This window comes from Streptococcus sp. 27098_8_66 (genome assembly GCF_041431945.1).
GTDB lineage: Bacteria > Bacillota > Bacilli > Lactobacillales > Streptococcaceae > Streptococcus > Streptococcus dentalis.
This window is the reverse complement of record NZ_JAPVYS010000001.1, coordinates 346,030-402,931: the sequence shown is the minus strand read 5'-3', so window position 1 is coordinate 402,931 and position 56,902 is coordinate 346,030. Positions and strand designations below refer to the sequence as shown.

Below are 56,902 nucleotides of genomic sequence, written 5' to 3'. Positions count from 1 at the left end.
AAGTTCGGATCACCTATAATCAAAATTATTTACCGATCAAACTTGAATGGTATTTTAAAGGGAAAGATGGGTTGAAGTGGTATACCTGGAGCCGTTTTTCATATCCATATAAGACTGAATCTGAATTTAATAAAAAACTGGATGAAGAAATCCAGCGTATTAAAGATATTAAAGAGGAGTACGAGTTGGAGAAGGAAAACGGATAATAATTGAAACTATTAAAGCAATTCAAGAAGAAAATGAGGGCGATTAGGTTGAATCGGTCCAAATTCTTGAAACGTGTCCCTTCTTTCACCTTATCGGGAAAGGTTTCGTGCAAAATGCTTGAAAAAGTGGTATAATACGGGAAATAGCTTTTGGGAGGAAATTATGACTGTAGCGAAGATTGTTTTTGCTAGTATGACTGGAAATACTGAAGAAATTGCTGATATCGTAGCGGACAAATTCCGTGATCTTGGTGTCGAAGTAGATGTGGACGAGTGTACAACTGTGGATGCGGAGGACTTCCTTGATGCGGATATCGCAGTGGTAGCGACCTATACATACGGCGATGGAGAGCTTCCAGATGAGATCCAAGATTTCTACGAAGATTTGGCTGGCCTTGATCTCAAAGGCAAACTTTACGGTGTGGTAGGATCAGGTGATACCTTCTACGATGAATTCTGTAAAGCAGTTGATGATTTCGACCGTTGCTTCGCTGCGACTGGTGCTGAAAAAGGTTCTGAGTGTGTCAAAGTTGATTTGTCTGCAGAAGACGAAGACATTGAAAAATTAGAAGCCTTTGCAGAAGAACTCGTAGCAAAAGCAAATTAATGACAAAGAGGCTGGATCGATGGATTTCAGGCTCGATTTATATCCAAAATAAAGAGGAGACACATGGATTTAGATATTATTAGACAAGAAATTGATCAAATTGATGACCAAATCGTAAGACTTTTAGAAGAAAGAATGCATCTAGTTGAGGGTGTAGTTGCTTATAAAAAGTCTACAGGAAAACTAATCTTGGATACCAAAAGAGAAGAAGTTATCTTTGAAAAAGTCAGAAATCGCGTCATCGATAAAAAATACGAAGAAACAATTGTTGAGACTTTTTCAGATATTCTCAAACGTTCGCGTGATTATCAGGATAAAACTATCAAATGAAAAAAGAACAATTCTATTCACTAGGAATCTTTCTAGCTGCCATGTTAGGAGGATTAGTTCGTTATCAGGTATCTAGATGGTTGCCGGCAAGCCCAGATTTTCCTTGGGGGACGCTTCTTGTCAATTATCTAGGGATTTTCTGCTTGGTTTATCTTGTAAAAGGTTATCTGGTTTATAAAGGGAGTAGTAAAGGCGTCGTTCTAGCGCTTGGAACTGGGTTCTGTGGTGGATTAACGACATTTTCTAGTTTTATACTAGACGCCGTGAAAATGCTGGACACAGGACGATATATTAGCTTGCTTGTGTACCTAATTTTAAGTGTCGGCGGGGGACTTTTATTGGCCTATTGTCTAGGGAGGAAGAAATGGTAGTATTTTATCTAGCACTTGCTTGTGGACTAGGTGCTCTTATGCGTTATTTCTTTTCACGTTATAATCAAGGTTCAGTACTGCCTCTAGGAACTCTCATAGCTAATATTTTGGGCTGTTTTCTGATTGGTTTATTCTACAATCATGTGGAATCAAAAGAAGTCTATCTTATCCTTGCTACAGGTTTTTGTGGCGGTTTGACCACGTTTTCAACCTTGAATGATGAACTCCAAAGACTACTTAGTAACAAGAAGGCATTTTATAGCTATTTATTATTAACCTACTTGCTTGGTTTTTTGGCGATTTTTTTGGGAATTTTGCTTTAAATTTCTTTACATTTTCTAGGAAATTTGGTAAACTGTATCTTGTGTGTAATGGACGCACAAAAATACAGTTTATCCGCTGAGGAAGTTTCCTCAAGATTGACAAAGATAGGAGAATAAAATGAATCCATTAATCCAAAGCTTGACTGAAGGTCAACTTCGTACAGATATCCCTTCATTCCGTCCTGGTGACACTGTTCGTGTACACGCGAAAGTTGTCGAAGGAAACCGTGAACGTATCCAGATTTTTGAAGGTGTTGTTATTGCACGTAAAGGTGCTGGCATCTCAGAAAACTACACAGTTCGTAAAATCTCTAACGGTGTAGGTGTTGAACGTATCTTCCCAATCCACACTCCACGTGTTGAAAAGATCGAAGTTGTTCGTTACGGTAAAGTACGTCGTGCGAAATTGTACTACCTTCGTGCATTGCAAGGTAAAGCAGCTCGTATTAAAGAAATCCGTCGTTAAGACGAACAAGGAGGCGGGAGTGATCTCGCTTCTTTTTTTATCGGTCCCCTTAGTTCAATGGATATAACAACTCCCTCCTAAGGAGTAGTTGCTGGTTCGATTCCGGCAGGGGACAATATAGATAAGTAAAACACTGATTCGCCAGTGTTTTTTCTTTAGCCAAATGTTGGCAAAGGTCATAAAATATCCATGGTGTGGTATAATAGGGGAAAACGTAACATTGATTTTTTAAGGTAGTCTCATCATTTTGGAATACCAAATTTAAAAGACTTCTAAGTGATTTACAAGTTTGGCCTAAAAGAGATATAAGAAAAGGAAGAATAATGAAAATTTTTGGTATAAGATCTACCATCACATTTGACTATGAAAAGGCTATGCTTTAAAAGCAGAGGTAGAATTGTTGACTGATGGAAGCTTTATTGTATATAGGTTAAGTATACAGAATTGGGAGCCACCTACAACCACATTCGTATCACACAGAACGAGATAGATAAACTTGTCGAGGAAGTGGATTCCATGATGACTGAGCAAACAATACATCTCGAATTTATCTGAGTTAGAGTAGGAGAAGGATGATGAAAATTGATTACGGTGAACGGATGGTCACATGGGAGTGGGATGGTTGCGTAATAAAGATAGAACTACCAGATATCATTCATGCGGAATATAATAAAGATGAGAACATTGTTATCGTCTATAGTGGAGAAAACTTTGTAAGCAAAATCATTTTCTACTTTAGTTTAGAAGGAAAATTGTTATGGCAACAAAATTTACTAGAAGGAACCCTGGATTGGAATCATAATGGGAAGCATCAGATTAGTTTTCATCATTTACATCATCTTCGCTTTAGCCCTAAATATCAGCGTATCTTCAGTATATTTCGCTCATCCAGCGATTTTGACGTTCCATCAGAACTAGAGGTTTATAATTTAGAAGGTAAGAAAATCGACCAAATTGAATCTCCTTCAGGATTTACTATGTTATATATTTCTGAGATAAGTAAGAAGAAACTGAGAATTGTATGCGAGGCTCTTAAAGAGGATTGTTTTGATAAATCTGGTCGAAGAGATTTCTATTTTAATTTGGAGTTAGAAACTAGAAAATGGGTAAAAGATGGCATCGCCTATTGAGGAAGAGCTTGAGACATTAATTCCACTTGCTGAACAAAAATGTATTGACCGGAGAGGCAAACTTCCAGACGATTATGTATCACCATTGAAATAGACAAAAAGAAATAGTATGACAACAGAAATTCAACAATACAAAAATTGTACGATATTAAAAAACAACAATGATTATCAGATTCTGTGGAGTAGAGGGAAAGAAGTGCTTAACTTTCCCATTAGCCAAAAATTAGCAGAACGTGTTTCAAAATCAGAAAAAGATGCTTTAGAAGTAATGTTTTATTGTGAACATCATCTTTGGCCAAAGGCAGATGAGTTAGATGATTATAATCATTCCAATACGATTGTACATAGAGGCGATGGATTTGTTGTATATGAAACAGATGGTTATTACGAAATTAGCTTCTTTAAAGAAGTTGGAGGAGCTATGGGCTCAGAAGTATGCTATCCCATTACTAAGGAACTAATGGATAAAGCATTTCAATCTTCTAGGGAAGCATATGAGGTGATGATTTATGCCGAAACAGGGCACTGGCCCTTAAGTAAGCAAGATGATATTGATAGAAACTATATACGTAATCATCCTGAAACTATGCTACCAAATATAGAAGATCAACGTGAGTTGTTTGATGTTGAAGAGTTTAAAGCTCTTGTAAAAAAAACTATTGTTTCAGAACTAGAACCTAGCGAACTTGACGCTATTGGTATAGTTGATAATCATTTAGAGCTTCTTCTGGTGGATTCAGTCGGCTGGCAGGAAGAGATAGAAGCAGTCCATCTGGAAATTCTGCAAGAAAAACTCAATAACTATATCTACTTCCTCGAAAGCAAGCAATATGTGGATAGATATGGCGATAAGTTTGATAAAAAAGTTATCCATATTACTTTCCAATATTCCCCATCTGATAACGGTTTGGCCTTTCTCGCGGCTGTTCAGAAAGTATTACAACCGACGGTTATGAGCCTGAAGGTGGAATTGCCGGAGTAAAGAACAACTAAGAAGAATAAAATTAATCAATTTATGAGGGATAAAAAATATTAAAGCGAAGGTCAGTCAAAAAATAAGATAGCTAAAAAGTAGACCAAAATTTTCTAAAAGCCTATTAGAATAGGCTTTCTAAGCATATTTTATATTTCGGCAGGGGACAGAGATAGAAAAGATAAAACTGACAGTTGAACTGCACCCCAAAAGTTAGATTTTTTCTGTCTAACTTTTGGGGAGTAGTTCACTTATGACAGAGTGTTGACGTTTTAGAGCCGTGTTGTTTCGAATGGTCCTAAAACTTATTTTTTTATGATATAACAGAATATTTTAAAAATGAAGGGGTTTTCTATGGAGAGAGATGTGTTTTTTGATTATTTTTTAAAATCACTTAGGTTTCATTTGGGTGATAGGTGTAAGGATATTGGATTTATAAAGTTTTTTAAAGATGAAAATAATTGTTTTATTACTATAGAGAATTATGTTTTGGAATCATTTGTAGTATTGTCAAATATTTTGAGTAAGGATAGGATTGTGTTTTCTTGTGGAATTATTCATAGTAAGGGGGTAGGTACTGGAGTAGAAGTATGTATGAATGTATTAGAGTTAGAAAGATTAAATAATTTGTACAAGATATAGTTTTGAAGCATATTAAAAAAATAAGGGAAACTGTCTATGTAGGATGTGTGGAGTTGATAGTATCAATGTTTCCTTGTTTTAGAGCTGTGTTCTTTCGAATGATTCCAAAACAAGAAAAACAAAAAATGATGGTCTAGGAGCTCGATATATTGAGCTTCTTTTTCTTTAGAAATTCAAATCATAATTTTACAGACTTTTATGTCATTAATTTATTCTCCCCCTCCTCTTTTTCTTTGACTCTCCTTTCTTATTTTTCTAAAATAGTAGGTGTGTGAAGGGAGATTGATATGAAAAAGGGTTTTGTGATTGTGCTTTCTGCTTTGGTCTTGGCTTCCTGCGGTCGTCCTCATAGGACGGTGTCGCCTAAGAGTTCGGATACCAAGCAGACCAGCACTTCGGAAAAGAAACAGTCTGGTATGGATTTGAAAGCCATCAAGGCTAAGGACTACTCGAGTATCAAGGGGACTTGGATCGATGGTCGTGGCAATGAGCTGGTCTTTGATGACAAGGGTTTGGTCAGCGAGGATGTTGAGCTTGATGCATCGAGCTTCAAGCAGAAGGACCAGATCGCTGAGATGACGGTTAGTGCCAAGTCGGGTGTTGGAGGCTACGGTCTCTTGCTCCTTCCAAAAGGTCAGAAAGCTGGCAAAGACGATGCTTCGGATAAGTCTAAGGATCGGGTCTGGGCTGGTCAGTCACCGGCTTATGGCGATGATGACAATTTCTACTATCGCAAGAAAGAGCAACCGAAAGATCGGGAGCAAGTAGATACAGATGATAGCAGTAGTACGTCTAAGATGAGTAAGGCCAAGAAGTGGAATACTCGCCCGGATAGCGAGGTTAAATCTTCGAAGAAGGCGGATAAGAATGATTATCCAGGCTACACCGCTGCTCAGGTTGAAGCTGCGCGTGTCTGGGCTTATGTGATCAAGTCTGTACCGACAGAATTGAGTATTAATGAAAAGAGTGCTGGTACAAAAATTTACTTTGGTGGGTTAGGAGTTGACTATCCTAAAGATGTTCGTCAGTTGTTTACACCAATTTCTGCAGAAGGTCATGTGACCTATGCATCCAATGGTGATGGGACGGTGACGATCTATCCTGTACCGAGCCACTGGCAACAGTCTGCGGATGAACTCAATAGTGAGGAGTTTATGACGCAATTTACCCAAGGAATCTTGGACCATGCGGAGACGGTGACTTTGCCAGATGGAGATCCTTATTTGATTCGTCAAATTCTTGCGGTACTGAAGTAAATTGCTGGGTGATTTTATTGTTTTTTTAAGCTGATCCTGTTACAATGATACTACACGGAAAAGACTGGTCTTCCAGCCTTTTTCATTTCACTATAGAAAGGTCTTTTATGAAACGCAAATCGATTTTGTTTCTCTATTTACTCTTGCTAACGATTGGGCTGGCCTATGAGACCCAATCACTGACAGAAGGCTGGATGTCTGGTAGCCAGTACGGGATTGTGGGACTTTCAACCTTGATCCTCTTGGTTTATGCGCTTCCTGCTGTCTGGGCCCTCTTTCATTTTGCTAAGAAGTGGAAGTTGTCTTGGGTACCGGTTCTCTTTTCTCTATTAGGTGGGGGCTTTGTTGCCGGTTGGTTGTCTAGCTTTGCCAATACCTATTTCCATGACATGATTCAAGCGATCGCTCCAAATAGCGACTTTTGGAACCAGTACGAGAGTGCCATCGCTGCGCCTCTCTTTGAGGAACCCTTTAAGTTGATTCCAATCTTCTTTGTCCTCTATTTGTTCAGCGTCCGTCGCCTCAAATCGATCTTCCTTTTGGCTATTGCCTCTGGTCTTGGTTTCCAGATCGTGGAGGACTTTGCCTATATCCGTCAGGACTTGCCGGAAGGTTTCTCTTACACGGTGTCAGGGATTCTCGGTCGTGTGGCCAATGCGCCCATGTCTCACTGGGTCTACACAGGACTTGTTATGCTAGGGCTCTTCCTAATTGTCCAAGCAAGCAGAGGACGCAAGGATTTACGTCTAGCAGGCTGGGGATACTTAGTAGCTGGTTTTGGACTCCATTTTGTTGGCAATTCACCCTTCTCACAAATCGTGACCGAGTTGCCGATTGCGATTCCAGTCTTGAATGCTACTGGGCTCTTCCTGATCTACCAAGCATATCAAACCGTCGAGCGATTAGAACAAGGAAAATAAAACCAAAAAAGAATGCGTATGTTTGCACACATACGCATTTTTGTTATTTTGGACACATTGTTTTTCTACTTTTGTATAAACTGAGTGATCCTATAGCTGTAAACTTAATTCTATTTTGAAAGAAATATTTGAGACTTTCCGCCGTGAGAAAAGTCTCTAAGAGTATAGGATCTTAAAATAGATTTATTTACCAAGACAGAACTGGCTGAAGAGTTGGGTAATGAGCTCATCTGGAGCAGCATCTCCTGTAATTTCTCCGAGGATTTCCCAGGTGCGGGTGAGATCGACTTGAAGCAGGTCTACCGGCATACCGAGGGCCAAGCCTTCGTTGACCGCTTGCAGGCTTTCAACAGCTTTTTCGATGAGGGAGATGTGACGAGCATTAGAAAGATAAGTCGCATCTTGCTCAACCAGCCCAGCGTTTTCGAAGAAGAGGGCGTTGATCCGGTCTTCGATTTGATGGATGTTTTGATTTTTCAGAACGGAAATCTTGATGTAATCTTCTGGCAGTTGGTCGATTTCGATCTTCTCTGGGAGGTCGACCTTGTTGAGGAGGATGATGCGGTTGCTATCTTGTGAGATCTCAAGGAGTTGGCGATCTTGATCGGTCAAGGGCTCGCTAGCATTGAGGACGAGGAGGACTAGATCAGCTTCCTTGAGGGCTTTTTTCGACCGTTCGACACCGATCTGCTCAACGATGTCTTCGGTTTCCCGGATACCAGCTGTATCGACTAGTTTGAGGGGAACGCCGTTGATGTTGACGTATTCCTCGATAACGTCACGGGTGGTCCCTTCGATATCGGTAACAATGGCTTTTTCTTCGCGAAGAAGATTATTGAGGAGGCTGGACTTGCCGACGTTTGGACGACCGATGATAGCAGTAGAAATCCCTTCACGCAAGATCTTACCGCGACGGGCAGTCTTGAGGAGATTGGTCAAGAGGGCTTCAAATTCACTGGTCTTTTCACGGATGATCTCAGTGGTTGCTTCTTCGACATCATCGTACTCAGGATAGTCGATATTGACTTCAACCTGGGCCAGGGTATTGAGGATCTCTTGGCGCGTGTTGTTGATCAGGTCAGACAGGGAACCTTCGAGTTGTTTCACGGCGATGTTCATAGCCTTGTCGGTCTTTGCGCGGATGATGTCCATGACGGCTTCAGCCTGGGTCAAATCGACCCGACCATTCAGAAAGGCCCGCTTGGTAAATTCACCAGGTTCAGCTAATCGAGCGCCTTCACGAATGACCAATTGCAGGATTTCATTGGTTACGGCAATCCCGCCGTGGGTATTGATCTCGATGATGTCTTCACGGGTAAAGGTCTTCGGCGAGCGCATAGCTCCAACCATGACTTCGTCGAGAATCTCGTCCTTATCTGGATCTACGATATGACCGTAGTTGAGCGTGTGGCTTGCGACCTTGCTTAAATCTTTCCCTTTGAAGATCTTTTGCGCAATGGCAAAGCTGTCTGTCCCGCTCAAGCGGACGATCCCGATCGCCCCCTCACCGAGAGGGGTCGAGATGGCAGCAATAGTATCAAATTCTTTAGTAATCATGTCATTTCTCTTTTCCTGTAGATTCATCTCTATTCTATCGTAAAGTCAGCGGACGGGCAAGGTTTTGCTTTTAGAACTAAAACTGGAAAGGTTTTCAAATAATTAGTGAAATCTCTTACAGAATATGCTATACTGTAAGAGAATATAAAAGGAGGTCTATGATGGTAAACCTAAAAGAACAGGTAGGAATTAAGGCGGCTGAGTTTGTCAAAGACGGCATGATTGTCGGTCTCGGTACAGGGTCAACTGCTTATTATTTTGTGGCTGAATTGGGTCGTCGCATCAAAGAAGAAGGCTTGCAGATCACAGCTGTCACAACGTCGAGTGTGACCTATGATCAGGCTGAAAGTTTAGGCATCCCGCTCAAGGCTATCGACGATGTCGAAGTGGTCGATGTGACAGTGGATGGCGCAGATGAAGTGGATCCTCAATTGAACGGGATCAAAGGTGGCGGTGGGGCTCTCCTCATGGAAAAAATCGTCGCAACCAATTCAAAAGATTGCATTTGGATCGTGGATGAATCCAAACAAGTCGCAACTCTTGGGGCATTCAAACTTCCAGTGGAAGTAGTGCAATACGGGGCTGAAAATCTTTTCCGTCATTTTGAGCAAAAGGGTTACCATCCTGATTTCCGTCACGCGGATGATCAACGTTTTGTAACCGACCAAGGCAACTTTATCATTGACTTGGACCTCAAGGTGATAAAGGATGCGGATGCTCTGGCCAATGAACTGGATCACACCGTCGGGGTTGTCGAGCACGGTTTATTCTTGAACATGATTTCAAAAGTGATTGTAGGGACACCAGATGGCCCTGTCATCATTGAAAAATAGGTTTCTCTAAAGAGGGTCCGGATCTATCAACGGCTCTCTTCTTATAGGGATATGGTATAATATAGCTAGTTTAATAAAGGAAAGAGGCAGTATATGTCAAAATTTAAACGCATGCACTTAGTTGTGCTGGATTCAGTTGGGATCGGTGCTGCACCAGATGCCAATAACTTTGTCAATGCAGGAGTTCCAGATGGCGCATCTGATACTTTGGGCCACATCTCTAAAACCGTCGGCTTGAATGTACCAAACATGGCCAAAATCGGTCTTGGAAATATTCCTCGTGAAGTCCCATTGAAGACGGTGCCAGCTGAAAACAACCCAACTGGCTATGCGACAAAATTGCAAGAAGTCTCTCTTGGGAAAGACACCATGACTGGTCACTGGGAAATCATGGGGCTCAACATTACAGAACCGTTTGATACCTTCTGGAATGGTTTCCCTGAAGAAATTATTACAAAGATTGAAGAATTCTCAGGACGTAAGGTCATCCGTGAAGCCAACAAACCTTATTCTGGTACAGCGGTCATTGATGACTTTGGACCACGTCAAATGGAAACTGGCGAGTTGATCATCTATACATCAGCAGACCCTGTGCTTCAAATCGCTGCTCACGAAGACATCATTCCTTTGGATGAGTTGTACCGTATCTGTGAATACGCTCGTTCCATCACTTTGGAACGTCCAGCTCTTCTTGGTCGAATCATTGCTCGTCCTTATGTTGGGGAACCAGGCAACTTCACACGTACAGCCAACCGTCGTGATTTAGCTGTTTCACCATTTGCGCCAACTGTTTTGGATAAGTTGAACGAAGCGGGGATCGATACCTATGCAGTTGGTAAGATCAACGATATCTTCAACGGAGCTGGTATCAACCACGATATGGGCCACAACAAATCAAATAGCCACGGTATGGATACCTTGATTAAGACCATGGGACTTCCTGAGTTCCAAGAAGGGTTCTCATTTACCAACTTGGTAGACTTTGATGCTCTTTACGGTCACCGTCGCAATGCCCACGGCTACCGCGATTGCTTGCACGAATTTGACCAACGCTTGCCAGAAATCATTGCAGCGATGCGTGAAGATGACCTATTGATGATCACGGCAGACCACGGAAATGACCCAACTTACGCTGGTACAGACCATACGCGTGAATACATCCCATTCTTGGCTTATAGCCCATCCTTAAAGGGTAATGGTGTGATTCCAGTCGGACATTTCTCTGATATCTCTGCGACAATTGCAGAGAACTTTGGTGTTGAAAAAGCCATGATCGGTGAAAGCTTCTTAGACAAATTGAACTAAGATGACACGCTTCGCTCTCCTCGTAAGAGGGATCAATGTTGGCGGGAAAAACAAGGTCGTGATGGCAGAACTTCGAGAGGAGCTTCAAACGATCGGGCTGTATGGGGTAGAGACCTACATCAATAGTGGCAATATCTTCTTTGAATCTGCTGCTTCTAAAGCAGAATTGGTAGATTTGCTGGGACATTTCTTTCGTGATCACTATCCCTTTATCTAGTCTTTTTCTCTCTTTTCAGCTGAGGACTATGCGCAAGATCTCGCTACTCTACCAGACTGGTGGCAGGAGGATCTGGCCCGCAAGGATGTTCTCTTTTACACAGAAGGCCTCAATCAGGATGCTGTCTGGGAGCTGGTCTCCTCTTTTTCACTCGGTGATGAAATCATCCATCGTGGAAGCCTTGGGATCTACTGGGGCAAATACTCAGAAGAAACCTATACAAAGACCGCTTACCACAGACAAGTCCTCAAGATACCGGATTACCGTCTGTTGACCATTCGCAATGCCAATACATTTGACAAAATTGGCCAATTTTTAAGGAAATCATAAAGGAGATATGCAATGACATTATTAGCAAAAATCAATGAAACAGCTGCTTTTTTGAAAGGCAAAGGAATGGAAGCACCTGAGTTTGGCTTGATCCTTGGATCAGGTCTTGGAGAACTGGCTGAAGAAATCGAAAATCCAGTCGTAGTTGACTACTCTGAAATTCCAAACTGGGGTCGTTCAACGGTTGTCGGCCATGCTGGTAAATTGGTTTATGGTGAGCTTGCTGGACGCAAGGTTTTGGCCCTTCAAGGACGTTTCCACTTCTACGAAGGAAACCCACTAGAAGTGGTGACTTTCCCAGTTCGTGTCATGAAAGTTTTGGGCTGTGAAGGGGTTCTTGTTACCAACGCTGCTGGTGGTATCGGATTTGGTCCTGGTACTTTGATGGCCATCACAGACCACATCAATATGACTGGTCAAAACCCATTGATCGGTGAAAACTTGGATGACTTTGGTCCACGTTTCCCTGATATGTCAAAAGCTTACACACCTGAATACCGGGAGACAGCTCATAAAGTGGCTGACAAATTGGGTATCAAGTTGGATGATGGGGTTTATATCGGTGTGACTGGTCCTACCTACGAAACTCCAGCTGAAATCCGTGCTTATAAGACACTTGGAGCAGATGCTGTCGGTATGTCAACTGTTCCGGAAGTCATCATTGCAGCGCATTCTGGCTTGAAGGTTCTTGGTATTTCATGTATTACCAACTTTGCGGCTGGTTTCCAAGAAGAGCTCAACCACGAAGAAGTAGTAGAAGTGACAGAGCGCGTCAAAGGCGACTTCAAAGGTTTGCTAAAAGCGATCCTTGCTGAACTCTAATCCAATGAAAGCACGACTCCAAAGTCTGCCCTACGGGCTGAGGTTGCTTCTAGCCACCTTATCATTAGGGATCGGGACAGGTCTGGTCGGAATTGCCTGTCATTATCTACTAGAAGGGGTGCAAGGGCTGGCCTTTGGCCAAGCTAGTTCCGATTTGCTCCAGCAATTTCAAGCAGCAGGAGGTCTCCGTAGATTTCTGGTTTTGTGTGTGACTGGGTGCTTGGCAGCTGGCTTCTGGTATGTTCTGCAAAGACGTTATAAGATCCTGTCTATTCGCCAGCAAATTGACTTAGCTGGAGACAGGGAACCAGCGCCCTTAGCCCACCTCCTTCATGCAGGGATGCAGGTGGCAATTGTCGGAGCAGGCGCATCGGTCGGAAAAGAAGGAGCCCCACGTGAGGTCGGGGCTCTTCTAGCTGGTCGCTTGGCGAAGGGATTCTCACTAGCTCTCAAAGAGCGAAAAGTCTTGATCGCCTGTGGGGCTGGAGCTGGTTTGGCTGCGGTCTATCAGGTCCCCTTTGCCAGTAGCTTATTTGTCTTTGAGACCTTAGGACTCGCCTACAGTTGGCAGAACTTTTTACTTGTTTTGACCAGTACTTATCTGGCCACCTGGGTCGCTCAGTCCATCGTTGGTCAGGAGGCCATTTATCACCTGTCCGCAGTTTCATGGTCAGCTAGCAGCTTCTTACAGGCTATTGTGATTGCTTTCTTGGTCACTCCCTTGGCTCTGGTCTTTGCTTTCCTAGCCAAGCGGGCTAGTCACAAACGGCGGAAGGATAGGACGATTCTTTGGTCTCTTCCTCTAGCCTTTCTAGTGCTGGGGAGCCTAGTAGCCTTTTTCCCTATCTTTATGGGAAATGGCCAGGTACTGGCGCAAGCCCTCTTGTCTAGCCAGTCGATTCCTTATCTTCCACTGACTCTTGCAGTGAAGGGGCTTCTGGTTTATCTCCTCTTGCGCAATGGTGCCTATGGGGGAACTTTGACACCATCATTTGCTTTAGGGATTGGCTCTGGCTATCTAGTGACCTTGCTTTTGACAGTCCTTGGGATTCATCTGGATCTTGCTCTAGGGATGCTACTTGGAGCGACAGTCTTTTTAGGGACGACCCTAGAAGCTCCTCTGACAGCCATTGCCCTGAGCCTTGGATTTACAGGCCAAGCTTGGAATTTGACTATCCCGCTTGTGCTTGTGGCTGGTCTGTCTTATGTGATTCGAAAGAGATGGGAGAAGAAATGATGAAGGTACATTTTGTACTGCATGAAACTTTTGAAGTGCCGGGTGCTTATCTAAAATGGGCACAGGAGCGTGGCCATCAAGTGACCACGACCAAAGTCTATGAGAATGAAGCCTTACCAGAGACAGTGGATGAGATTGACTTCTTAATTGTGATGGGAGGTCCTCAATCGCCAGATGAAGATCGAGAAGCTTTTCCATACTACGATCCTCAGGCAGAGATCGAGTTGATTCAAAAAGCCATCAAGGCAGAACGTTATATTATTGGGGTCTGTCTGGGTGCCCAGCTCCTGTCTGTTGCCTATGGTGCGAAGTATGACCACAGTCCGGAACGTGAGATTGGGGTTTATCCTGTGACCTTGACGCCTGAAGGACTAACAGATCCACATGTCGGTGAGTTTGGAGCAATTCTTGAAACCGGCCACTGGCATGGCGATATGCCAGGATTGACAGAAGATGCTGTCGTTCTTGCGACCAGTCAAGGGTGTCCACGTCAGATGATTCGCTTCAGTCCTAAACACTATGCCTTCCAAGCCCACTTAGAATTTGATCCAGAAGCAGTCGATCTCTTGATTGCTGCAGACGGTGAAGATGTTTTGGAAGAACAAAGTCAAAACCTGACCTTTGTTCAAGAACCTGAAGCCATTTGTGTTTACGATTATCGAGAAATGAATGCTAAACTCTATGCATTTTTGGACTCATTAACAAAATAAAAAAGAAAGGTAGAGCATGTGTTCTGATTTGAACACGAGCGGAAAGCTCTCCTAATTACTCAATAAAAAAAGAAAGGATGGGTTAACCGTATTCGCTGAACTGAATACGGGCGGAGAACTGTGTAAAAAAGATAAACTGTCTAGCATCTGCGATGCATCGTCAGTTTCATATTTTTACTTTGTTCTCTGTCGCCCTTTATATCTTAATTATGTCTATCCATATTGCTGCTAAGCAGGGTGAAATTGCTGATAAAATTCTTCTTCCTGGGGATCCTCTTCGTGCGAAATTTATTGCTGAGAATTTCCTTGAAGACGCTGTTTGCTTCAACGAAGTCCGTAACATGTTTGGTTACACAGGGACTTACAAGGGTCACCGTGTTTCTGTCATGGGTACTGGGATGGGGATGCCATCCATCTCTATCTATGCGCGTGAGTTGATTGTCGACTATGGCGTGAAGAAATTGATCCGTGTGGGAACGGCTGGTTCTTTGAATGAGGATGTGCATGTTCGTGAATTGGTCTTGGCACAAGCAGCTGCAACCAACTCAAACATCATCCGCAACGACTGGCCTCAATACGATTTCCCTCAAATCGCTAGCTTTGATCTTTTAGATAAGGCTTACCACATTGCCAAAGACCTTGGCATGACGACTCACGTCGGAAATGTCTTGTCATCAGATGTCTTCTATTCAAACTATGGTGAAAAGAATATTGAGCTTGGTAAGTGGGGTGTGAAAGCTGTAGAAATGGAAGCAGCAGCCCTTTACTATCTTGCTGCTCAACACCATGTTGATGCGCTTGCCATCATGACTATTTCAGACAGTTTGGTCAATCCAGATGAGGACACAACTGCTGAAGAACGTCAAACTACTTTCACAGACATGATGAAAGTTGGTCTTGAGACCTTGATTGCAGACTAATGGCAAAATTCCTTCATGATGAATGGCTCTACGATCTCCAAAATTATCACTACAGCCGTGCTCTGCGCTCTATCAAGCAGCAGGAAGAAGTACCGGATTTGTTGGTAAGTTTACTACAGTTAATGGCGGAGCGTCGAGAGCTCAATATCCAACCCGTCATGAATCAAAAGTTGAGAACCGAGTTGCTAGAGGCGACTGGTTTTCAGCTTTTTTGGCATGAAGATCCAGAAGATGAGCAGTTGGCCAACTACCTCTATGATCTCGAGGCGAAGTTGCGAAATGAGCAGATTATTGACTTTGTTCGTGCCGTTAGCCCAGCCATCTATCGGATCTTTATGCGATTGATTCAGTTGAAAATTCCTGACATAACAAACTATATTCATAACTCCAAAGAATCGAGTTATGACCGTTGGAAGTTTGAGAGCCTGCATGCGTCCGACAACCCTATCCTGCAGCAATTCCACAGCGAAAGTGTGGTCAATTCGTCCAGTTTGACGGAGTTGATTGTGCAGTTGGATTTGCCAGATAGCGTCAAAGTTGCGGCCCAACAATTGCGGGAGTTAGAAAAATCAGTTCGCAATCCCTTGGCACACTTGATCAAGCCTTTTGATGAAGAAGAGCTCCATCGGACGACGGGTTTCTCTTCTCAGGATTTTATGAAGAATTTGATTGACCTTGCAAGCTACACAGGCATCCATTATGATCAAGCTAACTTTTATTTTGATCAGGCCAATGCTGTGATGGAAGAGCTACTAAAGGAGAAGTAGATGGATAAGATTGCTCAACTACAGGAGATGATTGATCAGAGTCATCGGATCGTGTTTTTCGGTGGGGCAGGAGTTTCCACGGAGTCAAATATTCCAGATTTTCGAAGTTCAGACGGTGTCTATAGTGTTCAGGTAGGGCGGCATTTGACAGCTGAACAATTGGTCTCCCATACCATGTTTGAGCGTTATCCTGAGGACTTTTTCGACTTTTATAAGAAGTACTTGCTATACCCAGATGCCAAGCCCAATGCAGCCCATCGGTATCTGGCTCGGCTTGAAGAGACCGGTAAGCTCAAGGCAGTGGTGACACAAAATATTGATAGTCTCCATGAAATGGCTGGTTCTAAAAAAATTTTGAAGCTCCATGGCAATGCCGACCGCAATTACTGTACGGATTGCCAGCGATTTTATGATTTGGAGTCCTTTCTAGCTTTAGAAGGCCCGGTTCCACACTGTCTGGACTGCGGCAAGGTGGTCAAGCCTGATGTGACTCTTTACGAGGAACCTCTCGATATGGGGGTCTTTAGTCAAGCAGCCCAAGCCATCAAAGAGGCTGATCTCCTGATTATCGGCGGTACCTCTCTCGTGGTCTACCCAGCAGCTAGCTTGATCCAGTATTTCCAAGGGAAGAAGCTGGTTGTCATCAATAAAACCAGTATCCCACAAGACAAGCAAGCAGACCTAGTTATCGAAGAAAAAATTGGGGAAGTATTTTCACAATTAAGACAATAAAAAATATCTGAGTGAACATGGATCACTCAGATATTTTTTTACTTATCAAACTTCACTTCCTCAAGCAAGTACTCGATGAATTTTTCTCCCATTTTTGAGAGGGCTGTTTTTTCATGTTTGATGTAGACCAGCTCGATCGGGTCTTCGATATCAAGGGGGATGGAGACGATGTTATTTCCGTTGAGATTGCTGTTGAGAATTCCGGTCGCAATGGTGTAGCCATCCAGACCAATCAAGAGATTAAAGAGGGTAGCCCGGTCACTGACGACGATGGATTTCTTATGATGCTCTTGCGAGAGGATCTCTTCTGAGAAGTAGAAGGAGTTGTGGGTTCCTTGGTCATAGCTAAGGTATGGGAAATCTTCCAGATCAGATAAGTGAACGATCTCTTTCTTGGCAAGAGGGTTGCTCTTGCTGACAAAGATATGAGGTTGCGCTGTAAAGAGGTGGGTGGCAATCAGGTGATTATCATCCAGCATCTTAGAGAGGACATCCCGGTTGTAGCTATTTAAAAAGAGTACGCCAACTTCGCTTCGGAAATTCTTGACGTCATCGATGATCTCCCAAGTCCGCGTCTCCCGTAGGAAGAGCTCGTATTTTTCCATGTCGCTTTTCTTCAATAGTGAAACGAAGGCCTCAACCACGAAGGCATAGTGCTGTGAAGAGACGCTGAAAAGCTCACGAGAACCCACAGGATTTTTATAGCGCTCGGACAAGAGGTCGATCTGCTCCACCACCTGGCGGGCATAAGAGAGAAACTCCATCCCATCGCGGGTTAAAGTGATCCCTTTAGGATTCCGGATAAAGATTTCAATCCCCATCTCATTTTCCAAGTCCTTGACGGCATTGGAAAGGCTAGGTTGCGTGATGAAGAGTTGTTTTGCGGCTTCATTCATAGAGCCGGTTTCGACGATTTTGATAATGTATTGTAATTGTTGTATTCTCATGCTTTTATTTTAACATAAAAGAGCGCGTTTTTCCCGTAAAATGTGGTTTTTCAAGGACTGTATCAGAAAATAACGCAGGGTGAGGGAGGTAATAGGAAGTAGGCTAGATCAAATATATAAAAAATAGAAAATTGGAAACAAAATCTCCATCTGGGGACTGATTTTGATGGAAAAATACAGTTTTGCCTTGCTTAAGGGGTGAGCTGCTTGATAGAATGGTAAAAAATGGATTGAGGAGATCTTATGAAAAAACTCGTTTCCTGGTATAAGAAAAAGGATAAGGATTTGGAGACGCATTTTACAGCCGGCCTGTTACAGATCAATTTTGTGACCAATGCCCTGATTCTATTGGCCTTTTACATCTATTTTGTCATTCGTGAGTCGCTCTATGCTCTGTCGGACTCAGTGGTTCAATTTAGTTTTTTTGCAATTTTATCCTTTACGATAGAGATTTTTCCTTACGGTTTGACTCTGGCCCTCTTTGTCCCCAATATTTTTGTCATTATCTATGGGATCGGTCGGTGGTCTAGCATCCAGTTCAAAGAAGCGGAGGAAGAAGCTCTCAAAGATCCAGATCTGTTTGAAGATAGAGGACCAGTCAAGGGCGAAGAGCTGATAGAAAAGGATGCCTCATTAGAAATGAAAGAAAGGCAAGAGACTTCAAGTAATAAGCCTGTCAAAAAGAAGAAGCAACAGCCAACAATCGTTCTTTGGTTTGGTCTCTTTGGCTGTCTTCTCGAATCAATTTTCATTTTCATCGTGAAAGATATGAGTTTTTACGATTGGAGTGAAAGGTTGATCAATTCGCAGAAACACGCCTTGATCTGGTCGGGTGCCTATCCAACCTTCTTCACCCTTGCAGCGCTCACCTTGTTATCCTTGATCATCTATTCTTACCGAGATGCTAATTCCCTCTCTCCGCTGGCAAACGTCTTCTGCATCAGTGGCATTCTAGGAGGAGTGGTTCTCCTCTTAGTTTTTGATAGCCAACTTCAGGTAGCAAGTTTTCACACCTTTTTCTTACTGATCTATTCCATCAATCTTTTGTGGGTTCGTATTAAGGAGTGGCAGGAAGATCGAACAGAAATCACCTATGAAAATGGCCTGCTTCAGTATTTCCATCAGATTTTACACAAGTCACGCAACTGGCCATGGCTAGCAGTCCTTGTCGCTTTACCAACCCTGGCTCTTGTCGTTCTCATCCTCATGCTATTTGGCCAACAACCAGATTCTATGATCAACGCCTGGACCAATACAGCAGACTGGGCCTTTTCCCAAAAGATCCCTCCTCAGAATCTCATCATTGATGAGCATTATCTCTGTACGGTTGCGGCTGGTGGTCATGAAACAGTTGTCAAACCACAGCGGATGGGGGTCCGTCACGGCCATCCGGTTGTCGTCAATCGCCAGCTCTGTATTGCCAATGCCTTTGAGCAGGTGTTAGAAGAAAAGACGCCGCGATTCCATCGCTTCTTGCGTCGCAATTACGACCGCTATGGCTATCCCTTTGCCAAACATATCAAGAAGAAATGGGCCATGGATGTCATTTACTATCTGATGAAGCCCCTGGAATGGATCTTCTTGTTGGTTCTCTACTTGGTCGACCGCAAACCTGAAAACCGAATCGCCATGCAATACATCAAACCGATCCCAGAAGATTTTGACCCCCGTAAAGTTTCCTGAGTTACTGATTTTACTTGACAAGCGAGAAGGAGCGCGATATAATGAGACAAATTTAACCTTTAAGAGGTCCAGAGAGGCCTGCAAGGAAAGACAGAAAAAAGATCAGCAGACGGAGTCTAGCTGATCATTTGTAGGGCCTTGCTTTTGCGAGGTCTTTTTTGCTGAAAGAAAGAAGAGGAAACCAATGGTCAGTGACAGTTGTAAAAAACGCTTTGGCAACATCATGATGGAGGAGATGGAGCTAGTTGCTCAAGAAGAGATCGCTCCGCGCATCTATTCTATGATCCTGAAGGGAGAAATGGTGGCGCAAATGCTACCAGGTCAATTCCTTCATATCCGCGTCCCTGATGGGTCCAAGCTCCTTCGCCGTCCGATTTCAATTTCTGAGATTGATCGTAAGACACAGACGTGTCGCTTGATCTACCGCATCGAAGGTGGGGGGACAGCTATCTTTTCCCAATTGCCAATCGGTAGCAAACTCAGCGTGATGGGACCTCAGGGAAATGGCTTTGATCTCACCAATCTCGGCCAAGGTCAGAAAGCCTTGATCATTGGTGGCGGGATCGGTGTTCCTCCTTTGGTCCAAGTGGCCAAACAACTCCATGAGCAAGGGGTGGAAGTTGAAGTGGTTGTCGGCTTTGCGACCAAAGAAGCCGTCATTTTGGAAGAAGAGCTTTCTAAGGTTGCTCATGTCACTGTAACGACAGACGATGGGACTTATGGCACTAAGGGCTATGTCTCTACGGTCGTTGAACAGATGGACCAGGAGTTTGACGCTATCTATTCTTGTGGAGCACCAGGCATGCTCAAATATGTCAATACCAAATTCCATGATCATCCCCGAGCTTACATTTCTATGGAATCGCGTATGGCTTGTGGGATGGGGGCTTGCTACGCCTGTGTAGTGCATCTGGAAAATGAAAGCCAAGCAGCTAATAAGCGCGTGTGTGAAGACGGACCGGTCTTTGAAACCGGAACGATTGTGATGTAGGAGGACCTTATGACAGCAAATCGACTAGCCGTATCCTTACCTGGTTTAGACTTGAAAAACCCGATTATTCCGGCATCTGGCTGTTTTGGCTTTGGTCAGGAATATGCCAAATACTATGACTTAGACCTGCTTGGATCCATCATGATCAAGGCGACAACTGCGGAGGCCCGTTTTGGTAATCCGACGCCCCGTGTCGCTGAGACTCCTGCAGGCATGCTCAATGCCATTGGCCTCCAAAATCCAGGTGTAGACGTAGTTCTGGCGGAAAAACTTCCTTGGTTGGCCCAACATTATCCGGAGCTACCGATTATTGCCAACGTAGCTGGCTTCTCCAACGAAGAGTATGCAACGGTATCTAGGAAGATCTCGCAAGCGCCAAATGTCAAAGCGATTGAGCTCAATATCTCTTGTCCAAATGTAGACCATGGGAACAATGGTCTCTTAATCGGGCAGGTTCCTGAGTTGGCCTATGCGGCTGTGAAAGCAGCGGTAGAAGCATCCTCAGTCCCTGTCTATGTTAAGTTAACGCCTAGTGTGGCAGACATCACGCAGGTCGCAAAAGCAGCAGAGGATGCAGGAGCGACCGGCTTAACCATGATCAATACCTTGGTCGGGATGCGGTTTGACCTCAAGACTGGTAAGCCCATCATTGCCAATGGAACCGGAGGCATGTCGGGTCCAGCCGTTTTCCCAGTTGCATTAAAACTCATCCGCCAGGTTGCTCAATCCACTAAACTTCCGATTATCGGAATGGGAGGTGTGGATTCAGCAGAAGCAGCTATTGAAATGATGATTGCAGGAGCCTCTGCGATTGGAGTTGGAACCGCTAATTTTACCGATCCTTATGCTTGTCCAACCATCATCGAAGATCTGCCACAAGTCATGGATCACTATGGGATTGATACCCTTGAGAACTTCCGAAAACATGTACGGGAAAATCTACTTTAAAGATCATCAAGACAACAAAAAATGCCTGTTGGCAACAACCCCAACAGGCTACTGAGTAAGTAACAACTTTAAACAACCCTTACTCAGCATATTAAGTATTATACAGGAAAAAAGATTATCTGTCAAGTTTTTTTTCATAATTTAGAACTCATTCTAATAAAATTAAAAAAAGACGGATTGAATCCGAATGTTTTGCGATTATTTCTTGACTTTTCTTTAATATCGTACTACAATGTAGAAAAACCTTTAAAGTAGTCCAGAGAGGCTCCTAAGGTCTAGACGGTGAATCATGGTAGTTGTTCTTACCTAATTTTCGTGTAACCTTGCCTCGGGCAAGGTTTTTTTGTGAACAAAATGATCAATCATAAAAAGGAGTAATCCATGCGTGAAGAACGTCCTATTATCGCCCTTGACTTCCCAGCTTTCGAGGATGTCAAACACTTCTTAGAGCATTTTCCAGAAGACGAAAAATTATTTGTAAAAATCGGAATGGAATTTTTCTATGCAGTTGGTCCTGAAATTGTACATTATCTCAAAGGGCTTGGGCACAGCATTTTCCTTGATTTAAAATTACATGATATTCCAAATACAGTCAAATCAGCCATGTCTGTACTCGGTACCTTCGGAGTAGATATGGTGACGGTACATGCAGCTGGTGGTGTAGAGATGATGCGCGAAGCCAAGGCAGCTCTTGGTGAAGGAGCTAAATTGGTAGCCGTGACCCAGCTGACTTCTACCAGTGAAGAAGACATGCGTGATTGCCAAAACATCCAAACAACGGTCCAAGAATCAGTAGTCAATTATGCTCGCAAGGCCCAAGAAGCTGGCTTGGACGGGGTTGTCTGCTCAGCCCATGAAGTGGCCTTGATCAAGGATGCCACTTCATCAGATTTTGTCTGTGTGACACCAGGGATTCGTCCAGCTGGAGCTGAAATCGGTGACCAAAAACGGGTCATGACGCCACAAGAAGCTCATAAAATCGGCTCTGACTATATTGTCGTTGGACGTCCAATCATCCAAGCAGAAAACCCATGGGACGCTTACCATGAAATTAAGAGACAGTGGAATGCGTAAGAGCTACTAAAAGTGAAACTTTTGTAGCTCTACGGGAAGTCCTATGGGACCTTCCCTAACGCATTCACTAGATTTAGAGGATAAAAATAATCGTTTTATCCTCTAAATCGTCGGAATACCAATCGCTACTAAAAGTGGGATTTTTTGTAGCTGTACGGGAAGCCTGATAGGGCCTTCCCTAACGCATTCACTAACCTGTAATGTTGTTGTTTAAACTAATAATTTATTTAATTCGTATATGATTAAAATCGTAAAAAGGAGTCGTCATGTCATTAGCTAAAGATATTGCTAGCCATCTTTTGAAAATCGAAGCGGTTTATTTGAAACCAGAAGAACCTTTTACTTGGGCATCTGGGATCAAGTCCCCAATTTATACAGATAACCGTGTAACACTTGCTTATCCAGAAACTCGTACCTTGATCGAAAATGGATTTGTAGATAAAATCAAGGAAGCTTTCCCTGAAGTAGAAGTGATTGCAGGAACTGCAACTGCAGGGATTCCTCACGGTGCGATTATTGCGGACAAGATGAATTTGCCATTTGCCTACATTCGTAGCAAACCAAAAGACCACGGTGCTGGTAATCAAATCGAAGGCCGTGTACCACAAGGCCAAAAGATGGTCGTAGTGGAAGATTTGATTTCTACTGGTGGATCTGTCTTGGATGCCGTCGCAGCTGCCAAGCGTGAAGGGGCGGACGTTCTTGGTGTCGTAGCCATCTTTACCTACCAATTGGAGAAAGCCGATAAGAAATTTGCGGAAGCTGGCGTTCAACTTGAAACCTTGTCTAACTATACTGAATTGATTCATTTGGCAGAAGAACAAGGTTACATCACTTCTGAAGGTTTAGAGTTGTTGCACCGTTTCAAGGAAAACCAAGAAACTTGGCAAAATAAATAATAGGACGGAAGCGTTTCTAACGCTTCTTTTTTATACTCTTTTCACTAGTTGGTGGTTAACTTGAAATTCAAAGTAAAATCCGGTATGATAGTAGTAATTGCCTATTTCCCTGCCTGTGGTGGAGTATCAAGTCGGGGGGAGAAAGATACCAAAAGACATTCACCTATGCTTATTTTAGGGAGACTTCTTCCAAATCTAGGCAGGCCAATGTTTTCGATAGTACCTATATTCTTGGAGCCGGCAAAAATCTGGATTTGCGGATGATATTCCCAATCGGGTCTCCCATGACATTCTTTTATAATCCAGTCGACCCACAGATTGGTTTTGTCGAACGATATGCCGGCTTAGTCGGTTTTTATAAAATCGGAATGATTCTAACGGTTGGAATTTATCTTGGGTTAGTATGTATTTTAATCCTAGTGTTTTAGGTTAGTTAAGGTTAATAGTTAAAAATTGGTTGGATAAAATGAATGTATCCATAATTACCATTTTACAGTTGATGATCACCCCAAAACAGCAGAAATGCTGTTTTTTTGATATAATGGACCTATGTTATCGAAAAGTAAACGTATTCTATTTGGGATGCTTCATGTTGTCATGTTGCTAGTGATGGTCCACTGGTTCTTGATTAGTGTGATCTATCTGAGAGAGATTTCATGGCTAGCCATTTTAGGTGCTGGATTGCTATTTCTGCTAGCCTGGCTGAAACGCGATGGGCTAAAGAGTGCCTTTGCTTGGTTGACCCGACACAAAAAAGGCTTCTTGCTTGGAGCGGTTCTCTTTCAGTTGATTGTCATGGTCTGTGCGGAGCTCTTTATCCGTCGGGATGCCGCAGTTGTTTTCAAAGGGGCATTTGATCTTCTTAAGCAATCCTCTATCACCAACTACCTCAGTCGCAATCCCAATAACATTCCGCTCTTTCTTTACGAGAAGTTTTTCTATGTCTTATTTGGCTCTAGCGGTCTGTGGGTCATGCAGGCTCTCAATATCCTCTATGTTAATCTGGGAGCAGTCCTCTTGTATAAGCTGTCTCAGAAGCATTTCAATCAAAAAACAGCTGATCTGGTCTATCTCTTCTATGTGAGCTTGATCTGTTACTCGCCGTATTTCTATTCCATGTACACGGACATTCCGCCTCTTCCATTGATTGCTCTTCAATTGTGGTGGGCCTTGGATCTCTTGAAGGAAGATCAAGCAGGCTCCTGGAAGAAGAATGTTGGCTTGGGAATCTTATCTGGCGTGACCATGTTGATCCGTCCAACGACGATTATTGTCATGATTGCCTTTTGGGCTGTGCTCTTCTTCAGAGGAAATTGGAAGGCCTTTGGCAAGATTGCTACGGTGACAGTCATGATGACAGGCTTTGTCTTTGCAGGATTGAATACAGCGGTCAATCATCAAACAGTTGTACCGATCTTGAAACAAGAAGGGTTGGCTAAAGGACCGCTCTTGTTTATCAATCTGGGCTTGACGGATATGGGTCATAACCAAGAAGATATGAAAGAGGGATTGTTGGCCTATATCGATGAGGACAAGCGCTCAGATTACAACAATGGCCTCTTTAAAAAGGAAAATGTGATCAAAGAAATCAAGCGCCGTCTCAAGGAATATGGACCTTTAGGTTTGATCGGTCATATCTACTACAAGCAATCCTTGACGGTAGCAGAAGGAACCCTTGGCTGGCTGTACCGAGATGTAGAGTATGAGAAGACGCCTTTGATTAACCCTCTCTATGCACCCCTGACTAAAAATAATGGTCTGGCAAAATGGGTGCGGACCTATTTCCTTAGCATTGATCGCCCGCAATACAAGTATTATGAATTTGTGAAGCAGGTGATCTGGATCGTTCTATCGGCTGGTTTGGTTGGGGCTTATTTCAAACGTCGAGATACAGATGACTTTAACTTCCTTTCCTTAGCGGTCTTTGGTGGCTTGCTCTTCTTAACCATCTTTGAAGGCGGGAAGACCCGCTACCTCATTCAATTCTTACCGCAAATTTTACTAGTCGCTTCGATCGGTCTAGCAGGATTTACCAAGAAGGAAAATACATAAAAGCTCTGGCTTGTTTGACAGGCAGCAATAGAGGTTGGACAAAAATGTCCAGCCTCTTTTTTATCCAGTAGTTCTGCACCAAATGTGGTATAATGGAAGGTAAGAATTTATTGGATAGCGGAGAGTTTCCATGCAGCATTCACCCTGGCATGAAGCCATCAAGTCCCATCTTCCAGAAGGGTATTTTCACCAGATCAATGACTTTATGAATGAAGTCTACAGCAAAGGAGTGGTTTATCCACCGCGTGACAAGGTCTTTAAGGCCTTGCAGACGACAGAGATGGATCAGGTCAAGGTCTTGATCTTAGGCCAAGATCCCTACCATGGACCGGATCAAGCGCAGGGCTTAAGTTTTTCTGTTCCAGATCATGTACCAGCGCCGCCTTCTTTGCAAAATATTCTTAAAGAATTACGCTCAGATATTGGAGAGAAGCGGTCGCATGATCTGACCTCTTGGGCAGAGCAAGGGGTGCTCTTGCTCAATGCCTGTTTGACGGTTCCAGCTGGTCAGGCTAATGGTCATGCAGGACAAATTTGGGAGCCTTTCACAGATGCTGTGATCAAGGTGGTCAATGAGTTGGAGGAGCCAGTTGTCTTTATACTCTGGGGATCTTATGCCCGTAAGAAAAAGCCGCTGATTACCCACGATCGACATTTGGTCCTTGAATCAGCTCACCCAAGTCCTTTATCGGCCTACCGAGGATTCTTTGGTTCCCAACCCTTTTCAAAAACCAATCAATTTTTGAAAGAGGCGGGACGTGAGCCGATTGATTGGTTAAGATAGGAGAAAGAAATGCCACAATTAGCAACGATTTGTTACATTGACAATGGGAAAGAATTTCTCATGTTGCATCGCAATAAAAAGCCCAATGATGTCCATGAAGGTAAATGGATCGGAGTTGGTGGAAAATTAGAACGCGGAGAAACCCCACAGGAGTGTGCTGCGCGTGAGATTTTTGAGGAGACGGGCCTTAGAGCCAAGCCAGTCTTGAAAGGGATCATTACATTTCCAGAGTTTACTCCAGATTTGGACTGGTACACCTATGTCTTCAAGGTAACAGATTTTGAAGGAGAACTGATCGAGTGTAACGAAGGAACCTTGGAGTGGGTGCCTTATGATCAAGTCCTCTCAAAACCAACCTGGGAAGGGGACCACACCTTTGTCGAGTGGTTGTTGGAGGATAAACCCTTCTTTTCAGCAATGTTTCGCTATGACGGCGACCGCTTGTTAGAGTCGCATGTTGATTTTTATGAATAAAGGAGAATGCAATGGTTGTCATTAAAAATGGTCGCGTAATGGATCCCAAAACTGGCTTGGATCAAGTCTGTGATCTTCGCATTGAAGGAAAGAAAATTGTAGAGATCGCTGAAAACCTCCCAACGGATGGACAAGAAGTCCTTGATGCTACTGGTCTGGTTGTAGCTCCTGGATTGATCGATGTACACGTGCATTTCCGTGAACCCGGTCAAACTCATAAAGAAGACATCCATACGGGTGCCTTAGCCGCGGCTGCTGGTGGTTTTACCAGAGTGGTCATGATGGCCAATACCAATCCGACCATTTCAGATATTGCGACCTTAGAGGAAGTCTTAGCTTCTGCAGCCAAGGAAAATCTTCACATTCATACGGTTGCGACGGTGACTAAGAACTTTGACGGTCAACACCTGACAGATTTTGAAGGCCTGCTTAAGGCCGGTGCAGTGGGATTTTCAGATGATGGGATTCCCCTTCAAAGTACTAAGGTTGTCCGTGAAGCCTTGGAAGAGGCTAAGCGTCTAGGGACCTTTATTAGTCTGCATGAAGAAGACCCTGAGTTGAATGGCATTCTTGGTTTGAATGAGAACATTGCCAAGGAACACTTCCATGTCTGTGGGGCGACGGGTGTAGCCGAATATTCAATGGCTGCGCGTGATGCAATGATTGCCCATGCGACAGGTGCTCACCTCCATATCCAACACCTTTCCAAGGAAGAAAGTGTCAAAGTGGTGGAATTTGCCCAAGGATTAGGAGCTCATGTGACGGCAGAAGTGGCACCTCAACACTTTTCGAAAACAGAAAGTCTGCTCTTGACTAAAGGAAGCAATGCTAAGATGAATCCACCTCTTCGTTTGGAATCTGACCGTCTAGCAGTGATTGAAGGCTTGAAGTCAGGCGTTATCTCTGTGATTGCGACGGACCACGCGCCTCACCATGCGGATGAGAAGAATGTTCCTGATATTACCAAAGCACCATCTGGAATGACTGGGCTTGAAACTTCGCTCTCTCTTGGTTTGACCTATTTGGTGCATGCAGGTCATTTAAGCCTGATGCAATTGCTTGAAAAGATGTCCTATAATCCAGCACGTCTCTATGATTTTGATGCTGGATATATCGCAGTGGATGGACCGGCAGATTTGACCATCTTTGATCCAGAAGCAGATCGTTTGGTATCGGATCATTTCGCTTCAAAAGCTGGCAATTCACCATTTGTGGGTGAAACATTAAAAGGGAAAGTTGCTTATACAATCTGTGATGGACAAGTGATTTTTCAAGGATAAGCGATCGTATTCATATGAATCTTAAAAAAATGATGCAAGGCTTGGTTTTCTTTTTAACCAGCCTTCTTGTCTTTGTCTTTCTATTTCGTGCTCTGCTACCAACTGCGTCCCCTCGTATGACCAAGCCCAAAACGACTGCGAAAGAAATCACCTATACTTATGTAGCTCTAGGAGATTCACTGACCGAAGGAGTAGGGGATAGCACCAAGCAAGGGGGCTTTGTGCCCATCCTTGCCCAAAGTTTGTCCAATGAAAATGACGGCCAGTACCAACCTGTCAACTATGGAGTAGCTGGAAATACAAGTGCTCAGATCTTAGATCGGCTCAAGAAGCAAACAGACCTTCAGAAGGATCTCAAAAAGGCGCGTGTCATGACCTTAACGGTTGGGGGAAATGATCTGCGCAAAGTCGTTGTCGATCATCTGAGTGATTTTTCTCTATCAGATATCCAAAAACCGCTCAAGAATTATACAGCGAACCTCAAAGAAATTATTACAAAGGCCAGAAAGGACAATCCTCATCTTCCCATTTATGTAGTGGGAATCTACAATCCTCTTTACCTGAATTTTCCTGAATTAACCAGTATCCAGACGGCTGTAGATCGTTGGAATGAGACGACGGAAGAAACCACAGCGCAATTTGATCAGGTCTATTTCGTTCCGATCAATGATGCCCTGTATAAAGGAATCGACGGGGAAATGGGTGTGTCAGAAGTCAGTGATGGCAAGGCGACGATTGCTAACGATGCCTTGTATGAAGAAGATCGTTTTCACCCCAACAACACAGGTTATGAAAAGATGAAACAAGCAATATTGGAGAAAATCAATGCCACGAAGAAAACATGGAGTCAAAAATAATCCCATCAAAGAGAAGGTCCCCTTCCTTCAAAAAATCAATATTTGGAAATGGTTATTTTTAGGTTTGGTCAGCCTTCTCTTAGCCTTTGCTTTAGTCGTGCAGGGACGCTTAGCGACGCCAAGAGAAGATGTTAGCCAGCTTCATCAAGCAGTTGGCACCAAAGATGTCAAAGTTGGAACCATGACGACAACCCGAGATCAGCTCAATGACACCATCAAATCGCTTCTGAAAAAATATAAGCTGTCCGACTACAAGGTCTATGCGGACAATCAGCAAATCCTATTAGAAGGGCAGTTGAGTTTCTTAGGGAAGGAGTATCCCTTATATATTTACTTTCAACCATCCAAATTGGAAAATGGGAACATTCTCTTGACGGTGAAGGATTTTTCAGTCGGAACCTTTCAAATTCCACAAAGGATGGTTTTGCAGCTCTTGAGCAAGAATAAAACTATTCCAGAATTTATCCAAATTTCACCAAAGCAGTCTACTATCACCATTGTATTACCAGAAATTGACAATGACTTTGGAATCTATGTCAAGGCCAATACCATTGACCTCTATAATGACAAGATCGTTTTTGATTTGTATCAGAAGAAGTAGGGCGAAAGAGGCTATTCAAATTGAATTCAAAGTCATCTTAAAAACTTTCCTTAGGCTCAATAATTCCGAGTGCTAGAAACATCCGTGTTTCTAGCACTTTTCTCACGGCGGAAAGTTTCATTATATGATGTGTTTGAATGATCCTATTTGTTTATAGCATTATAATTTTTTAAGAGCATCTCGGTTTTCTTATGTAAAAACAGGCTGTCTATAGACTAAGTAGAATCGAAAGCTTTATTTTGTTCTATTCAAAAAATTCAGAATATTACGGAAAATTCTTGACATTGATTCTTGCCTATGCTAGAATACTAGGCAAGACATTGAACAAAGGAGAAAGTCAAACATGAAAACAGCTAAGTTTATTCAATTTGATTTGTTGTTGAGGTATAAGGGCTAGTGCAGAAGCATTAGTCCTGTTTGGCTTACCAAGCGGGCAAAAACATCTCGCTTGGTTATCCGAGTGAGATGTTTTTCTTTATATCCACTACATAGAAATGAGGAGACCCTATGCGTAAAGTTGAATTTTTAGATACCAGCCTTCGGGACGGTGAACAGACTCCAGGAGTTAATTTCTCTATCAAAGAAAAGATTGCCATTGCTAAACAATTGGAAAAGTGGGGCATTTCTGCTATTGAAGCAGGTTTTCCTGCAGCTAGTCCTGATTCCTTCACTGCTGTTCAAGAGATTGCCAAGGTCTTGACCAAGACAGCCGTGACAGGCTTGGCCCGTTCTGTCAAATCAGATATTGATGCTTGTTATGAAGCCTTGAAGGATGCTAAGTATCCGCAAGTTCACGTCTTTATCGCAACGAGTCCGATTCACCGGGAGTTTAAACTCAACAAGACCAAGGAAGAAATCCTTGAAGCGATCAAAGAGCACGTTTCTTACGCTCGCTCAAAATTTGAGATTGTGGAATTTTCTCCCGAAGATGCGACCCGGACAGAATTGGATTTCCTCTTGCAAGTCGTACAGACTGCAGTCGATGCTGGTGCTAGCTACATCAATATTCCTGATACAGTTGGTTTCACGACACCAGCAGAGTACGGTGCCATTTTCAAATACTTGATTGACCATGTCAAGACAGACCGCGAGATTATCTATTCCCCTCATTGCCATGATGACCTAGGTATGGCCGTGGCGAATAGCCTCGCTGCTGTTAAAAATGGTGCCCGTCGTGTCGAAGGAACCATTAATGGGATCGGGGAGCGGGCCGGCAATGCGGCGCTTGAAGAAGTAGCAGTTGCTCTCAATATCCGTGAAGACTATTTCCAAGTGGAAAGTCCGATCGTCCTTAATGAAACCATCAACACTTCTGAGTTGATCTCTCGTTACTCTGGTATTCCAATTCCTAAAAACAAGGCGGTTGTTGGTGGCAATGCCTTCTCACACGAGTCTGGTATTCACCAAGACGGGGTCCTTAAAAATCCTCTTACCTATGAAATAATTACCCCTGAGTTGGTGGGTGTTAAGAGCAATAGTCTCCCTCTTGGAAAATTGTCTGGTCGCCATGCCTTTGTCGAAAAACTGCATGAGTTGGGACTGGATTTCACAGAAGAAGACATCAAGCCATTGTTTGCTAAGTTCAAATCTCTGGCAGACAAGAAACACGAGATCACAGATGCCGATATCCGCGCCCTTGTTGCCGGTACAGCAGTGGAAAATCCAGAAGGATTCCAATTTAACGATCTCCGCTTGAGCACCAATGCAGACGAAACCATTACAGCAGCAGTTAGCCTCAGCAATGAAGAAGGGGAAGTACTTGAATTCCTTGCCAATGGTCAAGGGTCAGTTGAAGCGATCTTTAATGCGATTGATAAATTCTTCAACCAAACCGTTCGCTTGACCTCATACAATATCGATGCAGTGACAGATGGGATCGATGCCCAAGCCCGTGTCTTGGTATCCGTGGAAAATGTCGATACAGATACGATTTTCAATGCCTCTGGTTTGGACTTTGACGTATTGAAAGCCTCTGCCATCGCTTATATCAATGCCAACACGCTGGTTCAAAAAGAGAATGCGGGTGAGATGGGACGAGCTGTCTCCTACCGTGATCTTCCACAAGCCTAAGAGGAAATGAACATGACAAAGAAAATTGTAACACTTGCAGGAGATGGGATTGGCCCTGAGATCATGGCAGCTGGACTAGAGGTCCTCGCAGCCGTTGCTCCCAAAATCGGCTTTGATTATAGTCTAGAAGACAAACCTTTTGGGGGTGCTGGGATTGATGCCGCTGGCCACCCACTTCCCCAAGATACTCTAAAAGCAGCTAAAGGAGCGGATGCTATTCTTCTCGCGGCTATCGGGAGTCCTGAGTATGACAATGCTCCTGTTCGTCCAGAACAAGGCCTGCTCGCTATTCGCAAGGAATTAAATCTCTTTGCCAATATTCGTCCTGTACGGATTTTTGATGCTTTGAAACACTTGTCTCCTTTGAAACCAGAGCGTATCGAGGGTGTCGACTTTGTGGTCGTACGTGAATTGACAGGTGGGATTTACTTCGGAGACCATATCTTAAAAGAAGATACAGCACGCGATATCAATGATTACAGTACAGAAGAAATCCGTCGGATTATGCGCCAAGCCTTCAAGATCGCGCAAGGACGTGGTAAGAAAGTGACCAGTATCGATAAGCAAAATGTCCTTGCAACTTCTAAATTGTGGCGCCAAGTGGCAGAAGAAGTTGCTAAAGAATTTCCAGATGTGACCTTAGAGCACCAGCTTGTCGATAGTGCGGCCATGATCATGATTACCAATCCAGCCCGCTTTGATGTTGTAGTGACAGAAAATCTATTCGGAGATATCTTATCTGATGAATCGAGCGTCCTTCCTGGAACACTAGGCGTGATGCCATCTGCCAGTCATTCTGACCAAGGACCAAGTATGTACGAACCGATTCATGGTTCAGCACCTGACATTGCAGGTCAAGGCATTGCCAATCCGATTTCCATGATCCTGTCCGTTGCCATGATGCTCCGAGACAGTTTTGGAGAAACAGCAGGTGCAGAAATGATCGAAGAAGCTGTCAATCAAACCTTGAATCAAGGAATTTTGACGCGAGATCTAGGTGGTCAGGCTTCTACTGCTGAGATGACTGCAGCCATTATGGGGAATCTCTAAGATGACTTGGAGAGATCGCTGTTTAGTTGTTATTGCTATTTGGAATAGTATCGTATTTCTGACCTATGGTTTAGATAAACGAAAAGCTATCCAAAACAGGTGGCGGATTCCTGAAAAGGTCCTGTTACTCGAGAGCTGGGTGCTTGGTGGATTCGGAGCTCTACTAGGTGGATATCTCTTTCACCACAAGGTGCGGAAATGGTATTTTCAAGCTACCTGGTGGGGCAGTAGCCTTTTTTTAGCAGGTGCCCTCTTTCTAATCCTTCAATGGATTTCCTAGCAAGAAGATAAATGGAGAAAGACGATGAGTGGAAAATCTATCTTTGATAAACTTTGGGACCGCCACGTGATTACAGGAGTGGAAGGGCAACCCCAACTCATGTATGTGGACCAACACTACATCCACGAAGTGACGAGTCCGCAAGCCTTTCAAGGATTACGGGACGCAGGACGCAAGGTTCGACGACCTGATTTAACCTTTGGAACCTTTGATCACAATGTTCCAACGGTCAATATTTTTGATATTCGAGATGTGATTTCAAAAGCCCAGATTGATAAATTAGCTGAGAATGTGGTGGACTTTGGGATTGATCATGCTGCCCATGGTTCTGCCAAGCAAGGAATCGTTCATATGGTGGGCCCTGAAACCGGTCGGACCCAGCCTGGAAAATTTATTGTCTGTGGAGACAGCCATACCGCAACACACGGAGCCTTTGGTGCCATTGCCTTTGGGATTGGAACCAGTGAAGTGGAGCATGTCTTTGCCACCCAAACCATCTGGCAAGTCAAACCAAAGAAAATGTTGGTTGAATTCACCGGAACCCCACAAAAAGGGATCTATTCAAAGGATTACATCCTAGCTTTAATAGCGCGCTACGGTGTTGCTTGTGGAGTTGGCTACGTCGTAGAGTATCGGGGAGAAGCAATTGATCGCTTGACCATGGAAGAACGCATGACCATCTGTAACATGTCTATCGAGTTTGGATCCAAAATGGGGATCATGAATCCAGATGAGACGACCTTTGACTACCTCCGGGGACGTGAATGTGTGCCAGATGATTTTGAGACTGCAGTGGCTGATTGGAAGACTCTGGTTAGTGATGACGATGCCGTTTATGACAAAGTAATCCGTATGGATGTATCTGATCTTGCTCCGATGGTGACTTGGGGGACCAATCCTTCTATGGGAGTGGACTTTGAGACTCCTTTTCCAGACATTCGCGACATGAATGATGAACGGGCTTATCATTATATGGATCTAGAACCTGGCCAAAAACCAGCAGACATTGAATTAGGCTATATCTTTATCGGTTCTTGTACCAATGCGCGTCTCAGCGATTTGGAGTTGGCAGCTAAGTTTGTGAAAGGCAAAAAAATTGCGCCCAACTTAACTGCTATTGTGGTACCTGGCTCTCGTCCGGTTAAGCAAGCTGCCGAAAAATTAGGCTTAGACAAGATCTTCATGGATGCGGGCTTTGAATGGCGTGATCCAGGATGCTCCATGTGTCTAGGAATGAATCCGGACAAGGTGCCGGATGGAGTCCACTGTGCGTCAACTAGCAACCGGAACTTTGAAGACCGCCAAGGATTTGGGGCTAAGACCCATCTCTGTAGCCCCGCAATGGCGGCAGCAGCAGCAATCGCCGGTCGCTTTGTCGATGTACGCCAAATGCCAGAAGTCCAGTAAAAGGAGGAATCATGGAGAAATTTACCATTTATACGGGAACTACGGTTCCCTTGATGAACGATAATATCGATACCGACCAAATCCTCCCCAAGCAATTTTTAAAGCTGATTGATAAAAAAGGCTTTGGAAAGTACCTCATGTACGCTTGGCGCTACTTGGATGATCGATACTCCGAGGATCCAGAATTTATCTTTAACAAAGCAGAATATCGTCAGGCCACCATTTTGATTACTGGCGACAATTTTGGGGCTGGTTCTTCTCGGGAGCACGCAGCCTGGGCTTTAGCTGATTATGGCTTTAAAGTTGTTATCGCCGGCTCTTTTGGAGATATCCATTACAATAATGAACTCAATAATGGGATGCTACCAATAGTCCAGCCTTTAGAGGTTCGTCATAAGCTGGCAAGCTTGAAGCCGACAGATGAGGTAACGGTGGATTTGGAAGAGCAGAAGATCATCTCGCCTGTTGGAGAATTCAGCTTTGAGATTGATAGGGATTGGAAGCACAAATTACTCAACGGTCTAGATGACATTGGGATTACCCTCCAATACGAGGACTTGATTGCTGCTTATGAGAAGAATCGGCCCGCCTATTGGCAATAAAATTGTATAGTTAATTAAGAATTTTCAGAAAATATATTGAAGCTTTTTGGGAATTTTGATAGAATAGAAAAAAAGAAATAGAAGAGGACGAAATTTATGACAAAACACATTCAATGGGACGGTACACTTTCACAAGAAGGATTTGACATTCTTAAAGGCGAGGGTGGTTGTATCGTCTGCCCTACCAAAGTTGGCTACATCATCATGACTAGCGACAAGGCTGGCTTGGAACGGAAGTTTGAAGCCAAAGAACGCAACCGCAACAAACCTGGTGTAGTTCTTTGTGGAAGCATGGATGAACTTCGTGCCCTTGCGCAATTGAATCCTGAAATCGAAGCCTTCTACCAAAAACATTGGGATGAAGATATCTTGCTTGGTTGTATCCTTCCATGGCGTGAAGATGCCTATGCAAAATTACAAGCCTTCGGAGATGGACGCGAGGAACTCATGACAGATGTTCGTGGAACCAGCTGTTTTGTCATTAAATTTGGTAAAGCTGGTGAGCAAATTGCCAAGGAAATGTGGGAAAAAGAAGGCAAGATGGTTTACGCCTCTTCAGCTAACCCATCCGGTAAAGGAAACCGTGGGAAGGTTGAAGGAATTGGTGAGCGTATCGAAGGTGCTGTTGACTTGGTCATCGAAGCCGATGATTATGTAGCCTCTATCCAACCAGACAAGACCATTGAAACACGCTATGAACAAGGGGTAATGGTCTCTATGGTTGATTCCGAAGGAAAATTGATTCCAGAACAAGGGGCAGGTAGCCGTTCTGTCAATACTTGTCCAGTTGTCATCCGTAAAGGATTGGATATCGATAAGATCATGATGCACTTATCTGATCATTTCAACTCTTGGAACTACCGCCAAGGGGAATACTATTAAGAAACAGAAAAAAGCATTCCATTTGGGATGCTTTTTTTGTGAAAGGATAAAAGATGGTATAATAGAGTCAAACGATGTTCCAGATGTTCCAATAGAAGGGAAATTGGTATGGTCTCCAGAAAAGCATTTATCGATAAAGCCAATCAGGAAGGTTTTTCCTTCAACATCCAAATCCCATGGTGGACGTACAATAACTTCAAGTCATTGGTTTGGAGAAAAAGGCTCTCTGAGGAGCAACTCTATCAGATCTTTCTTTTACTTTGTAGAGAGGTAGAAGACCAGCAAATGCAAGTAGTAGCGGATAAGAGGAAATATCAGACCGGATTTTATGTAGCGGCATGTAATGGCCGCGAGTTCCGCTTTGAGTTTTCTTTTAAAAAGAATCAAGAACTAAGAGTTTATAATTTATTTGAGACCGTCAATGGTCGTAAGAAACTCACCCTGATGGATCTGCTTGATTACATAATGGATTGACGATATATAGAAACAATAAGGGTTCATTACAGATTGATAAAAGAAAGAGTGGTTCTATGATTTCAAGAGATGCATTTTTAGAAAGAATCAACCAAGAGGGCTTCTCATTTAGCATTGAAATTCCTCGCAGAAGTTTTTCGGATTTTACATCATTGGTTCGGAGAAGAAGAATTTCAGAAGAAGACCTCTATCAGCTGTTTTATGACTATTGTCAAGAACTAGAAAACTGTCTAAAAGAAGCAGGAGATAAGCGACGCATGCTCTTCCATAAATTTCCAGTTAGCCCCGTTCATGATAAATATAAAACGAAATTTGATACAGTGGCACCCAACGGACGAGAATTCCGCTTTGAGTTTGTATTTAGCAATGACAATCGTTTAAAAGTTTATCATCTTATCGAAACTGTTAATGGTCGTAGGAAAAAAACACCTATGGAAATACTGATGGACCTAGTCGATGCTTTATAATGAGGATCTGTTCAAAAGTATAAGGGGGATTCAATCAAAAAAACTAGAGCATGCGCTCTAGTTTTTTGGTTGTTGATGGGTGATGTTCTTTCCCCAAGGGATGAGATTTTCTTTTTTCTCTTTGATCCGTTGGATATTGTCCTTGTGTCGAAGAATGATCAAGGTCGCTAGGGCCAAGACAATGACTGTAAAAAGCGGATCATAGCTGTGCAAGATCCACCCAGTTAAAGGAAGAAGGAGGACCGAAAGAATTGCGAGTAGCGAAACGGTAACACTCGAAAACGAAATCATACTGGTTAAATACAGGCTGGCTACAAAATAAACTGCTAAAATGAGTAGCAGGATAGGCGAGAAACCAAGTAAGACACCAGCACTCGTCGCCACTGCCTTTCCACCCTTAAATCCAGCAAAAATTGGGAAAGTGTGCCCCAAAACGGCTAAGAGACCAAAGACCATCGGCGAGATCCCCTGAATTCCAAAGAAAGTCGGAAGGAGAACGGCCAGTGTCCCTTTCAAGAAATCAATCGCAAAGACGATGATCCCAGCTTTCTTCCCTAAAATCCGAAAGGTATTGGTCGTTCCTGTATTGCCTGATCCATGTTCTCGTAAATTAATATTAAAAAAGACTTTCCCAATCCATAATCCCGAAGGAATGGAGCCTAACAGATAGGCTAAGATTAAAACACTTATTTCTTTCATCATACCTTCATTATATCAAAAAGCCATCGATAGAAAAAGCAATTTCTGGAGTTCAAGTGTGACATCTGAAGAAAGTGCTCAGCTAACATTTTGTACTGGGATATAGAAATCTCCATATAGAGAGAAAAAATTTTGCAAAATTTCCTAAAAAACTGTAATATAGAAAAGATGAACAAACAGGAGGTTCCTTGTGGCAAAAAAGGAAATCAATATTAATAATTATAATGACGATGCCATTCAGGTACTAGAAGGGTTGGATGCAGTCCGTAAACGTCCAGGGATGTATATCGGATCGACCGACGGAAATGGCTTGCATCACATGGTCTGGGAGATCGTGGACAATGCGGTCGATGAAGCCTTGTCTGGCTTTGGATCACAAATCGATGTCACGATTAATAAAGATGGTTCTCTATCGGTAGAAGACCAGGGACGTGGAATGCCGACCGGGATGCATGCTATGGGTAAACCAACCGTTGAGGTGATCTTTACGGTCCTCCACGCCGGAGGGAAGTTTGGTCAAGGAGGCTATAAGACATCTGGAGGTCTTCACGGAGTGGGATCTTCTGTTGTCAATGCCCTTTCTAGCTGGCTAGAGGTAGAAATTACCCGTGATGGAGCTGTCTACAAGCAACGTTTTAAAGATGGTGGAAAACCAGTTACTACACTCGAGAAGATTGGCTCTGCTCCCAAGTCTAAGACAGGGACTAAGGTCACCTTCATGCCAGATCCAACCATTTTTTCAACGACGGATTTCAAATTTAATACCATTGCTGAGCGAATCAAAGAATCAGCCTTCTTGCTTAAGGATGTGACGCTGACGCTGACCGACCTCCGTAAGGAAGAAGATAACCATGTGGCCTTTCATTATGAAAATGGTGTCCAAGATTTTGTAGAGTACTTGAACGAAGATAAGGAAACCTTGACACCGGTTCTCTACTTTAGTGGCGAATCAGATGGTTTTCAGGTAGAAGTGGCCATGCAATACAATGATGGTTACTCAGATAATATCTTGTCCTTCGTTAATAATGTCCGCACTAAAGATGGGGGAACCCACGAGACAGGTCTGAAGACAGCCATTACCAAGGCTATGAACGACTATGCAAGAAAGACAGGACTCCTCAAAGAAAAAGACAAGAATTTGGAAGGATCAGACTATCGTGAAGGTTTGTCTGCTGTTCTCTCTATCCTGGTTCCAGAGGCCCATTTGCAGTTTGAAGGACAAACCAAAGACAAATTAGGAAGTCCCTTGGCTCGTCCAGTCGTCGATAGCATTGTTTCTGATAGATTGACCTTCTTCCTTATGGAAAATGGGGAGTTGGCTTCTAATCTCATTCGTAAGGCTATTAAAGCCCGGGATGCGCGTGAAGCCGCTCGAAAAGCGCGGGATGAAAGCCGAAATGGCAAGAAGAGCAAAAAGGACAAGGGACTTTTGTCTGGTAAATTGACACCAGCCCAGTCTAAAAATCCTAAGAAGAATGAACTCTATCTGGTCGAAGGAGACTCAGCCGGCGGTTCTGCCAAACAAGGACGGGACCGGAAGTTCCAAGCGATTCTCCCCCTTCGTGGGAAGGTTCTTAATACTGAGAAGGCCAATATGAGTGATATCCTCAAGAACGAGGAAATCAACACCATGATTTACACCATCGGTGCTGGAGTTGGGGCTGATTTCTCAGTGGAAGATGCTAACTACGATAAGATCATCATCATGACCGATGCGGATACGGATGGTGCCCACATTCAAACCCTCCTTTTAACCTTCTTCTATCGCTATATGCGCCCTTTGGTAGAAGCAGGGCATGTCTACATTGCACTTCCTCCTCTTTATAAGATGTCGAAAGGCAAAGGCAAGAAAGAAGAAGTAGCCTATGCTTGGACAGATAGCGAATTAGAAGAGTTGCGTCGGACCTTTGGCCGTGGAGCAACCCTCCAACGTTACAAAGGGTTGGGGGAAATGAATGCGGACCAACTTTGGGAAACCACCATGAATCCAGAAACTCGTACTTTGATCCGTGTCACCATTGATGATCTAGCGCGTGCAGAACGCCGTGTCTCTGTCCTTATGGGAGATAAGGCTGCACCACGTCGTCAATGGATTGAAGACAATGTTAAGTTTACCTTGGAAGAAAATACAGTATTTTAATCACTTTCTACTATAAAGTAAATATGCTGGGATGTAGAAATGGTAAGGAATCGACATGAGAACTGATACAGAAATGATGAATCTGATTTTGCAAATAGCTGAGTCCTTGCAAGTGGAAGCAGTGGCCTTATCCGGTTCGCGAGCCAATCCTCGGGCACCCAAAGACAAGTTTCAAGATTATGATGTGGTCTATATCGTTGATGATCTAGAAGACCTGATTTCAGATTTATCCTGGTTGGATCAGTACGGAAACCGATTCATCGAACAGCACAACCGACTGGGACACCGTCGTCTGTATCTCATGCTTTTTGAAGATGGGAATCGTATTGATTTAACCCTCTGCCCCATGGAGTCTATCCAAGAGTGGGTGGACAGCGAAGCAAATTTTGAAGTTATAAAAGACGACAAAGGCTTGTTTGAAGCCTATCAGCCTAATTCCAAGCGCTACTGGATCGCTCCGCCTACTGAAGAGGAATTTGCAGCATCCTGCAATGAATTTTGGTGGGTATCGGCTTATGTTGTCAAGGCCATTCGAAGAAATCAGCTTATCTATGCGACCGACCACCTCTATGGCATTTGTCAGCAAGAACTCCTCAAGGTCTTAGCTTGGCAGGTGACAAGCGATAAGGGAGCAGTTGATATCGGAAAGAACTACAAGTACCTCTTCCAGTATCTACCAGGCGGGCAAGAGAAGGAGTTCTCAGCACTGCTTGATTTATCTAGTATCGATAAAATCACTCAGTCTTTATTTGCTACCATGGGGCTATTCAATCGAGAAGCTCAAATTCTGGCCCAAAAGATGGGGTTTACTTACGATAAGGAAGTAGCAGAAAAAATGACTTCTTATGCTAAAGAGAAACTTTCTAATCATTAATGAATCTATTTTAAACATCAGAAAGGGACGTTTGGTTACTTGGTGTAACCGAATTCCTTTTTCCTAAAAGACTACTCAACATTCTTTGAAAGGAGTTGAACACGCCCTAAGTGCTGTGTGAAAAAGATAAATTTTCTATTTTCCTTTGCATTTTACGGGCGTTGTACCCTATATGAGTAATATTCAAAATATGTCCCTAGAGGACATCATGGGGGAGCGCTTTGGTCGCTACTCCAAATACATTATTCAAGAACGAGCTCTTCCTGATATTCGGGATGGCTTGAAACCAGTTCAACGGCGGATTCTTTATTCTATGAATAAGGATGGGAATACCCATGACAAGGGCTACCGCAAGTCTGCCAAGTCTGTCGGTAATATCATGGGGAATTTCCACCCTCACGGGGACAGTTCTATCTATGATGCCATGGTCCGCATGTCTCAGGACTGGAAGAATCGTGAGATCCTAGTCGAAATGCATGGAAACAATGGTTCCATGGACGGTGATCCACCAGCGGCTATGCGTTATACCGAGGCGCGCTTGTCTGAAATTGCGGGTTATCTTTTGCAAGATATCGAAAAGAATACAGTGCCATTTGCCTGGAACTTTGACGATACAGAAAAAGAGCCAACTGTTTTGCCGGCAGCCTTTCCAAACCTCTTGGTCAATGGAGCTACAGGGATTTCAGCTGGTTATGCAACAGATATTCCGCTACACAACCTTGCTGAAGTCATCGATGCCGTGGTCTACATGATCGACCATCCATTTGCCAAGGTAGACAAACTCATGGAGTTTCTGCCTGGGCCTGATTTTCCGACTGGTGCCATTATCCAAGGACGAGATGAGATCAAAAAAGCCTATGAAACTGGTAAGGGCCGGGTGGTTGTCCGCTCTAAAACAGAGATCGAGCAGCTCAAAGGCGGTAAGCAGCAAATCGTTGTTACCGAGATCCCTTATGAGATCAACAAGGCAGTCTTGGTCAAGAAGATCGACGATGTCCGTGTTAACAACAAGGTGGCCGGTATTGCGGAAGTCCGGGATGAGTCTGACCGGGATGGTCTTCGCATTGCCATTGAGCTGAAGAAAGACGCCAATGCCGATCTAATCTTGAACTACTTGTTCAAGTACACAGACTTGCAGGTCAACTACAACTTCAATATGGTGGCGATTGACAATTATACCCCTCGACAAGTGGGGATTGTACCGATCCTGTCTAGCTACATTGCTCACCGTCGGGATATCATTGTCGCTCGCTCGCGCTTTGATAAGGAAAAGGCAGAACGACGCCTCCATATCGTAGAGGGCTTGATCCGTGTCATTTCCATCCTGGATGAAGTGATTGCCTTGATCCGTGCTTCTGATAATAAGGCAGATGCTAAAGAAAACCTCAAGGTCAGCTACGATTTCACGGAAGAACAAGCAGAAGCTATTGTTACCTTGCAATTGTACCGTTTGACCAATACAGATATCGTGACCTTGGAAGAAGAACATGCTAGTCTCAAGGAGCAAATCGCGACCTTGGCAGCCATCATTGGGGATGAACGGACCATGTTCAATCTCATGAAGAAGGAATTGCGTGAAGTCAAGAAGCTCTTTGGGAATCCGCGTCGCAGTGAATTGCAAGACACTGCTAAAACGATCGAGATTGATACAGCCAGTCTCATTGTTGAAGAGGAAACCTTCGTAAGTGTGACCCGTGCTGGATATATCAAACGGACCTCGCCTCGTTCTTTTAATGCCTCAACACTGGAAGAAGTCGGTAAGCGGGACGATGACGAGTTGATTTTCGTAGAGCCTGCTAAGACCACTCAGCATCTCTTACTCTTTACCAACTTGGGGAATGCCATTTATCGACCAATTCACGAATTGACAGATACCAAGTGGAAGGATATCGGAGAGCACCTCAGTCAGACCTTGACCAATTTCGAGCAAGAGGAAGAAATTCTCTTTACGGAGATTGTGGATCAGTTTGAGGGAGTAACCTACTTTGCAGCAACTCAACAAGGACAAATCAAGCGCTTTGAACGCAAAGAATTGAGCCCATGGCGGACTTATCGTTCTAAATCGACTAAGTATGCTAAGCTCAAAGACCAAGACGACCGTATCGTAGCGGTTGCGCCAGTTGTCCTGGAAGATATCATGATCATTACTAAAAATGGGTACGGGTTGCGCTTCAATATTGAAGAGGTTCCTGTCGTAGGAGCCAAAGCAGCAGGAGTCAAAGCGATTAACCTCAAAGACGGAGATCAAGTTGCTGCCGCCTTTAAGTCGACAACTCCAAGCATGTACATTCTGACTCAACGAGGCAGCCTCAAACGGATGTTACAAGACGATATTCCTGTGACCAGTCGAGCTAAAAGGGGACTACAGGTCTTGCGTGAGCTGAAAAATAAACCACATCGCGTCTTCAAGGCAGGTCCAGTCTTTACTGACCAGGGAGATTTTGATCTCTTTACGAGCCAAGAAGAAGTGGCAGAACAAGATCAAATCCTTCAGATCACTTCTACAACAGGTCAGGTGACAGAAGTTGATTTGACACAATTAAGCATTTCTGAAAGAACAAGCAATGGATCCTTTGTCAACGATACCATTTCGGATCAAGAAGTTTTTTTAGCTACTATCAAATAAAAGAAAGTGTCGGTCCATTATAGGACTGACTTTCTTTAAAAATAAATTTTCTGAAAATTGAAAATTTCGCTTGAAATTCTCATGAAATGGTGTACAATAGTGTACATAGATTGAGAAACTGAATCGACCTGCATCAGATCGACAAGGAATAGAAAGAATAAAAAGGAGCACTATCATGACAGTATCACTTGATTGGGAAAACCTTGGCTTTTCATATATGAAATTACCCTATCGCTATTTGGCACATTATCGCAATGGAGCTTGGGAAAAAGGAGAATTGACAGAAGATGCGACCTTGCATTTGTCCGAATCTTCTCCAAGTTTGCATTACGGTCAGCAAGCCTTTGAAGGGTTGAAAGCTTACCGTACAAAAGATGGAAGCGTCCAATTGTTCCGTCCAGATCAAAACGCTAAACGTTTGCAACGCACGGCTGATCGGTTGCTGATGCCTCAAGTTCCTACAGATATGTTTGTGGATGCTTGTAAGGCAGTGGTGAAAGCCAATGAAGAGTATGTTCCACCATATGGTACAGGAGCTACCCTTTACCTTCGTCCTCTGTTGATCGGTGTTGGAGATATTATTGGTGTAAAACCTGCAGATGAGTATATCTTTACCATCTTTGCAATGCCTGTCGGTAACTACTTTAAAGGTGGTTTGGTTCCAACGAACTTCTTGATTCAAGATGAGTATGACCGTGCTGCACCAAATGGTACAGGGGCTGCAAAAGTTGGTGGGAACTATGCAGCTAGTATGTTGCCAGGTAAGATTGCGCATGATCGTAACTTCTCTGACGTGATTTACCTTGATCCAGCGACGCACACCAAGATTGAAGAAGTAGGTTCTGCAAACTTTTTTGGTATTACTGCTAGTAACGAATTTGTGACACCATTGAGTCCTTCTATCTTGCCATCGATCACCAAGTACTCTTTGCTTTACCTTGCGGAACACCGTCTTGGTATGACACCAATTGAAGGGGATGTCTTTATCAATGACTTGGATCGCTTTGTAGAAGCAGGAGCTTGTGGTACCGCAGCTGTGATCTCTCCAATCGGAGGTGTTCAACACGGGGATGACTTCCATGTCTTCTATTCTGAAACAGAAGTAGGTCCTGTCACACGGAAGCTTTATGACGAGTTGACCGGTATCCAATTTGGTGATGTCGAAGCGCCAGAAGGATGGATTGTCAAAGTCGATTAAACCGAAAGCGTCTGAGACAAAAGTGTCAAGACTTCAATGAGAACGAGTCTTAACGAAAGAACGCAGTAGCTAATGTGTCTCTTCATTCGCTTTTAGGCTAAAAAGAGTGCCGAATGACTCTTGCGGGGGTGGGATAAAGAAGGAATTTCGAACTAAATTCTTTCTGCCCACTCCCTTTTCTCTTGCGTCATCAAGAGAATTTTTGTAAAATAGAAAAAGTGAAAAGAGGGTTGAAATGAGTAAAAAAGATAAGAAAATTGAGATTCAAATCGTTGATAGTAAAGTAACCGTCGGAAAAGACACTTTTGATGGATTCACTTTGTCCATTGGAAAGAAAACGATTGGGGAAATTGCAGACATGGCAGGTCAGTTTGCCATTATCAAAAATGGAAATGTGGATTCTCTTTACAAAAAACTTGAAAAAGCTGTTGAAATTTTAATAGAAAATTATAATTTGAATAAATAAGGGCTTGCAATCAAAATAAATCAATGGTATAATAGATCCTGTTGATTTATATGGAGAGATAGCGAAGAGGCTAAACGCGGCGGACTGTAAATCCGCTCCTTCGGGTTCGGGGGTTCGAATCCCTCTCTCTCCATTAGCGTTCATTTTGACGATGATAAAGTGACTAATGTCAGCGCTCTTTTTGGGGTATAGCCAAGCGGTAAGGCAAGGGACTTTGACTCCCTCATGCGTTGGTTCGAATCCAGCTACCCCAGTTCTAGGTAATATCAGATAAGGTGGTAAAATATCTACTCAGGTATTTTATTTCTTTATATGAAGAAGTCGTTGTAGATCATTTTGATTTCGTTGCGAGTGCTTGCTTAGGAAAAATAATTATAAGTATGTCAAGTTTTAGAAAACTTGATTGTTGGAGGATTTTTTAGATGAATGAATTTGAAGATTTGCTAAACAGTGTTAGCCAAGTTGAACCAGGTGACGTTGTTACTGCTGAAGTATTGACAGTTGACGCGAACCAAGCTAACGTTGCAATCTCTGGAACTGGTGTCGAAGGTGTTTTGACTCTTCGCGAATTGACAAACGATCGTGATGCTGACATCAATGACTTGGTAAAACCAGGTGAAACACTTGAATTGCTTGTTCTTCGTCAAGTAGTTGGTAAAGATACTGATACAGTAACTTACCTTGTATCTAAAAAACGTTTGGAAGCTCGCAAAGCATGGGACAAATTGGTCGGACGTGAAGAAGAAGTTGTTACTGTTAAAGGAACTCGCGCTGTTAAAGGCGGACTTTCAGTAGAATTTGAAGGACTTCGTGGATTTATTCCAGCTTCAATGCTTGATACTCGTTTTGTACGTAACACTGAACGTTTCGTAGGTCAAGAATTTGATGCTAAAATCAAAGAAGTAGATCCAAAAGAAAACCGCTTCATCCTTTCACGTCGTGAAGTTGTTGAAGCTGAATCAGCTGCAGCACGCGCAGAAGTATTTGGTAAATTGAACGTTGGTGATATCGTAACTGGTAAAGTTGCACGTATCACAAGCTTCGGTGCTTTCATCGACCTTGGTGGTGTTGATGGATTGGTTCACTTGACAGAATTGTCACACGAACGCAACGTATCACCTAAATCAGTTGTAACTGTTGGTGAAGAAATCCAAGTGAAAGTTCTTGACTTGAACGAAGAAGAAGGTCGTGTATCACTTTCATTGAAAGCTACAACACCTGGACCTTGGGATGGCGTTGAACAAAAATTGGCTGCTGGTGATGTTATCGAAGGTACTGTTAAACGTTTGACTGACTTCGGTGCTTTCGTTGAAGTATTGCCAGGTATCGACGGTCTTGTACACATCTCACAAATTTCACACAAACGTGTTGAAAATCCAAAAGATGTTCTTAAAGTTGGACAAGAAGTAACTGTTAAAGTTCTTGAAGTAAATGCTGCTGATGAGCGTGTATCACTTTCTATCAAAGCTCTTGAAGAACGTCCAGCTCAAGAAGAAGGTGAAAAACAAGAAAAACGTCAATCTCGCCCACGTCGTCCAAAACAAGAAAAACGCGACTTTGATCTTCCAGAAACTCAAACTGGATTCTCAATGGCTGACTTGTTTGGCGATATCGAATTGTAATATGCAAAAGAGGCTGGGACAAAAGTCCTAGCCTCTCAATTATTTTTGTATTGTCGAGCAAGACGCAGTGGTTGAGTGGGCTATACTACGCTGATTTCATCAGCTTTTACAGCCCTACTCAACTGTGCGGAGGTGGGACGACGAAATCGAATTCTAACGAATTACCGATTTCTGTCCCACTCTCTTTTTTACTTGTAAAAACCTTGAGAATTTGATATACTATAACAGTTGCCACCCTTAGTGTAATGGATATCACGTAAGATTCCGGTTCTTGAGATGGGGGTTCGATTCCCTCAGGGTGGATAGAAGGAAAGGTTGAGAAGTCTCTCAGCCTTTTTATCTTAAGTTCATAGCTCAAAAAAAGACTCTCAAATTTGAGAGTCTTTTCTAATCAGATTAGTTTTTTGATGCTGCTTGGAATTCAGGGTTTTTCCATGCTTCATCAATAATTGCTTTCAATTCTTTAGCAGAAGCGTGCATTTTTTGAAGTTCTGCATCATTCAATGGAATGTTTACTGGACGTACAATACCGTGTGCTCCAACAACAGCTGGTTGACCGATGAAGACGTCTTTGATTCCGTATTGACCTTCTTGGAATACAGAAAGTGGAAGTACTGCATTTTCATCATCAAGGATTGCTTTAGTAATACGAGCAAGGGCAACGGCGATACCATAGTAAGTAGCACCTTTTTTGTTGATAATGGTGTAAGCAGCATCACGAACGCCTTCGAACAATTCAATCAATTCAGTTTCTTTAACGTTTTGAGTGTCTTTAAGGAATTCTTCAAGGTTTACACCAGCGATGTTAGCGTGTGACCATACAGCGAATTCTGAGTCACCGTGTTCACCCATGATGTAGGCGTGTACTGAACGAGCGTCCACATCCAATTTTTCAGCCAAAGCTTGACGGAAACGAGCTGAGTCAAGTGAAGTACCTGAACCGATAACGCGTTCTTTAGGGAATCCAGAGAATTTCCATGTAGAGTATGTCAACACGTCAACTGGGTTAGCAGCTACGAGGAAGATTCCGTTAAATCCTGATTCAACAACTTGTGTTACGATTGATTTATTGATCGCAAGGTTTTTACCAACAAGATCAAGACGAGTTTCACCTGGTTTTTGAGGAGCACCTGCAGTAATTACAACAAGGTCAGCGTCCGCACAGTCAGCATACTCAGCCGCATAGATTTTCTTTGGTGAAGTGAAGGCAAGGGCGTGGCTAAGGTCAAGCGCATCTCCGACAGCTTTTTCGTGCAATTGAGGAATTTCGATAATTCCAAGCTCTTGTGCAATTCCTTGGTTAACAAGTGCAAAAGCGTAAGATGAACCTACAGCACCGTCACCGACAAGGATAACTTTTTTGTGTTGTTTAGTCAAAGTCATGAGTCTAAACGTCTCCTTCATATTTTTTTGAGATAGATTCTCATACGTCTTCATTCTACCACTTTTGAAAGTCTTTGTCATCTGAAACAGTATAAATCCTTTGATGTAAACGTTTTTACATTTGTGTTCCTAAGAAGAAAAATAGGCTAAAATGTGTTATAATAGTATGGTGAATTAAGTAAAGAGAGGCATTTTTTGAATGCAGGATAAGAATCTAATTGATGTGAATTTAACATCAGAAATGAAGACGAGTTTTATCGATTATGCCATGAGTGTTATCGTTGCTCGTGCCCTCCCTGATGTTCGTGATGGTTTGAAACCTGTTCACCGTCGTATTTTGTACGGAATGAATGAATTGGGTGTTACACCAGATAAACCACATAAGAAGTCAGCTCGTATCACAGGGGATGTTATGGGTAAATACCACCCACACGGGGATTCCTCTATTTATGAAGCCATGGTTCGGATGGCGCAATGGTGGAGTTATCGCTACATGTTAGTGGATGGTCATGGAAACTTTGGTTCTATGGACGGTGATGGCGCCGCTGCACAACGGTATACCGAAGCCCGTATGAGTAAGATTGCTCTTGAAATGTTGCGGGATATTAACAAAAATACAGTTGATTTTGCTGATAACTATGATGCCAGCGAGCGCGAACCTTTGGTCTTACCTGCACGTTTCCCTAACCTTCTGGTTAATGGTGCTACAGGGATTGCAGTTGGGATGGCAACCAATATTCCTCCTCACAATTTGGGAGAAACCATTGACGCGGTGAAGCTGATGATGGATAATCCTGAGGTAACGACCCGTGAACTTATGGAAGTTCTTCCTGGTCCAGATTTTCCAACAGGTGCTTTGGTCATGGGGAAATCAGGTATCCACAAAGCCTATGAAACAGGAAAAGGATCGATCGTCCTTCGCTCTCGTACAGAGATTGAAGTGACCAAGAGTGGCCGTGAACGGATTGTTGTTACCGAGTTCCCTTATATGGTCAATAAAACCAAGGTTCACGAACATATCGTTCGCTTGGTGCAAGAAAAACGGATCGAAGGGATTACAGCTGTACGTGATGAGTCAAACCGTGAAGGGGTTCGATTTGTCATTGAGGTTCGCCGGGATGCTTCGGCTAACGTTATTTTGAATAACCTCTTTAAGATGACACAAATGCAAACCAATTTTGGATTCAATATGTTGGCGATTCAAAATGGCGTTCCAAAGATCCTTTCTCTTCGTCAAATTTTAGGTGCTTATATCGAGCACCAAACAGAAGTGGTAACTCGCCGGACTATCTTTGATAAAGAAAAAGCGGAAGCACGTGCCCATATTTTAGAAGGTTTGCTGATTGCTTTGGATCACATCGATGAAGTGATCCGAATCATCCGCAATAGCCGGACAGACGCTGAAGCACAGGCTGAATTGATGGCGAAGTTCAAACTTTCTGAACGTCAAAGTCAAGCCATTTTGGACATGCGTCTTCGTCGTTTGACCGGTTTGGAACGAGACAAGATCCAAAGTGAATATGATGATTTGGTTGCCCTGATTGCTGATTTGGCTGACATTTTGGCTAAACCAGAACGTGTGGCTACCATCATCAAAGAAGAATTGGAAGAAGTCAAACGCAAGTTTGGTGATGCTCGCCGAACTGAGTTGATGATCGGAGAAGTCCTTTCTCTTGAAGATGAGGACTTGATTGAAGAAACAGATGTCTTGATCACCCTTTCGAATAAAGGCTACATCAAACGTCTGGACCAAGCGGAATTTACGGCTCAAAAACGTGGTGGACGAGGGGTTCAAGGAACTGGTGTCAAAGATGATGACTTTGTTCGTGAACTGGTCTCTACGAGCACCCATGATCATTTGCTCTTCTTTACCAATAAGGGACGTGTCTATCGTCTGAAAGGTTATGAGATTCCAGAATATGGTCGGACAGCCAAAGGATTACCAATCGTCAATCTCCTAAAATTGGACGAAGGTGAATCGATTCAAACCATTATCAATGTGGAGCAAGACCGTAGTGACGAAGCTTATCTGTTCTTTACGACGCGACAAGGTTTGGTCAAGCGGACCAATGTAGCTGAATTTTCAAATATTCGTCAGAACGGTCTGAAAGCGCTGAATCTGCGCGATGAGGATGAATTGATCAATGTCTTCCTTACAGACGGCAATACTGACGTTATTATCGGTACCAAGTATGGTTATTCTGTCCGCTTTAATGAGGCTGTAGTCCGGAATATGGGACGTTCTGCCACAGGTGTACGTGGTGTGAATCTCCGTGAAGGAGACAAGGTTGTTGGGGCTAGTGTCGTTACGGATCAAGATGAAGTATTGATCATCACTGAAAAAGGATATGGTAAGCGTACAATGGCTAGCGAATACCCAACCAAAGGCCGTGGTGGTAAAGGAATCAAGACAGCCAATATTACAGAGAAAAATGGTCCCTTAGCTGGTCTTTTAACTGTTAAAGGGGATGAAGATCTGATGATTATTACCGATACAGGAGTTATGATTCGCACAAATGTTGGGAATATCTCTCAAACGGGTCGTTCAACTCAGGGTGTGAAAGTTATGAGACTGGATCAGGATGCGAAAATTGTGACCTTTACAACAGTCCAGCCTGATGATAAAGATGAAGAAGTAGTGGAAGAAAACGAATAGATAAGGGGACAGTATGTCACGCAGAAGAAAAAAGAAAAAGAGTTTACGCAATACTCTTATCAACATCGTTGCAACACTTTTGATTATTCTCTCGCTTCTCTTAATTTTCAATGCTCCGATCAGAAATATGATTATGGTTTGGCATACCAACCAATACCAGGTTAGCAAGGTCGATAAAAACACCATTGATAAGAATAAAAAAGTGAAAACGAGCTTTGATTTCCAACATGTTAAGTCACTCTCGACGGAAGCTGTGATCAATGCCCAATGGAAGGCTCAGAAACTTCCTGTGATTGGGGGAATTTCGATTCCTGAATTGAACATGAATCTTCCGATTTTTAAGGGACTAGAAAACGTAGCCCTCTACTATGGGGCAGGGACCATGAAGGAAAATCAAGTTATGGGGCAAGGCAATTATTCTCTTGCTAGTCACCACGTGTTTGGTCTAACTGGAGCAAATGCCATGTTATTCTCACCATTAGAGAAAGCCAAGGCTGGTATGAAGATCTACATCACGGACAAAGAAAAAGTCTATACTTATGTCATCTCGTCAGTTGAGACAGTGACTCCAGACCGTGTAGATGTCATTCAAGATCGTGAAGGTGTCAATGAAATCACCTTGGTGACTTGTGAGGATGCTGCAGCGACTTACCGTACGATTGTAAAAGGGAATTTGGAAACCTCTGTTGACTATGACAAGGCTCCAAAAGACATCCTGGATTCATTCAGCAAGTCTTATAATCAAATGCAACTTTAAGAAAATAAAGTCCGAGACAGAAATGTCTGGGCTTTTTCTATGTAGGAAACTAGGAGAAATTCTTGTAAAATTGTAAGAGATTGGTAATATTATGTAAGGAACTTGTCATAATATTGAGGGAAAATCAGTATATAATAGAGGAGAAAGAGTATGATAAGGAGGTAGAATAGTGACAAAAGAGCGAATTTATCATCTCTTACATCATTTCTACAATCTCTTAGTAAATGATTTTCCACGAAATGGTTTAATTACGAAAGGAATCTACGAAGTAGAGCAAGTCTACCAAGCTTTAGAGGCCATTCCTCAGAGTCAGGAGTACTTGATCCGCTGTGAAATTCAACAGTTTTTAAAGGAGCTTGAACAAGTTCAAACAGGTTACCAGATACGCTTTAATAAAGATGAAGTCTTAGTGTTAGATGATTTGAAGCAAGAAATTGCCTGCAAATAATGAAAGGTCGTCGTTTTCTCTACTTATTACGAATTAATAAGTGAGGAGGAAATTATGTACGACATATCATTTATTGAACCATCTTTGCTTCCTAGGGAACGCTTGGTTTCTGAAGGGGTAGATAAGCTGAGTCATCAGGAATTGTTATCCATTCTCTTGCGGACAGGCAATAAGCAAAAAAGCGTTTATGAGATTGCACAAGGTCTTTTGAGTTCGGTTAATAGTTTAAAGGAGTTAAGTCAATTAACCCTAGAGGAGCTACAGGAAATCTCTGGTATTGGCCGGGTGAAGGCCATCGAACTTCAGGCTGTGATTGAGTTTGGACGAAGGATTCATAAAGACGAATTAATGAGTTCTGAACAAATCATGAGTAGTCAGAAATTGGCCCATAAAATTCAACAGGAAATCGGCCATAAGAAACAGGAGCACCTGGTTGCCCTTTATTTGAATACGCAGAATGAAATTATTTATCAACAGACCATTTTTATTGGAACAGTGAATCGAAGTATTGCGGAGCCACGTGAAATCCTGCATTATGCATTGAAGCACATGGCAACCTCCATCATTTTGGCTCATAATCATCCATCTGGTGCCGTATTTCCCAGTAAAAATGATGATGAAGTAACGCATCGAGTTTTAGAGGCCTGTGAAGTGATGGGTTTAACCCTATTGGATCACTTGATTGTATCTGAAGAAAATTACTATAGTTATCGAGAAGAAACAGATTATTTAGTTTAAAAAAGGTTGGAATCCTCTGGTTCCAACCTTTTTGTTGTTAAAGTATAAGTTTTTATTCTTCGTTTCTTCGCATGAAATAAAGGAGTGTTTGCAATTCACTGGTGAGGTCGACATATTGGACGACGACATCTTTAGGAACTGTCAGATGCACTGGTGAGAAGCTGAGAATCCCTTTAACCCCAGCGTCTACCAAAAGGCTAGCCACTTCTTGAGCCTTGACGCTTGGAACAGTTAGAATAGCTGTTTGAATGCCTTCTTGTTTGAGCTTTTCTTTAATAGTGGAAATACCGTAAATGGGAATTCCGTCCTTACTTTTGGTATTGATCAGTTCGTGATCATCTAGATCAAACGCCATGACAATTTTCATCTTATTGCGTTCATGGAAGCGATAGTTGAGGAGTGCACTTCCCATATTCCCGATCCCCACAATAGCGACATTGGTAATGGCATTATCATTTAAAAGATCGGCAAAGAAGTTCATCAGTTTTTTTACGTCATAACCAAATCCCCGTCTTCCTAATTCACCAAAATAAGAAAAATCTCGGCGAACGGTGGCAGAGTCAATCCCAATTGCATCCGCAATTTGCTTGGAATTGGCGCGCTCTATTTTTTCAGAGTTAAAGCGTTTAAAAATGCGGTAGTAGAGCGATAAGCGTTTTGCTGTTGCGCGTGGAATTGGAGTATTTTTATCATGTTTCACAATATCACAACCTTTCCCTCTTATTGTATAGGAAGATTGTGAAAAAATCAACTATGTAGACCGATTTTTCAAAAATATATTTGTCTAACTAAAAAGCTGATGGCGATGGGAGAGTTCCATCATCATCAGCTTAGTTTTTAGCTTGTTCTAATTTTTTCAAAAAAGCATAGAGTCCATCGACACGCCCCGTATAGGGAAGTTTTTCACCCTTGTATTCAATGGAAACGATTGAGTAAGAGTCAGGTAAGGTTACACAGCCTGAAAAATCTAGGATGCAGGCTGCAAGGTCGGAATAAGTAGTCGTTCGTTCTACTTGGTACGCGTCGATATAAGTTAGGGTTACCATATTAAACCTCTGTTTTGTTGAAAATTTCTCTTTCAACGAGACTATCCATTAAGAAATAGAATTTTTGTTGGATAATGTCATTTTCTGGATTTTTAAAGATATTAACCAGGCGAAGACCTGACTTATCTGTAATATTGATTTTAAAACCAGTGAGGTCTTTGTTGAAGATAATTTTAAGCAGGAAACCTTCACCGCTATTTGGAACAGCTTCGAGCAAACGATTCAACTCGTAATTTCCAACTTTTGTAACAGCAAATGTATTGTCACGTAAGGTATATTTTTTAATATTTGGGTGTAGACTATAGGTATATTTGCAGTCTTTCAATGTGATACTAGTTTCAAAAGTCATATTGTTCTCCTATGATAAAATTTCTTTAAGTTTTGTGAGAAAGTCTTGAACCTCCTCTATGGTATTGAGTTCTGAAAAACTAATTCGAAGGGATTCTTTTAGGCGTGAGCTATCTTTTCCATAGAGCGCCTCAAGAACATGGCTGGGTTGAATGGTACCTGCGGTACAAGCAGAACCAGTAGATACGGAAATTCCGGCAAGATCGAGTCGCATCAATAATACATCATTTTGGACACCGGGAAAGCCAAGATTCCAAACAAATGGAAGATGATCATCATTCGCATTAACGTAGTAGTCGAAGGATGCTAAACCATTGACTAGTTCTTGACCGAGTTTTTGAACCTGGTTGAAATTTTCTTCTTGATGAAGTGTAGCTTGCTGAAGCGCGGTTGCCATCCCGACAATTGAAATGAGATTTTCCGTGCTGGCTCTCATCTTACTTTCCTGATCCCCACCATGTAAGAGATTATCAAAATCTGGGAGGACTGCATAAAGGAAGCCGACTCCCTTAGGGCCATGGAATTTGTGGGCAGAAGCACTGAGAAAATCAATTCCCAACTCTTCGGGATAGACAGGGACCTTTCCAATTGCTTGGACAGCATCAACGTGAAAGGCAGCTGGATGATCTTTTAAGAGTTCTCCGATTTCTTTAATCGGTAACAGATCGCCTGTCTCATTATTGGCAAACATGGTAGAGACAAGAATAGTATCCGGTCTAAGTGCAGCCTTGATATCACTAGACTGAATGCGTCCATCTCTTGGTTGGACGATCGTAACTTCAAATCCGAAACGTTCTACAAGGTATTCAATGGGTTCGAGAACCGCATGGTGTTCCAAAGCAGTAGTTATGATGTGTTTGCCATCTGCTTGGTGTTTCAAGCAGTAGCCTTTTATAACGGTATTATTACTTTCTGATCCACCTGAAGTGAAGAAAATACGATTTGGAAGAGTATGGAGAGACTGAGCAATCTGTTCGCGAGATTCTCGGAGAAGTTTACTAGCCATCCGTCCATGAGCATGAAGGCTCGATGGATTTCCAAAAGTGGTCTTCATGGTTTCGGTCATCGCAGTGATGACTTCAGGTAGAAGGGGAGTTGTTGCGGCATTATCAAAATATATCACATTAAGACCTTATTTCTTGTGGTAGGCAAATAGAGGACTAACAGGTTTTCTTTCTTGAATGCGAACAATAGCTTCAGCGATCAGTTCGCTAGCTGTCAGATAGTTAATATTTTTTGGTGTTGGTCCATTTGGAGCAACAGAATCGGTTACCAATATTTCTTTGATCGGAGCTTGGTCTAATAACTCGACAGCTCCTTTCACAAATAAGCCATGGCTTGAAACAGCATAAATTTCAGTAGCTCCTTCGCGTTCGACGATTTTCGCAGCTTCTGAGAATGTCTTACCAGTATTGAGGATATCGTCAATCAAGATCGCTTTCTTATCTTTGACATCTCCGATAATATAGCCATAATCACGGTTCGCATCATCTTGCTCGTAATCAATGATCGCAATCGGTGCATCAAGATATTCAGCTAAACTACGAGCCCGTTTGACACCAGAGTTTTTAGGGCTGACGACTACGACATCAGACCCTGTTAGACCTTTATTAATGTAGTGTTCTGCAAAAAGTGGAATGGTAAAGAGGTTATCTACGGCAATATCGAAGAAACCTTGAACTTGCACTGCATGGAGATCCAGTGTGACGACGCGATCCACCCCAGCTTTGACCAACATGTTTGCGACGAGCTTAGCAGTAATTGGTTCACGAGGAGCAGCTGTACGGTCTTGGCGGGCATAACCGAAGTAAGGCATGACCACATTGACAGTATTTGCGCTGGCCCGTTGGCAAGCATCCACCATAATTAACAGTTCCATCAAGTGATTGTTGACAGGGAAACTGGTTGATTGAATGATATAAATATCATATCCACGAACACTTTCCTCAATATTGACTTGGATTTCACCATCTGAGAATTGACGGGATGAAATTTTCCCAAGCGGAACCCCAGCGTGATCCGCGATTTTTTGCGCAATCTCTGGATTTGAATTGAGAGAGAAGAGCTTCATATTTTTTTTATCTGACATGTGATTCCAACCTCATTTAGATTTTTGATCTTAGCACTATTTTAGCAAAAATTTGCGATAATTTCAGCTATTTTACAATCTTTCCGCCAATCTAGCGATTTTATTTTTTGCTGCTTTGTAGACGATTCCATGCTCTGTCATGAACTGATGGAAATTTTCTTCCTGCTCAGCAGTTTCAACCTCGATTTCCAACTCATAATCTTCAGTGTCTAGATAGAGACTGTGGTCCAGTGCCACTAGGCCTGCAGCTGTTTCTATTTCGAATCGTTCTGTTGTAAGGCTCCCCCAAACAGCCAGTTGTTCAACGGGGATTCCTTTTAACATCAAGAGTTTTTTGATTTCTCCGTCAGGAAACTGTTGGTGTTGAAGGATCTCCTCGGTTTCTTCTGGGCTGAGGTCTTGATTGTACTCGAAATGGCCAACTGCTTCAGGAACCTTGAGAGTCAATTCAGCCTGATCTGTGAAAGTACGCACCCGCAAAGCCATTTTTTCCTTACGGATGAGCTGGTCAGGTGTATCGATATAGTGATTGGTTTGGACAACCAATTCTGTATCAGCAAAAAGTGGAAGGAGGGATTGGTATTCCTCCTTGTCTAGCAAGGTTTTGTATTCAATTTCTAAATGGTTCATTTTGTAGTCCTTTGCTTTTTTTCGAAAGCGATTCATGATATAATAAGAGATGTGTTTATTGTATACAAAAATGGTTCAGATTACAAGGTGGTAAGATGGCAATTGATTGGGAAAACTTCTTAGATCCGTATATCCAAGCAGTTGGGGAATTAAAAATCAAACTGCGTGGGATTCGTAAGCAATATCGTAAGCAACAAAAGCATTCTCCAATCGAGTTTGTCACAGGAAGGGTCAAGCCGATTGAAAGCATCCGCGAAAAGATGATCCGAAGAAATATTTCTGAAGAAAATCTGGCTCAAGATATGCAAGATATTGCTGGTCTTCGCATCATGGTCCAGTTTGTGGATGACGTCGAAGAGATCCTAGAGGTTCTGAGACAACGACAGGATATGCGCGTGGTCCAAGAGCGAGACTACATCCGCCACAAGAAATCAAGTGGCTACCGGAGTTACCACGTCGTGGTCGAGTATCCGGTTGACACCATTGATGGAAATGAAACGATCTTAGCAGAGATTCAAATTCGGACCTTGTCCATGAATTTTTGGGCAACCATTGAACACTCGCTTAATTATAAATATAAAGGAGACTTTCCAGACGAGATCAAAAAACGCTTAGAGACGACAGCAAACCTGGCCTATCTCTTGGATGAAGAGATGGGGGCAATTCGGGATGCGATTCAGGAGGCTCAAGCCCTGTTTGATCCACT

The 56,902-nt window shown here is 43.0% G+C and carries 60 protein-coding genes, 4 tRNA genes and 1 pseudogene (2 of these 65 running past the window's edge); 55 read left to right on the top strand and 10 right to left on the bottom strand.

All coding sequences use genetic code 11. The features are described 5' to 3' along the window. The 12 genes from O3642_RS01980 to O3642_RS01925 form a co-directional block, all read left to right on the top strand. Positions 1 to 206, top strand: partial view of a hypothetical protein gene (locus tag O3642_RS01980; protein WP_371605274.1) — the final stretch only. Its footprint begins 490 nt before the window's first position; only the last 206 of its 696 coding nucleotides appear in the window; its start codon lies beyond the left edge, outside the window; its stop codon occupies positions 204 to 206. 163 nt (positions 207 to 369) lie between these two features. Further along, positions 370 to 813, top strand: coding sequence for a flavodoxin (locus O3642_RS01975; protein ID WP_003007049.1), 444 nt, complete (start codon positions 370 to 372; stop codon positions 811 to 813). A 63-nt stretch (positions 814 to 876) separates the two neighbouring features. Continuing rightward, entirely contained in the window at positions 877 to 1,143 is a 267-nt protein-coding gene (locus O3642_RS01970; protein WP_195423107.1) for a chorismate mutase, read from the top strand. Next, positions 1,140 to 1,514, top strand: a complete 375-nt coding sequence (gene crcB, locus O3642_RS01965) for a fluoride efflux transporter CrcB (protein ID WP_195423110.1) — start codon at positions 1,140 to 1,142, stop codon at positions 1,512 to 1,514. The genes O3642_RS01970 and crcB (O3642_RS01965) overlap by 4 nt, the downstream gene beginning before the upstream one ends. After that, positions 1,508 to 1,837, top strand: coding sequence for a fluoride efflux transporter CrcB (gene crcB, locus O3642_RS01960; RefSeq protein WP_195423112.1), 330 nt, complete (start codon positions 1,508 to 1,510; stop codon positions 1,835 to 1,837). Before crcB (O3642_RS01965) ends, crcB (O3642_RS01960) begins: the two co-directional genes overlap by 7 nt. Positions 1,838 to 1,955: 118 nt before the next feature. Next, entirely contained in the window at positions 1,956 to 2,303 is a 348-nt protein-coding gene (gene rplS, locus O3642_RS01955) for a 50S ribosomal protein L19 (RefSeq protein ID WP_001068669.1), read from the top strand. Positions 2,304 to 2,346: 43 nt separating this feature from the next. Next, positions 2,347 to 2,418 (top strand) — tRNA-Arg (locus tag O3642_RS01950). 460 nt (positions 2,419 to 2,878) lie between these two features. Further along, positions 2,879 to 3,433: a hypothetical protein gene (locus O3642_RS01945; protein WP_049513781.1), complete on the top strand. Its 555-nt coding sequence runs from the start codon at positions 2,879 to 2,881 to the stop codon at positions 3,431 to 3,433. Positions 3,434 to 3,701: 268 nt separating this feature from the next. Continuing rightward, a complete protein-coding gene (locus O3642_RS01940; RefSeq protein ID WP_272106810.1) occupies positions 3,702 to 4,415 on the top strand; it encodes a DUF6572 domain-containing protein in 714 nt (237 codons plus the stop codon). A 345-nt stretch (positions 4,416 to 4,760) separates the two neighbouring features. After that, positions 4,761 to 5,048: a hypothetical protein gene (locus tag O3642_RS01935; RefSeq protein ID WP_254727664.1), complete on the top strand. Its 288-nt coding sequence runs from the start codon at positions 4,761 to 4,763 to the stop codon at positions 5,046 to 5,048. Positions 5,049 to 5,335: 287 nt separating this feature from the next. Next, the gene (locus O3642_RS01930; RefSeq protein ID WP_371605273.1) at positions 5,336 to 6,304 is read left to right on the top strand and encodes a DUF6287 domain-containing protein; all 969 of its coding nucleotides are present in this window, start codon (positions 5,336 to 5,338) and stop codon (positions 6,302 to 6,304) included. Between the two features lie 107 nt (positions 6,305 to 6,411). Next, positions 6,412 to 7,224 (top strand): PrsW family glutamic-type intramembrane protease, encoded by an 813-nt coding sequence (locus O3642_RS01925; RefSeq protein ID WP_371605272.1) that lies wholly within the window; start codon positions 6,412 to 6,414, stop codon positions 7,222 to 7,224. A gap of 183 nt (positions 7,225 to 7,407) precedes the next feature. Here the strand turns inward: O3642_RS01925 and mnmE are convergent, their stop codons facing one another. Next, positions 7,408 to 8,781, bottom strand: a complete 1,374-nt coding sequence (gene mnmE, locus O3642_RS01920; RefSeq protein ID WP_371605271.1) for a tRNA uridine-5-carboxymethylaminomethyl(34) synthesis GTPase MnmE — start codon at positions 8,779 to 8,781, stop codon at positions 7,408 to 7,410. Between the two features lie 161 nt (positions 8,782 to 8,942). Between mnmE and rpiA the strand changes: the two genes are divergently transcribed. From rpiA to O3642_RS01875, 9 genes and pseudogenes are all read left to right on the top strand, one after another. Beyond that, entirely contained in the window at positions 8,943 to 9,614 is a 672-nt protein-coding gene (gene rpiA / locus O3642_RS01915) for a ribose-5-phosphate isomerase RpiA (RefSeq protein WP_371605270.1), read from the top strand. A gap of 93 nt (positions 9,615 to 9,707) precedes the next feature. Beyond that, positions 9,708 to 10,919 carry a phosphopentomutase gene (locus O3642_RS01910; RefSeq protein WP_371605269.1) on the top strand — a complete coding sequence of 404 codons (1,212 nt, stop codon included), beginning with the start codon at positions 9,708 to 9,710 and terminating at the stop codon, positions 10,917 to 10,919. Between the two features lies 1 nt (position 10,920). After that, positions 10,921 to 11,466 (top strand): annotated as a pseudogene (locus O3642_RS01905) (DUF1697 domain-containing protein). 12 nt (positions 11,467 to 11,478) lie between these two features. Next, positions 11,479 to 12,288: a purine-nucleoside phosphorylase gene (locus O3642_RS01900; protein ID WP_316599118.1), complete on the top strand. Its 810-nt coding sequence runs from the start codon at positions 11,479 to 11,481 to the stop codon at positions 12,286 to 12,288. Between the two features lie 4 nt (positions 12,289 to 12,292). Continuing rightward, entirely contained in the window at positions 12,293 to 13,525 is a 1,233-nt protein-coding gene (locus tag O3642_RS01895) for a chloride channel protein (protein ID WP_371605268.1), read from the top strand. After that, the gene (locus O3642_RS01890; protein WP_371605267.1) at positions 13,522 to 14,235 is read left to right on the top strand and encodes a gamma-glutamyl-gamma-aminobutyrate hydrolase family protein; all 714 of its coding nucleotides are present in this window, start codon (positions 13,522 to 13,524) and stop codon (positions 14,233 to 14,235) included. Before O3642_RS01895 ends, O3642_RS01890 begins: the two co-directional genes overlap by 4 nt. 209 nt (positions 14,236 to 14,444) lie before the next feature. After that, positions 14,445 to 15,155, top strand: coding sequence for a purine-nucleoside phosphorylase (deoD, locus tag O3642_RS01885; RefSeq protein WP_070586244.1), 711 nt, complete (start codon positions 14,445 to 14,447; stop codon positions 15,153 to 15,155). Further along, positions 15,155 to 15,922 (top strand): hypothetical protein, encoded by a 768-nt coding sequence (locus tag O3642_RS01880; RefSeq protein WP_003003238.1) that lies wholly within the window; start codon positions 15,155 to 15,157, stop codon positions 15,920 to 15,922. Before deoD ends, O3642_RS01880 begins: the two co-directional genes overlap by 1 nt. After that, the gene (locus tag O3642_RS01875) at positions 15,923 to 16,654 is read left to right on the top strand and encodes an NAD-dependent protein deacylase (protein WP_371605266.1); all 732 of its coding nucleotides are present in this window, start codon (positions 15,923 to 15,925) and stop codon (positions 16,652 to 16,654) included. 38 nt (positions 16,655 to 16,692) lie between these two features. Here the strand turns inward: O3642_RS01875 and O3642_RS01870 are convergent, their stop codons facing one another. Next, a complete protein-coding gene (locus O3642_RS01870; RefSeq protein WP_031575788.1) occupies positions 16,693 to 17,601 on the bottom strand; it encodes a LysR family transcriptional regulator in 909 nt (302 codons plus the stop codon). Positions 17,602 to 17,844: 243 nt separating this feature from the next. Here O3642_RS01870 and O3642_RS01865 point away from each other — a divergent pair, with 243 nt between their 5' ends. From O3642_RS01865 to O3642_RS01770, 20 genes are all read left to right on the top strand, one after another. After that, positions 17,845 to 19,284, top strand: a complete 1,440-nt coding sequence (locus O3642_RS01865; protein WP_371605265.1) for a DUF6688 family protein — start codon at positions 17,845 to 17,847, stop codon at positions 19,282 to 19,284. Between the two features lie 184 nt (positions 19,285 to 19,468). Beyond that, a complete protein-coding gene (locus tag O3642_RS01860) occupies positions 19,469 to 20,275 on the top strand; it encodes a dihydroorotate dehydrogenase electron transfer subunit (RefSeq protein WP_371605264.1) in 807 nt (268 codons plus the stop codon). 9 nt (positions 20,276 to 20,284) lie between these two features. Beyond that, positions 20,285 to 21,223, top strand: a complete 939-nt coding sequence (locus O3642_RS01855; RefSeq protein ID WP_003011934.1) for a dihydroorotate dehydrogenase — start codon at positions 20,285 to 20,287, stop codon at positions 21,221 to 21,223. A gap of 381 nt (positions 21,224 to 21,604) precedes the next feature. Then, positions 21,605 to 22,297: an orotidine-5'-phosphate decarboxylase gene (pyrF, locus tag O3642_RS01850; RefSeq protein ID WP_003003278.1), complete on the top strand. Its 693-nt coding sequence runs from the start codon at positions 21,605 to 21,607 to the stop codon at positions 22,295 to 22,297. A gap of 266 nt (positions 22,298 to 22,563) precedes the next feature. Then, a complete protein-coding gene (pyrE, locus tag O3642_RS01845; RefSeq protein ID WP_003003338.1) occupies positions 22,564 to 23,196 on the top strand; it encodes an orotate phosphoribosyltransferase in 633 nt (210 codons plus the stop codon). Between the two features lie 284 nt (positions 23,197 to 23,480). Next, complete coding sequence (locus tag O3642_RS01840; RefSeq protein WP_371605263.1) at positions 23,481 to 23,624, top strand: hypothetical protein; 144 nt, start codon at positions 23,481 to 23,483, stop codon at positions 23,622 to 23,624. Positions 23,625 to 23,745: 121 nt separating this feature from the next. Next, positions 23,746 to 25,248, top strand: a complete 1,503-nt coding sequence (locus O3642_RS01835) for a glycosyltransferase family 39 protein (RefSeq protein WP_371605262.1) — start codon at positions 23,746 to 23,748, stop codon at positions 25,246 to 25,248. A gap of 130 nt (positions 25,249 to 25,378) precedes the next feature. Continuing rightward, on the top strand, positions 25,379 to 26,032 hold the full coding sequence (locus O3642_RS01830) for a uracil-DNA glycosylase (RefSeq protein ID WP_023917989.1): 654 nt from the start codon (positions 25,379 to 25,381) through the stop codon (positions 26,030 to 26,032). 9 nt (positions 26,033 to 26,041) lie between these two features. Beyond that, complete coding sequence (locus O3642_RS01825) at positions 26,042 to 26,506, top strand: 8-oxo-dGTP diphosphatase (RefSeq protein WP_003003493.1); 465 nt, start codon at positions 26,042 to 26,044, stop codon at positions 26,504 to 26,506. A gap of 11 nt (positions 26,507 to 26,517) precedes the next feature. Beyond that, positions 26,518 to 27,786 (top strand): dihydroorotase, encoded by a 1,269-nt coding sequence (locus tag O3642_RS01820; protein WP_049474885.1) that lies wholly within the window; start codon positions 26,518 to 26,520, stop codon positions 27,784 to 27,786. Positions 27,787 to 27,800: 14 nt separating this feature from the next. Continuing rightward, entirely contained in the window at positions 27,801 to 28,643 is an 843-nt protein-coding gene (locus O3642_RS01815; RefSeq protein WP_371605261.1) for an SGNH/GDSL hydrolase family protein, read from the top strand. Further along, a complete protein-coding gene (locus tag O3642_RS01810) occupies positions 28,612 to 29,244 on the top strand; it encodes a YpmS family protein (RefSeq protein WP_371605260.1) in 633 nt (210 codons plus the stop codon). The genes O3642_RS01815 and O3642_RS01810 overlap by 32 nt, the downstream gene beginning before the upstream one ends. Positions 29,245 to 29,751: 507 nt before the next feature. After that, positions 29,752 to 31,314, top strand: a complete 1,563-nt coding sequence (locus O3642_RS01805; RefSeq protein ID WP_371605259.1) for a 2-isopropylmalate synthase — start codon at positions 29,752 to 29,754, stop codon at positions 31,312 to 31,314. 12 nt (positions 31,315 to 31,326) lie between these two features. Further along, positions 31,327 to 32,364, top strand: a complete 1,038-nt coding sequence (gene leuB, locus O3642_RS01800; RefSeq protein ID WP_371605258.1) for a 3-isopropylmalate dehydrogenase — start codon at positions 31,327 to 31,329, stop codon at positions 32,362 to 32,364. Position 32,365: 1 nt separating this feature from the next. Further along, on the top strand, positions 32,366 to 32,644 hold the full coding sequence (locus O3642_RS01795) for a DUF1294 domain-containing protein (protein WP_003012117.1): 279 nt from the start codon (positions 32,366 to 32,368) through the stop codon (positions 32,642 to 32,644). Between the two features lie 24 nt (positions 32,645 to 32,668). Beyond that, positions 32,669 to 34,051: a 3-isopropylmalate dehydratase large subunit gene (leuC, locus tag O3642_RS01790; protein ID WP_270298365.1), complete on the top strand. Its 1,383-nt coding sequence runs from the start codon at positions 32,669 to 32,671 to the stop codon at positions 34,049 to 34,051. Between the two features lie 11 nt (positions 34,052 to 34,062). Next, positions 34,063 to 34,653, top strand: a complete 591-nt coding sequence (gene leuD, locus O3642_RS01785; protein WP_003011923.1) for a 3-isopropylmalate dehydratase small subunit — start codon at positions 34,063 to 34,065, stop codon at positions 34,651 to 34,653. A 96-nt stretch (positions 34,654 to 34,749) separates the two neighbouring features. After that, positions 34,750 to 35,535, top strand: coding sequence for an L-threonylcarbamoyladenylate synthase (locus O3642_RS01780; RefSeq protein ID WP_003012044.1), 786 nt, complete (start codon positions 34,750 to 34,752; stop codon positions 35,533 to 35,535). A gap of 108 nt (positions 35,536 to 35,643) precedes the next feature. Continuing rightward, positions 35,644 to 36,009 carry a hypothetical protein gene (locus tag O3642_RS01775; protein ID WP_003003707.1) on the top strand — a complete coding sequence of 122 codons (366 nt, stop codon included), beginning with the start codon at positions 35,644 to 35,646 and terminating at the stop codon, positions 36,007 to 36,009. Between the two features lie 56 nt (positions 36,010 to 36,065). Continuing rightward, entirely contained in the window at positions 36,066 to 36,476 is a 411-nt protein-coding gene (locus tag O3642_RS01770; protein WP_003011841.1) for a hypothetical protein, read from the top strand. Between the two features lie 57 nt (positions 36,477 to 36,533). Here the strand turns inward: O3642_RS01770 and plsY are convergent, their stop codons facing one another. Further along, a complete protein-coding gene (plsY, locus tag O3642_RS01765) occupies positions 36,534 to 37,175 on the bottom strand; it encodes a glycerol-3-phosphate 1-O-acyltransferase PlsY (RefSeq protein ID WP_003011712.1) in 642 nt (213 codons plus the stop codon). A gap of 190 nt (positions 37,176 to 37,365) precedes the next feature. On the opposite strand from plsY, the gene parE reads away from it, so the two are divergent. The 9 genes from parE (at position 37,366) to O3642_RS01720 (ending at position 46,404) form a co-directional block, all read left to right on the top strand. Beyond that, positions 37,366 to 39,315: a DNA topoisomerase IV subunit B gene (gene parE / locus O3642_RS01760; RefSeq protein ID WP_003012334.1), complete on the top strand. Its 1,950-nt coding sequence runs from the start codon at positions 37,366 to 37,368 to the stop codon at positions 39,313 to 39,315. Between the two features lie 55 nt (positions 39,316 to 39,370). Further along, on the top strand, positions 39,371 to 40,189 hold the full coding sequence (locus tag O3642_RS01755) for an aminoglycoside 6-adenylyltransferase (RefSeq protein WP_003011955.1): 819 nt from the start codon (positions 39,371 to 39,373) through the stop codon (positions 40,187 to 40,189). 172 nt (positions 40,190 to 40,361) lie between these two features. Next, positions 40,362 to 42,815 (top strand): DNA topoisomerase IV subunit A, encoded by a 2,454-nt coding sequence (gene parC / locus O3642_RS01750; RefSeq protein ID WP_371605257.1) that lies wholly within the window; start codon positions 40,362 to 40,364, stop codon positions 42,813 to 42,815. Positions 42,816 to 42,990: 175 nt separating this feature from the next. Next, positions 42,991 to 44,013 (top strand): branched-chain amino acid aminotransferase, encoded by a 1,023-nt coding sequence (locus O3642_RS01745; protein ID WP_003011844.1) that lies wholly within the window; start codon positions 42,991 to 42,993, stop codon positions 44,011 to 44,013. A 235-nt stretch (positions 44,014 to 44,248) separates the two neighbouring features. After that, complete coding sequence (locus tag O3642_RS01740) at positions 44,249 to 44,479, top strand: DUF2969 domain-containing protein (RefSeq protein ID WP_003003589.1); 231 nt, start codon at positions 44,249 to 44,251, stop codon at positions 44,477 to 44,479. Between the two features lie 52 nt (positions 44,480 to 44,531). Then, a tRNA-Tyr gene (locus O3642_RS01735) sits at positions 44,532 to 44,612 on the top strand. 49 nt (positions 44,613 to 44,661) lie between these two features. Continuing rightward, a tRNA-Gln gene (locus O3642_RS01730) sits at positions 44,662 to 44,733 on the top strand. A gap of 168 nt (positions 44,734 to 44,901) precedes the next feature. Further along, positions 44,902 to 46,101, top strand: a complete 1,200-nt coding sequence (gene rpsA / locus O3642_RS01725) for a 30S ribosomal protein S1 (RefSeq protein WP_061604646.1) — start codon at positions 44,902 to 44,904, stop codon at positions 46,099 to 46,101. Positions 46,102 to 46,332: 231 nt separating this feature from the next. Next, positions 46,333 to 46,404: transfer RNA gene (locus tag O3642_RS01720), tRNA-Arg, on the top strand. A gap of 93 nt (positions 46,405 to 46,497) precedes the next feature. On the opposite strand, the gene O3642_RS01715 is transcribed toward O3642_RS01720, so the two are convergent. Further along, complete coding sequence (locus tag O3642_RS01715) at positions 46,498 to 47,484, bottom strand: L-lactate dehydrogenase (protein WP_371605256.1); 987 nt, start codon at positions 47,482 to 47,484, stop codon at positions 46,498 to 46,500. Between the two features lie 199 nt (positions 47,485 to 47,683). Here O3642_RS01715 and gyrA point away from each other — a divergent pair, with 199 nt between their 5' ends. The 4 genes from gyrA (at position 47,684) to radC (ending at position 52,083) form a co-directional block, all read left to right on the top strand. Then, on the top strand, positions 47,684 to 50,140 hold the full coding sequence (gene gyrA / locus O3642_RS01710) for a DNA gyrase subunit A (protein ID WP_371605255.1): 2,457 nt from the start codon (positions 47,684 to 47,686) through the stop codon (positions 50,138 to 50,140). Between the two features lie 13 nt (positions 50,141 to 50,153). Further along, positions 50,154 to 50,897 (top strand): class A sortase, encoded by a 744-nt coding sequence (locus O3642_RS01705; protein WP_003012209.1) that lies wholly within the window; start codon positions 50,154 to 50,156, stop codon positions 50,895 to 50,897. 169 nt (positions 50,898 to 51,066) lie between these two features. After that, entirely contained in the window at positions 51,067 to 51,345 is a 279-nt protein-coding gene (locus O3642_RS01700; RefSeq protein ID WP_003003299.1) for a hypothetical protein, read from the top strand. A 54-nt stretch (positions 51,346 to 51,399) separates the two neighbouring features. Continuing rightward, on the top strand, positions 51,400 to 52,083 hold the full coding sequence (gene radC / locus O3642_RS01695; RefSeq protein WP_371605254.1) for a DNA repair protein RadC: 684 nt from the start codon (positions 51,400 to 51,402) through the stop codon (positions 52,081 to 52,083). Positions 52,084 to 52,135: 52 nt separating this feature from the next. Here the strand turns inward: radC and O3642_RS01690 are convergent, their stop codons facing one another. The 6 genes from O3642_RS01690 to O3642_RS01665 form a co-directional block, all read right to left on the bottom strand. Then, the gene (locus tag O3642_RS01690; RefSeq protein ID WP_003012279.1) at positions 52,136 to 52,783 is read right to left on the bottom strand and encodes a redox-sensing transcriptional repressor Rex; all 648 of its coding nucleotides are present in this window, start codon (positions 52,781 to 52,783) and stop codon (positions 52,136 to 52,138) included. Between the two features lie 130 nt (positions 52,784 to 52,913). Beyond that, positions 52,914 to 53,129: a DUF4649 family protein gene (locus O3642_RS01685; protein WP_003011989.1), complete on the bottom strand. Its 216-nt coding sequence runs from the start codon at positions 53,127 to 53,129 to the stop codon at positions 52,914 to 52,916. 1 nt (position 53,130) lies between these two features. Beyond that, on the bottom strand, positions 53,131 to 53,478 hold the full coding sequence (locus O3642_RS01680; RefSeq protein WP_003003501.1) for a DUF1831 domain-containing protein: 348 nt from the start codon (positions 53,476 to 53,478) through the stop codon (positions 53,131 to 53,133). 9 nt (positions 53,479 to 53,487) lie between these two features. Then, positions 53,488 to 54,600 carry a cysteine desulfurase family protein gene (locus O3642_RS01675; RefSeq protein ID WP_371605253.1) on the bottom strand — a complete coding sequence of 371 codons (1,113 nt, stop codon included), beginning with the start codon at positions 54,598 to 54,600 and terminating at the stop codon, positions 53,488 to 53,490. Between the two features lie 9 nt (positions 54,601 to 54,609). Continuing rightward, positions 54,610 to 55,566 carry a ribose-phosphate diphosphokinase gene (locus O3642_RS01670; RefSeq protein ID WP_155171772.1) on the bottom strand — a complete coding sequence of 319 codons (957 nt, stop codon included), beginning with the start codon at positions 55,564 to 55,566 and terminating at the stop codon, positions 54,610 to 54,612. 72 nt (positions 55,567 to 55,638) lie between these two features. Next, the gene (locus tag O3642_RS01665; protein WP_371605252.1) at positions 55,639 to 56,196 is read right to left on the bottom strand and encodes a CYTH domain-containing protein; all 558 of its coding nucleotides are present in this window, start codon (positions 56,194 to 56,196) and stop codon (positions 55,639 to 55,641) included. A 95-nt stretch (positions 56,197 to 56,291) separates the two neighbouring features. Between O3642_RS01665 and O3642_RS01660 the strand changes: the two genes are divergently transcribed. Next, a protein-coding gene (locus O3642_RS01660; RefSeq protein WP_023918039.1) for a GTP pyrophosphokinase family protein crosses the window boundary here: on the top strand, positions 56,292 to 56,902 show its 5' portion. Its footprint extends 61 nt past the window's final position; only the first 611 of its 672 coding nucleotides appear in the window; the start codon lies at positions 56,292 to 56,294; its stop codon lies beyond the right edge, outside the window.

Excerpts from the sequence above, each read along its gene's own strand:
- O3642_RS01935 (WP_254727664.1), top strand. The coding sequence starts at position 4,761 with ATGGAGAGAGATGTGTTTTTTGATTATTTTTTAAAATCACTTAGGTTT.
- O3642_RS01930 (WP_371605273.1), top strand. The coding sequence starts at position 5,336 with ATGAAAAAGGGTTTTGTGATTGTGCTTTCTGCTTTGGTCTTGGCTTCC.
- pyrF (WP_003003278.1), top strand. The coding sequence starts at position 21,605 with ATGCGTGAAGAACGTCCTATTATCGCCCTTGACTTCCCAGCTTTCGAG.
- rpiA (WP_371605270.1), top strand. The coding sequence starts at position 8,943 with ATGGTAAACCTAAAAGAACAGGTAGGAATTAAGGCGGCTGAGTTTGTC.
- rplS (WP_001068669.1), top strand. The coding sequence starts at position 1,956 with ATGAATCCATTAATCCAAAGCTTGACTGAAGGTCAACTTCGTACAGAT.
- parC (WP_371605257.1), top strand. The coding sequence starts at position 40,362 with ATGAGTAATATTCAAAATATGTCCCTAGAGGACATCATGGGGGAGCGC.
- O3642_RS01825 (WP_003003493.1), top strand. The coding sequence starts at position 26,042 with ATGCCACAATTAGCAACGATTTGTTACATTGACAATGGGAAAGAATTT.
- O3642_RS01840 (WP_371605263.1), top strand. The coding sequence starts at position 23,481 with ATGACATTCTTTTATAATCCAGTCGACCCACAGATTGGTTTTGTCGAA.
- O3642_RS01855 (WP_003011934.1), top strand. The coding sequence starts at position 20,285 with ATGACAGCAAATCGACTAGCCGTATCCTTACCTGGTTTAGACTTGAAA.
- O3642_RS01940 (WP_272106810.1), top strand. The coding sequence starts at position 3,702 with ATGTTTTATTGTGAACATCATCTTTGGCCAAAGGCAGATGAGTTAGAT.
- O3642_RS01945 (WP_049513781.1), top strand. The coding sequence starts at position 2,879 with ATGAAAATTGATTACGGTGAACGGATGGTCACATGGGAGTGGGATGGT.
- O3642_RS01740 (WP_003003589.1), top strand. The coding sequence starts at position 44,249 with ATGAGTAAAAAAGATAAGAAAATTGAGATTCAAATCGTTGATAGTAAA.
- O3642_RS01780 (WP_003012044.1), top strand. The coding sequence starts at position 34,750 with ATGACAAAACACATTCAATGGGACGGTACACTTTCACAAGAAGGATTT.
- rpsA (WP_061604646.1), top strand. The coding sequence starts at position 44,902 with ATGAATGAATTTGAAGATTTGCTAAACAGTGTTAGCCAAGTTGAACCA.
- leuD (WP_003011923.1), top strand. The coding sequence starts at position 34,063 with ATGGAGAAATTTACCATTTATACGGGAACTACGGTTCCCTTGATGAAC.
- O3642_RS01770 (WP_003011841.1), top strand. The coding sequence starts at position 36,066 with ATGATTTCAAGAGATGCATTTTTAGAAAGAATCAACCAAGAGGGCTTC.
- O3642_RS01820 (WP_049474885.1), top strand. The coding sequence starts at position 26,518 with ATGGTTGTCATTAAAAATGGTCGCGTAATGGATCCCAAAACTGGCTTG.
- O3642_RS01745 (WP_003011844.1), top strand. The coding sequence starts at position 42,991 with ATGACAGTATCACTTGATTGGGAAAACCTTGGCTTTTCATATATGAAA.
- radC (WP_371605254.1), top strand. The coding sequence starts at position 51,400 with ATGTACGACATATCATTTATTGAACCATCTTTGCTTCCTAGGGAACGC.
- leuC (WP_270298365.1), top strand. The coding sequence starts at position 32,669 with ATGAGTGGAAAATCTATCTTTGATAAACTTTGGGACCGCCACGTGATT.
- O3642_RS01880 (WP_003003238.1), top strand. The coding sequence starts at position 15,155 with ATGGCAAAATTCCTTCATGATGAATGGCTCTACGATCTCCAAAATTAT.
- O3642_RS01755 (WP_003011955.1), top strand. The coding sequence starts at position 39,371 with ATGAGAACTGATACAGAAATGATGAATCTGATTTTGCAAATAGCTGAG.
- O3642_RS01970 (WP_195423107.1), top strand. The coding sequence starts at position 877 with ATGGATTTAGATATTATTAGACAAGAAATTGATCAAATTGATGACCAA.
- O3642_RS01815 (WP_371605261.1), top strand. The coding sequence starts at position 27,801 with ATGAATCTTAAAAAAATGATGCAAGGCTTGGTTTTCTTTTTAACCAGC.
- O3642_RS01865 (WP_371605265.1), top strand. The coding sequence starts at position 17,845 with ATGAAAAAACTCGTTTCCTGGTATAAGAAAAAGGATAAGGATTTGGAG.
- O3642_RS01890 (WP_371605267.1), top strand. The coding sequence starts at position 13,522 with ATGATGAAGGTACATTTTGTACTGCATGAAACTTTTGAAGTGCCGGGT.
- plsY (WP_003011712.1), bottom strand. The coding sequence starts at position 37,175 with ATGAAAGAAATAAGTGTTTTAATCTTAGCCTATCTGTTAGGCTCCATT.
- O3642_RS01680 (WP_003003501.1), bottom strand. The coding sequence starts at position 53,478 with ATGACTTTTGAAACTAGTATCACATTGAAAGACTGCAAATATACCTAT.
- mnmE (WP_371605271.1), bottom strand. The coding sequence starts at position 8,781 with ATGATTACTAAAGAATTTGATACTATTGCTGCCATCTCGACCCCTCTC.
- O3642_RS01900 (WP_316599118.1), top strand. The coding sequence starts at position 11,479 with ATGACATTATTAGCAAAAATCAATGAAACAGCTGCTTTTTTGAAAGGC.
- O3642_RS01870 (WP_031575788.1), bottom strand. The coding sequence starts at position 17,601 with ATGAGAATACAACAATTACAATACATTATCAAAATCGTCGAAACCGGC.
- leuB (WP_371605258.1), top strand. The coding sequence starts at position 31,327 with ATGACAAAGAAAATTGTAACACTTGCAGGAGATGGGATTGGCCCTGAG.
- O3642_RS01895 (WP_371605268.1), top strand. The coding sequence starts at position 12,293 with ATGAAAGCACGACTCCAAAGTCTGCCCTACGGGCTGAGGTTGCTTCTA.
- pyrE (WP_003003338.1), top strand. The coding sequence starts at position 22,564 with ATGTCATTAGCTAAAGATATTGCTAGCCATCTTTTGAAAATCGAAGCG.
- crcB (WP_195423112.1), top strand. The coding sequence starts at position 1,508 with ATGGTAGTATTTTATCTAGCACTTGCTTGTGGACTAGGTGCTCTTATG.
- O3642_RS01670 (WP_155171772.1), bottom strand. The coding sequence starts at position 55,566 with ATGTCAGATAAAAAAAATATGAAGCTCTTCTCTCTCAATTCAAATCCA.
- O3642_RS01910 (WP_371605269.1), top strand. The coding sequence starts at position 9,708 with ATGTCAAAATTTAAACGCATGCACTTAGTTGTGCTGGATTCAGTTGGG.
- deoD (WP_070586244.1), top strand. The coding sequence starts at position 14,445 with ATGTCTATCCATATTGCTGCTAAGCAGGGTGAAATTGCTGATAAAATT.
- O3642_RS01875 (WP_371605266.1), top strand. The coding sequence starts at position 15,923 with ATGGATAAGATTGCTCAACTACAGGAGATGATTGATCAGAGTCATCGG.
- O3642_RS01830 (WP_023917989.1), top strand. The coding sequence starts at position 25,379 with ATGCAGCATTCACCCTGGCATGAAGCCATCAAGTCCCATCTTCCAGAA.
- O3642_RS01975 (WP_003007049.1), top strand. The coding sequence starts at position 370 with ATGACTGTAGCGAAGATTGTTTTTGCTAGTATGACTGGAAATACTGAA.
- O3642_RS01835 (WP_371605262.1), top strand. The coding sequence starts at position 23,746 with ATGTTATCGAAAAGTAAACGTATTCTATTTGGGATGCTTCATGTTGTC.
- O3642_RS01795 (WP_003012117.1), top strand. The coding sequence starts at position 32,366 with ATGACTTGGAGAGATCGCTGTTTAGTTGTTATTGCTATTTGGAATAGT.
- O3642_RS01705 (WP_003012209.1), top strand. The coding sequence starts at position 50,154 with ATGTCACGCAGAAGAAAAAAGAAAAAGAGTTTACGCAATACTCTTATC.
- O3642_RS01775 (WP_003003707.1), top strand. The coding sequence starts at position 35,644 with ATGGTCTCCAGAAAAGCATTTATCGATAAAGCCAATCAGGAAGGTTTT.
- crcB (WP_195423110.1), top strand. The coding sequence starts at position 1,140 with ATGAAAAAAGAACAATTCTATTCACTAGGAATCTTTCTAGCTGCCATG.
- O3642_RS01665 (WP_371605252.1), bottom strand. The coding sequence starts at position 56,196 with ATGAACCATTTAGAAATTGAATACAAAACCTTGCTAGACAAGGAGGAA.
- O3642_RS01925 (WP_371605272.1), top strand. The coding sequence starts at position 6,412 with ATGAAACGCAAATCGATTTTGTTTCTCTATTTACTCTTGCTAACGATT.
- O3642_RS01810 (WP_371605260.1), top strand. The coding sequence starts at position 28,612 with ATGCCACGAAGAAAACATGGAGTCAAAAATAATCCCATCAAAGAGAAG.
- O3642_RS01715 (WP_371605256.1), bottom strand. The coding sequence starts at position 47,484 with ATGACTTTGACTAAACAACACAAAAAAGTTATCCTTGTCGGTGACGGT.
- O3642_RS01805 (WP_371605259.1), top strand. The coding sequence starts at position 29,752 with ATGCGTAAAGTTGAATTTTTAGATACCAGCCTTCGGGACGGTGAACAG.
- O3642_RS01860 (WP_371605264.1), top strand. The coding sequence starts at position 19,469 with ATGGTCAGTGACAGTTGTAAAAAACGCTTTGGCAACATCATGATGGAG.
- O3642_RS01685 (WP_003011989.1), bottom strand. The coding sequence starts at position 53,129 with ATGGTAACCCTAACTTATATCGACGCGTACCAAGTAGAACGAACGACT.
- gyrA (WP_371605255.1), top strand. The coding sequence starts at position 47,684 with ATGCAGGATAAGAATCTAATTGATGTGAATTTAACATCAGAAATGAAG.